At 47.4% G+C, this 45,382-nt stretch carries 39 protein-coding genes; 28 read left to right on the forward strand and 11 right to left on the reverse strand.

Annotated features, from left to right (window positions below):
* The first annotated feature begins 147 nt into the window (after positions 1 to 147).
* From AC1DWB_RS20640 to AC1DWB_RS20660, 5 genes are all read left to right on the forward strand, one after another.
* The gene (locus tag AC1DWB_RS20640) at positions 148 to 471 is read left to right on the forward strand and encodes a hypothetical protein (protein WP_477542982.1); all 324 of its coding nucleotides are present in this window, start codon (positions 148 to 150) and stop codon (positions 469 to 471) included.
* Positions 472 to 637: 166 nt separating this feature from the next.
* The gene (locus tag AC1DWB_RS20645; protein WP_477542983.1) at positions 638 to 1,264 is read left to right on the forward strand and encodes a hypothetical protein; all 627 of its coding nucleotides are present in this window, start codon (positions 638 to 640) and stop codon (positions 1,262 to 1,264) included.
* 190 nt (positions 1,265 to 1,454) lie between these two features.
* Positions 1,455 to 1,916, forward strand: coding sequence for a hypothetical protein (locus AC1DWB_RS20650; protein WP_477542984.1), 462 nt, complete (start codon positions 1,455 to 1,457; stop codon positions 1,914 to 1,916).
* Positions 1,917 to 2,001: 85 nt separating this feature from the next.
* A complete protein-coding gene (locus AC1DWB_RS20655) occupies positions 2,002 to 2,178 on the forward strand; it encodes a hypothetical protein (protein ID WP_477542985.1) in 177 nt (58 codons plus the stop codon).
* A 747-nt stretch (positions 2,179 to 2,925) separates the two neighbouring features.
* The gene (locus tag AC1DWB_RS20660) at positions 2,926 to 3,693 is read left to right on the forward strand and encodes a nucleotidyltransferase domain-containing protein (RefSeq protein WP_477542986.1); all 768 of its coding nucleotides are present in this window, start codon (positions 2,926 to 2,928) and stop codon (positions 3,691 to 3,693) included.
* A 631-nt stretch (positions 3,694 to 4,324) separates the two neighbouring features.
* Here AC1DWB_RS20660 and AC1DWB_RS20665 read toward each other — a convergent pair.
* Positions 4,325 to 4,624: a hypothetical protein gene (locus AC1DWB_RS20665; RefSeq protein WP_477542987.1), complete on the reverse strand. Its 300-nt coding sequence runs from the start codon at positions 4,622 to 4,624 to the stop codon at positions 4,325 to 4,327.
* A 459-nt stretch (positions 4,625 to 5,083) separates the two neighbouring features.
* On the opposite strand from AC1DWB_RS20665, the gene AC1DWB_RS20670 reads away from it, so the two are divergent.
* The 3 genes from AC1DWB_RS20670 to AC1DWB_RS20680 all read left to right on the forward strand — a co-directional run bounded on the left by AC1DWB_RS20670 (position 5,084) and on the right by AC1DWB_RS20680 (position 8,127).
* Positions 5,084 to 5,980: an acetylxylan esterase gene (locus AC1DWB_RS20670; protein WP_477542988.1), complete on the forward strand. Its 897-nt coding sequence runs from the start codon at positions 5,084 to 5,086 to the stop codon at positions 5,978 to 5,980.
* 688 nt (positions 5,981 to 6,668) lie between these two features.
* Positions 6,669 to 7,625 (forward strand): sigma-70 family RNA polymerase sigma factor, encoded by a 957-nt coding sequence (locus AC1DWB_RS20675; RefSeq protein WP_477542989.1) that lies wholly within the window; start codon positions 6,669 to 6,671, stop codon positions 7,623 to 7,625.
* 76 nt (positions 7,626 to 7,701) lie between these two features.
* Positions 7,702 to 8,127 (forward strand): SRPBCC family protein, encoded by a 426-nt coding sequence (locus AC1DWB_RS20680; protein ID WP_028548475.1) that lies wholly within the window; start codon positions 7,702 to 7,704, stop codon positions 8,125 to 8,127.
* Positions 8,128 to 8,206: 79 nt separating this feature from the next.
* On the opposite strand, the gene AC1DWB_RS20685 is transcribed toward AC1DWB_RS20680, so the two are convergent.
* Positions 8,207 to 8,623: a VOC family protein gene (locus tag AC1DWB_RS20685; protein WP_103110907.1), complete on the reverse strand. Its 417-nt coding sequence runs from the start codon at positions 8,621 to 8,623 to the stop codon at positions 8,207 to 8,209.
* Positions 8,624 to 9,067: 444 nt separating this feature from the next.
* Between AC1DWB_RS20685 and AC1DWB_RS20690 the strand changes: the two genes are divergently transcribed.
* A complete protein-coding gene (locus tag AC1DWB_RS20690; RefSeq protein ID WP_477542990.1) occupies positions 9,068 to 9,847 on the forward strand; it encodes a hypothetical protein in 780 nt (259 codons plus the stop codon).
* A 217-nt stretch (positions 9,848 to 10,064) separates the two neighbouring features.
* Here AC1DWB_RS20690 and AC1DWB_RS20695 read toward each other — a convergent pair whose 3' ends face one another.
* Together AC1DWB_RS20695 and AC1DWB_RS20700 are read right to left on the reverse strand one after the other, a co-directional pair.
* Complete coding sequence (locus AC1DWB_RS20695; protein ID WP_477542991.1) at positions 10,065 to 11,216, reverse strand: sialidase family protein; 1,152 nt, start codon at positions 11,214 to 11,216, stop codon at positions 10,065 to 10,067.
* A 23-nt stretch (positions 11,217 to 11,239) separates the two neighbouring features.
* The gene (locus tag AC1DWB_RS20700) at positions 11,240 to 12,559 is read right to left on the reverse strand and encodes an ABC transporter substrate-binding protein (RefSeq protein ID WP_477542992.1); all 1,320 of its coding nucleotides are present in this window, start codon (positions 12,557 to 12,559) and stop codon (positions 11,240 to 11,242) included.
* Positions 12,560 to 12,769: 210 nt separating this feature from the next.
* On the opposite strand from AC1DWB_RS20700, the gene AC1DWB_RS20705 reads away from it, so the two are divergent.
* The 5 genes from AC1DWB_RS20705 (at position 12,770) to AC1DWB_RS20725 (ending at position 19,561) form a co-directional block, all read left to right on the forward strand.
* The gene (locus AC1DWB_RS20705) at positions 12,770 to 13,579 is read left to right on the forward strand and encodes a helix-turn-helix domain-containing protein (protein WP_477542993.1); all 810 of its coding nucleotides are present in this window, start codon (positions 12,770 to 12,772) and stop codon (positions 13,577 to 13,579) included.
* 150 nt (positions 13,580 to 13,729) lie between these two features.
* Positions 13,730 to 16,021 carry a glycosyl hydrolase family 28-related protein gene (locus AC1DWB_RS20710; RefSeq protein WP_477542994.1) on the forward strand — a complete coding sequence of 764 codons (2,292 nt, stop codon included), beginning with the start codon at positions 13,730 to 13,732 and terminating at the stop codon, positions 16,019 to 16,021.
* A gap of 740 nt (positions 16,022 to 16,761) precedes the next feature.
* Complete coding sequence (locus tag AC1DWB_RS20715) at positions 16,762 to 17,889, forward strand: RNA-guided endonuclease TnpB family protein (RefSeq protein WP_477542995.1); 1,128 nt, start codon at positions 16,762 to 16,764, stop codon at positions 17,887 to 17,889.
* Positions 17,890 to 17,981: 92 nt separating this feature from the next.
* Complete coding sequence (locus AC1DWB_RS20720) at positions 17,982 to 18,425, forward strand: serine hydrolase (RefSeq protein WP_477543014.1); 444 nt, start codon at positions 17,982 to 17,984, stop codon at positions 18,423 to 18,425.
* A 173-nt stretch (positions 18,426 to 18,598) separates the two neighbouring features.
* Positions 18,599 to 19,561 (forward strand): hypothetical protein, encoded by a 963-nt coding sequence (locus tag AC1DWB_RS20725; protein WP_477542996.1) that lies wholly within the window; start codon positions 18,599 to 18,601, stop codon positions 19,559 to 19,561.
* 280 nt (positions 19,562 to 19,841) lie between these two features.
* Here AC1DWB_RS20725 and AC1DWB_RS20730 read toward each other — a convergent pair whose 3' ends face one another.
* On the reverse strand, positions 19,842 to 20,468 hold the full coding sequence (locus AC1DWB_RS20730) for a DUF1796 family putative cysteine peptidase (protein ID WP_477542997.1): 627 nt from the start codon (positions 20,466 to 20,468) through the stop codon (positions 19,842 to 19,844).
* 141 nt (positions 20,469 to 20,609) lie between these two features.
* Between AC1DWB_RS20730 and AC1DWB_RS20735 the strand changes: the two genes are divergently transcribed.
* From AC1DWB_RS20735 to AC1DWB_RS20755, 5 genes are all read left to right on the forward strand, one after another.
* Entirely contained in the window at positions 20,610 to 20,759 is a 150-nt protein-coding gene (locus AC1DWB_RS20735; protein WP_477543015.1) for a hypothetical protein, read from the forward strand.
* Positions 20,760 to 21,294: 535 nt separating this feature from the next.
* Complete coding sequence (locus AC1DWB_RS20740; protein WP_477542998.1) at positions 21,295 to 22,590, forward strand: ABC transporter substrate-binding protein; 1,296 nt, start codon at positions 21,295 to 21,297, stop codon at positions 22,588 to 22,590.
* Between the two features lie 682 nt (positions 22,591 to 23,272).
* Positions 23,273 to 23,605, forward strand: coding sequence for a winged helix-turn-helix transcriptional regulator (locus AC1DWB_RS20745; RefSeq protein ID WP_055747654.1), 333 nt, complete (start codon positions 23,273 to 23,275; stop codon positions 23,603 to 23,605).
* Positions 23,606 to 23,843: 238 nt separating this feature from the next.
* Entirely contained in the window at positions 23,844 to 24,572 is a 729-nt protein-coding gene (locus AC1DWB_RS20750; RefSeq protein WP_477543016.1) for an NAD(P)-dependent oxidoreductase, read from the forward strand.
* A gap of 13 nt (positions 24,573 to 24,585) precedes the next feature.
* A complete protein-coding gene (locus AC1DWB_RS20755; RefSeq protein WP_477542999.1) occupies positions 24,586 to 25,047 on the forward strand; it encodes a DUF2269 family protein in 462 nt (153 codons plus the stop codon).
* Between the two features lie 536 nt (positions 25,048 to 25,583).
* Here the strand turns inward: AC1DWB_RS20755 and AC1DWB_RS20760 are convergent.
* From AC1DWB_RS20760 to AC1DWB_RS20770, 3 genes are all read right to left on the reverse strand, one after another.
* Positions 25,584 to 26,378 carry an ABC transporter ATP-binding protein gene (locus tag AC1DWB_RS20760; protein WP_477543000.1) on the reverse strand — a complete coding sequence of 265 codons (795 nt, stop codon included), beginning with the start codon at positions 26,376 to 26,378 and terminating at the stop codon, positions 25,584 to 25,586.
* A complete protein-coding gene (locus AC1DWB_RS20765; RefSeq protein WP_477543001.1) occupies positions 26,378 to 27,304 on the reverse strand; it encodes an ABC transporter permease in 927 nt (308 codons plus the stop codon). The genes AC1DWB_RS20760 and AC1DWB_RS20765 overlap by 1 nt, the downstream gene beginning before the upstream one ends.
* Positions 27,305 to 27,373: 69 nt before the next feature.
* A complete protein-coding gene (locus tag AC1DWB_RS20770; RefSeq protein ID WP_477543002.1) occupies positions 27,374 to 28,399 on the reverse strand; it encodes an ABC transporter substrate-binding protein in 1,026 nt (341 codons plus the stop codon).
* 712 nt (positions 28,400 to 29,111) lie between these two features.
* On the opposite strand from AC1DWB_RS20770, the gene AC1DWB_RS20775 reads away from it, so the two are divergent.
* From AC1DWB_RS20775 to AC1DWB_RS20795, 5 genes are all read left to right on the forward strand, one after another.
* Entirely contained in the window at positions 29,112 to 29,594 is a 483-nt protein-coding gene (locus AC1DWB_RS20775) for a DUF6843 domain-containing protein (RefSeq protein ID WP_477543003.1), read from the forward strand.
* Positions 29,595 to 29,803: 209 nt separating this feature from the next.
* The gene (locus AC1DWB_RS20780) at positions 29,804 to 30,217 is read left to right on the forward strand and encodes a VOC family protein (protein WP_477543004.1); all 414 of its coding nucleotides are present in this window, start codon (positions 29,804 to 29,806) and stop codon (positions 30,215 to 30,217) included.
* A 276-nt stretch (positions 30,218 to 30,493) separates the two neighbouring features.
* The gene (locus AC1DWB_RS20785; RefSeq protein WP_477543005.1) at positions 30,494 to 30,997 is read left to right on the forward strand and encodes a DinB family protein; all 504 of its coding nucleotides are present in this window, start codon (positions 30,494 to 30,496) and stop codon (positions 30,995 to 30,997) included.
* Positions 30,998 to 31,407: 410 nt separating this feature from the next.
* Positions 31,408 to 33,159, forward strand: coding sequence for an ABC transporter ATP-binding protein (locus AC1DWB_RS20790; RefSeq protein ID WP_477543006.1), 1,752 nt, complete (start codon positions 31,408 to 31,410; stop codon positions 33,157 to 33,159).
* The gene (locus AC1DWB_RS20795) at positions 33,137 to 34,918 is read left to right on the forward strand and encodes an ABC transporter ATP-binding protein (RefSeq protein ID WP_477543007.1); all 1,782 of its coding nucleotides are present in this window, start codon (positions 33,137 to 33,139) and stop codon (positions 34,916 to 34,918) included. The genes AC1DWB_RS20790 and AC1DWB_RS20795 overlap by 23 nt, the downstream gene beginning before the upstream one ends.
* Before the next feature lie 194 nt (positions 34,919 to 35,112).
* Here the strand turns inward: AC1DWB_RS20795 and AC1DWB_RS20800 are convergent, their stop codons facing one another.
* A complete protein-coding gene (locus AC1DWB_RS20800; RefSeq protein WP_477543008.1) occupies positions 35,113 to 38,373 on the reverse strand; it encodes an OmpL47-type beta-barrel domain-containing protein in 3,261 nt (1,086 codons plus the stop codon).
* Positions 38,374 to 38,555: 182 nt separating this feature from the next.
* Here AC1DWB_RS20800 and AC1DWB_RS20805 point away from each other — a divergent pair, with 182 nt between their 5' ends.
* The 4 genes from AC1DWB_RS20805 (at position 38,556) to AC1DWB_RS20820 (ending at position 43,728) form a co-directional block, all read left to right on the forward strand.
* Positions 38,556 to 39,938, forward strand: coding sequence for an ABC transporter substrate-binding protein (locus tag AC1DWB_RS20805; protein ID WP_477543009.1), 1,383 nt, complete (start codon positions 38,556 to 38,558; stop codon positions 39,936 to 39,938).
* A 266-nt stretch (positions 39,939 to 40,204) separates the two neighbouring features.
* Positions 40,205 to 40,657 carry a hypothetical protein gene (locus AC1DWB_RS20810; protein WP_477543010.1) on the forward strand — a complete coding sequence of 151 codons (453 nt, stop codon included), beginning with the start codon at positions 40,205 to 40,207 and terminating at the stop codon, positions 40,655 to 40,657.
* Positions 40,658 to 41,478: 821 nt separating this feature from the next.
* A complete protein-coding gene (gene ltrA, locus AC1DWB_RS20815; RefSeq protein ID WP_477543011.1) occupies positions 41,479 to 43,272 on the forward strand; it encodes a group II intron reverse transcriptase/maturase in 1,794 nt (597 codons plus the stop codon).
* Positions 43,273 to 43,461: 189 nt separating this feature from the next.
* On the forward strand, positions 43,462 to 43,728 hold the full coding sequence (locus tag AC1DWB_RS20820; RefSeq protein WP_477543017.1) for a diguanylate cyclase: 267 nt from the start codon (positions 43,462 to 43,464) through the stop codon (positions 43,726 to 43,728).
* Between the two features lie 103 nt (positions 43,729 to 43,831).
* Here the strand turns inward: AC1DWB_RS20820 and map are convergent, their stop codons facing one another.
* Both map and AC1DWB_RS20830 read right to left on the reverse strand, forming a co-directional pair.
* Complete coding sequence (gene map, locus AC1DWB_RS20825; protein WP_477543012.1) at positions 43,832 to 44,578, reverse strand: type I methionyl aminopeptidase; 747 nt, start codon at positions 44,576 to 44,578, stop codon at positions 43,832 to 43,834.
* Between the two features lie 7 nt (positions 44,579 to 44,585).
* Entirely contained in the window at positions 44,586 to 45,170 is a 585-nt protein-coding gene (locus tag AC1DWB_RS20830) for a TetR/AcrR family transcriptional regulator (protein ID WP_477543013.1), read from the reverse strand.
* Positions 45,171 to 45,382: the final 212 nt, after the last annotated feature.

Here is a 45,382-nt window from a genome sequence, read left to right on the forward strand (position 1 = left end):
CTGTAAAAACAGATTGGAGGGAGGTTAAACTTAATCACTTCACAACCCTGCTCATTGAACTATCGGGCAGTTTTGCTCAAAGAAGTACATGTTTGGTTTATTGTGGTAGAATATACCTTTTTGTAGTTTTATGGAGGTGTTATTATATTGGGCAATGATTTTTATAGAAAAATTGGTGCGGCGTTCCTGTTTGTTGCTGCCATGATTTATACACTGGAGCGAATAACAAATAAGATTACAAATAGCATTCAAAGTACAGGCAATGCGACAATGGTTTCTAATTTTTTTGAGAATTTGTTTGTTCCTGCATTCACATTAATCGGAATTATTTTATTTGTTTATGGGTTTCCCAGGAATGAATCTAATGGCTTGTCAACACCAATGAAGCTTATAGCTTTCTTTGTATTAGGGCCTTTAGTTGCCTTTTTATTAGTTGGCGTGTTTCTATTCATTAGATATGTATGGGTTTGACGATTAACCTATCGGGACACGATAGTTCAATGTAGAGAGGGCTGCCATATGGTAGCCCTTCGCTTAACTAACGGGCAGATTTCTCGAATGGAAATGTCTTACATAAATATTTTGGATGCTTTATAATGACAGTTAATACGAAACCACTTTGTAGGAGGTAATCATATTGGAAACTGCTCAGCTTATCACACATGATAATCGCAAGATTTATCCCCATCTTTACTCTGTGAAACCAGGACCAGTACAAATTTTGCGTGTTCCTAAGATGCAATATGTAACCCAGGAAATGAGCACAGCTTTCCATATGAACTGGGCTGGACGCCCAGAACCATTAGATGAACAGTGGATTGTATGGAAAGTAGTGAACCAGTTGAAGCAAATTACAAAGAATTCAATGGGATATAAGTTTAAGTTAATGCCACCCGAGATTATTTGGCATTGTATAAGTGATGATGATAAATATAACGTTACTCAGATGATGCAAGTTCCAGATTGTATCACTTCGGAAATTTACGAAGAGGCAAGGGCAAATGTCGAGAAGAATTTACGTGGACAAACAGTACCTAGGACCAAGTTTGTAGGAGAAGAGTCCACTATCAGTGCTCAAAAACTTCATGTTGGACATTATCATGATACACAGTCAACTCTACAAGAAATTGAAAATCATATTGAAGAGCAAGGGTACCGAATCAAAGGCAACCGAAGAGAGATTTATCTGACACCAGCTATGCAGTGTCATCTACCCGAAACATGGAAAACGATTGTTAGGGTGGAAATTGAAAAACTTGATTGAACAAACGGGAGACGTTAGTTGAACAACCAAGGAGCAGTTTGCCGCGGCAGCTGCTTCTTCTGTTTATTGAACTAAAGGGCAGATTTGCTCAAGCATATTGGCAGGTACTAGATCAAGTTAGTACTAAATTGGATGGTTAATACATTGTAGAATAAAGAAAACCTTTATTTTTTTCCTAAGGGGGATATCCATGAAGGTATTGGCCATCCTGTTACTTATTATCGTAGGCTGGCTTGCGGTAATATCTGGCCGAAATGTTTATGTGGAGAGAGACGCTACATTATTTACTGCTAACCAAGTTACCTCTTCAACCTGGTTCCCATACGTCGCATTACTAGTCGTGATCGGTATTTTGTGTAGGTATATTTCGAATCAACAGTGGATGGAATACACCTTAAAATTTTGGCCTCTGATTCAGGTATTACTAATATGTGCTGGATTTTTTAAGCTTGGTTTTGTGTTCCTTTTTCTATTTGCACCCTTAAATTTTACAGGTGAAGTGATCGCAGCAAGTTATCTTTTAACTTCACTTATTATTGATCGCGAGAATACCTGGCGAAAAAACTGCGTACTATTCGTCATTAATGCCATCATTGCGATTTTTTTAATCGTGGGCATAACAACGGATTATCGAGCGAACCTGCCCATGTAAGTCTGGTGATCCATTCCGCTAACGGGAACGTTAGCATTCAATTAGTTGAAGGCCATCGACTTCGACCTGGGAGGTAAAAAGTATAATGAAAGATGATGAATTGTTGAATTATTTAAACAAAAGATTATCATATTTGAGAAAGAGAAAGTTGACTCATATATTCCAAGTTTTACGTACTAAAAACAAAGGAAGAATTGAAGAGGTTGAAGATCTCATAAGTCGGATTAAAACGTGCAACTTCAAAAATCCAGAACACGATTAAATAATCCATACATTCGTAATGCCGATTAAATTTCCTAACTGGACACATGAGAGGAGTTTCAGTGCTGAACAAATTCAAAATTTATATAGTTGCAAGCTTAGCCTGCATCATCATACCGATTATCGGCCTATTGTACGGAATATGGGATAGCAACCAGCCCAATACTGGACCGATAGGAGATGGTGATGTTAGCCTCTCCTTGTTCCAATGGATTCCGATAATATCCTCACTTTTTATTGGTATCATTAATCTGCCAATTGCTATCATTCGCTATAAAAGACATAAAGGAATAAAAAGGAAATCAGAAGGTAACAGATTAAACTAACGGGACACTATAACTGAATTGGAACGAGGCTGCCGACATCGAACGGCAGCCTCGCTGTGCGAACGGGCAGGTTAGTTTAATCATTTCGCGAATACCTTAGGTATGACGGATTTACGAAGTTCGCAAAAAAGACGTTAGCCGAAACTTCCTAGGTCAAGAACATATGGGTAAACCCTCAAAGCCAGGAGCATCTAAGGTCAAGATCGGATAAGGGCATAAGAAGATCAAGACATATTCGGTGGGTAACTCGAAGAAGAGGAAGCATCGGCTAACACCACATTCACGCTTCGGGCTACGCCCTCGGTTCGGACCGAAGTTGAGAAGCCAGAGTAGATTCAGCCGGTCACATCCGACTCCGTCGGACGTCGAGAATTCAAGAACGTTAGCCGAAAGAAGTTCTTACATGTTTAGGAGGAGTCTATATGATATTAGAAAAAGTTATAAAAAGAATTGTAATACAAAGTGAATATAAGGATTTTGTTGATAAGTATATAGATAATATACTTACCGAATTTAAAGGTAAGATTCATAGCATTTATATGTGTGGCTCGATTCCAAAAGGAACTGCTAAACCTTTTAAGTCAGATGCAGACTTTACTATTGTATGTGTAAATCCCAAAGATATTGATTACGAAAGATTGTCAAATATTAAAGACAAGATTTTGGAAGAATTTCCATTAGTAACTAAGATTGATACGATAATTTGCTCTATTGACGATGTATTAAGTAAACCGAATGAGTGGGGTTTTTGGATTAAGATAATTTGTGTTTGCATATATGGTCATGACGTTGGTGAAAAAGTGCCACCGATAATTACTTCTCCAGAGTTCATTTTAGACTTAAATACAGAGACCAAGGAGGAAGTAGATCGTATACATAGTTTACTTTCTAATGCTAGTGATAACACAATGAAAACTAGATATATTAAAGGTTATTCTAAGAGATTAATTCGTGCATTATACTCTTTGGTTTTAGAAGATACAGGTGTATGGCAAGATGACATTATTAAGATGAAGAATGCCATATTAGACTATTGCGAGATTGACTCCGCTTTAGTTGATTATCTGTATGCTTGTTACTTGGATAGTCATGTACTTGTTGAAGAGTTTCTGGGAATTGCAGATGAAGTATATAGCTATATTGAAAACGCCTTAAATACAATGGCTGCTTCCAGAACTTCCTTCGGCTAACACCATATTGACGCTCGGGGTCACTCTGAGAAGCGAGTGACCACATCCAGCCCCCTAAGCCCGTCGGGACGTCACTGCATTAGGTGTTCGGCAAGCCTCACAACTATAAGCAGCGGCTCTAAGGGGCCAGGACGTCGTCAATACAAATCGTTAGCCGAAATTTCCTAGGTCAAGAACATATGGGTAAACCCTCAAAGCCAGAAGCATCTAAGGTCAAGAACGGATAAGGGCATAAGAAGATCAAGACATATTCGGTGGGTAACTCGAAGAAGAGGAAGCATCGGCTAACACCATATTCACGCTTCGGGCCATTCGGGCAGAGATCATTAAACTAACGCAGAACGATAGCTGAATAAACAAGCAGATGGAGGCTGCCGGCATGGATCGGCAGCTTCGTTGCGAACGGGCAGGATTGCGTAGTATCGTCAGATGTGTTTCCCCATTCCTTGTTACCTTCTATCGTAGGGCATAATTCATCGTCTATAAATTCATAGACAAAAAAAGCCCAAGCATCGTACGCCTGAGCTTTGATCTACAGGACCTTGCCGGATTACGCTACAATTATGTGCAAAATTTGGTTCCCGATCAGAAAGTTCGTTTATTTTAAGATGAAGTTCAAGAGCTTATTATTTTAGAAGAAGAATGGAAAAAAGAATGGGTCGAAACGTTCAAAACGTTCACGACGGTCAAAACGGTCAAAACGGTCAAAACGGTCAAAACGGTTAAAACGGTTAAAACGGTTAAAACGGTTAAAACGGTTAAAACGGTTAAAACGGTTAAAACGGTCAAAACGGTCAAAACGGTCAGAACGGTCAAAACCGCAAGGTGAAAAACATTTTGTGCGTACTGATTTCATGTTTTTTTGTTTAGCTTTATTATTCCTATTTTTGTTTGAGCTTATCTGCACATGTTTTTTGTTGGTGTATTTCATCTATTTATCACCTCCTAGTTTTATATAGTATGTCCAATAAGTTGCACTGATTGGACGAGCGTTTATTTGAGATTAAAATAAACTTCTATACCGCTGGGTAAAGGTTTTTTTCAAATGAATCAACAGTTGTTCAACTAACGAGAACGATAGTTGAATCATGACATCACGGCAGCCGGCATACGATCGGCTGCCGTTGTTCTTTTTAAGATCCGAATATTGTGCCCAAATACTGAACGATAACTGAGCGCATAAAGGGCAATGATGAAGATCTGACGTTTGGCATGTATTTGAATATTTTTTAGGCACGTTGTTATGATTGTGGAATTAATAAGTAAAATAGTAGACTGGAAAAAACGTAGTTAGGGAGGGCTGGAATATGGATTCAGATGCTAATGTAAATGGTACACTTCGGGATAATGGATAGACCTATTTTACTTCTTCATTTACAGGAGGATCAGAATGAACGCATTTAATGACATTAATCATTGGCATGAGATGATCGGCAAGCCGAATCGCTACGGTTTCAAGCCGTGTCTACGATTAGTTCGAAGCTTCGAAACAATCGATTTTTATGGTGAGCTGTTTGAGCAAGCAAACGGCCCCGGTACCGTGCAGAAAACATTATTGATGCTTCCAAAAACCATCAATGAAAAATTGCCGGCAGTTGTTGTTCCTTTTTACTACCCGGACCGTGCAGCGGGATACGACCTTGATACGCTTGAACCAACCAACGAATCCGGCATCGCAATGGCTTTGCACCTCGTGCGACGCGGGTATGTTACTATCACAGCGGAGGCTTACCACTTGACTTATCGGAACCTAGAGCTAGACCGACAAGATTTCTCACGTTGGCGCTTGTCTGCCGAGAGACTGCTTGATAACCATCCAGATTGGACGGGCATCGGAAAGCTGATTGCCGATACTCAACTTCTGGTGGATGTTCTATACGCTGACCCTCGCATCGATAGCGAGCGTATAGGAATTGTTGGTCATTCGCTCGGAGGTAAAGTGGCTTTATATGTAGGCTGTTTAGACCATCGCATCAAAGCCTTGCTTTGCAGTGACTTCGGGATTGATTGGGACCGGACAAATTGGTCGGAACCATGGTATTGGGGAGAGAAGCTCAATAAACTTAAATCCGCCAATATGGACCATTCTGAGCTGCTCCGCATCGCTGGACTTAAGCCTATTGTTTTCATAGCAGGACTTTACGACAACGAAGGTGCATTGGACTTCTTAATACGTGCTGGCTATTCCGATTCATCAAAGTATCTATTTATTAATCATGCAAGCGGGCATCATCCGCCGTTGGAAGTTCTCGAACAAGGATATGATTTCTTACAAACCCGTTTCTGAAGTTTGTCACAAAAGAAGGCGCCGGCCAAAACCGGCTGCCTGGTTCTGTTGTTAATGCCGTGTCTCACTTAGCGTAGGCCGCTGAGTTTGGAAGACACCTTTCGATTAACGAGTCGAGATGCAAACAAATTAGCCTGCGCTGAGTGCGGTTTATTTGTTTTATGGAACGTCTTGTCCTCTACTCAGGACACTAGGTTGCATTGTTAGCTGAGAAGAGACAACAAGATGAGGCACAAATAGCCTTAAACGAAGGGAATGAGCCAATCGGTGCGGTTCTAGTTGACCAGGATGGTAATGTTTTGAGTAGGGTCAGTGGGTCCTTATCTTTTTTGAAGAAATGGTAGGAAGACGCAACAAGTATTCCGTGTGGGGGATTGAACTCCCTCGGGAGACCGATAGTTCAATCATGACACGACGGCAGCCGGCCCAAAGATCGGCTGCCGTTTCCCGTTGAAGTATACGAACGGGCAGGATAGCTCCAGTATTCAGGTCCTGGCGTGAGGTATTGCGAATTATTTCTAAAGTATAGACAAGGGTTAATTTATTGGTTATTGAATTATTAGTACGATCGTGCTAAATTTTTATCCATGAGTACTAAATCCTGCCTATTTATTCGGATTGAGGCTGTCCGCTTCATTGCATATAATGAAGGTACCACCCTTCGGGGAGATCGTTAAGGGAGGCCGCGATGAACGAGACCGCATTTGACGAACCATTATTTGCAAGCTTGAAGCCGGGCTTAACCTCGTTCTGTTACCGAATGCTAGGCTCCATGGACGATGCGGACGATGCCGTTCAGGAGACGAGTATTCGGGTCTGGCAGAGCTGGAGCACGTTCAGACAGGATTCATCGTTCAAAACTTGGGTCTATCGGATTGCCTCCAACCTGTGCTTGGACAAGCTGAGACAATCCAAACGCCGCGCGCTTCCCGTTGACCTGTTCGACCCGGCCGTCGCCATCGTCGAGCCGCGCGACACGCTGCCGGACTCTGCTTGGATCTGGCCGTCTCCCGACTTTGGGGGCAATCCGGAGGATCGGCTCGTCCGCAGAGATACCCTTCAACTGTGCTTCATCGCTCTCCTGCAGACATTGCCTCCGCGGCAGCGCGCGGTACTCATTTTGAAGGATGTATTTGAATGGTCCTCCAAGCAGATCGCGGAAACGTTGGCGATGTCGCCGGCAGCGGTGAACAGCGCCTTGCAAAGAGCCCGAGAGACGATGGACCGGGCGCAGCTTCGCTCGGATGAGCTCAGCAGCATGGACGTTCAACCGGAGCAGCAGCTGCTGTCCCGGTATGTGGAGGCCTTCGAGCAATTCGATATTGCTGCGCTCGTCGCGTTGTTCCACGAGGAAGGCTGCATGTCGATGCCGCCCTTCGAGATGTGGATCCGCGGCAAGGATGATTTGTCCGCCTTCTATTCGCTTACTCGCTGGCATTGCGAAGGTTCGCGATTTGTGCCCATTACGGTGAATGGCGGTTATCCGGCGTTGGCCCAGTATATGCCGGGCAAAGAGGGCTCTGGCCTGGTACCCTGGGGCATCCACGTCATCGAAACCAAAGAAAATCAAATCCTGCACGTTCAAAACTTCATTCATACGCCATTATTTTCGCGATTTGGGCTGCCTGAGCGAATTGACCAATGAATTTCGTCATTGGCTTACGTCTATATCATTGAGAATAACCAAACGACGAATATCATGAGAGAGGTGTCTATTTAAAATGGAAACGAGTCAACCGACGAAAGTAACCGTGCAAGCCGTCATTCAAGCCCCTGTCGAGAAGGTATGGCGCTATTGGACCGAGCCGGATCACATCACGAAGTGGAATCAAGCGTCCGAGGACTGGCATGCGCCGAGAGCCGAAAACGATCTGCGGGTCGGCGGCAAGTTTCTGACACGGATGGAAGCGAAGGATGGCAGCATGGGCTTTGATTTTGGCGGCGTCTACGATGTCGTGAATCGGCATGAGGCGATCGGCTACACCATGGAAGACGGAAGAAGAGTGGATATTGCTTTCGTCGATCAAGGGAATGAGACGAAGGTCATTGAAACGTTCGACGCGGAAAGCTCCAATCCCGTCGAGTTCCAGCAAGCAGGCTGGCAAGCGATCATGGACAATTTCAAAGCCTATACCGAACAAAACTAATCATCGCGAAGAAGACGCCGGGGAAGATGCCCGGCGTCTTTCTTTTTGAACCCTAGTACGAGCGTGCTCTCCGTTAGCCTTAACCTTGTGCCGCATCCATGTTCATGTAGTTAATGGCCCACAGATGGCCATCCAAGTCCACGAAGCCCCAATGATACATGAACCCATGATCTTCAGGTTCAGCGTGCAATTTCCCGCCCAAGGAGACCGCGGTATTCACGATTTCATCGACCTTTTCCCGGCTCTCGAAGGCCAATGCGATCGTCATCTGCGCATACTTGCTCGTATCGACGGATTCCTTCTCCGTGAGCGTATTAAAGAATGCTTGATTGATCAGCATGACCTGCAGGTTGTCGCCGATCACGATGGCTACCGAATTCTCGTTATCGGGGAATTGCGGGTTGAGCTCGAATCCGAGTCCGGTGAAGAACGCTTTCGATTGTTCTACGTTTTTTACAGGCAGGTTGAAGCTCGTGAATGCGGACGTTAATGCCATTTTCAAAACACCTCTTCGTCAAATTAGTTTGTGTTCATTTATGCCTTCGTTTATATAGACGACAGCCGATCCGGGAATTCATCGGTCTCATGGATTCGGAAGCGTAAATTTTGAAAAATAACTTGGTATTGAGTTCGGATACCCGCCATTCCCGTAAGGTTGCTTATTCTTATTGTGCAGGGATGAAGATTGAACCTCTCTAAAAAGGAATTCGTCTGAATATATGACAATTAAAGGGTGGGTATCGAGTGACGGAATGAGGAACGGTATGGAAATTAATGATAAAACCGAAGTGCGAAAGAAAAAGTTCGAAACCGTCGCCATTTCAGTATTAGGTTAAATGTCTTTTTCATGCTTACATTTCTCCTGTTCTCTTCACTAATCGTACGTTTTGCTTATCTACAGTTCGTCGAGGGTCCGAGTCTCTAGGAACGCCAGACAAGCATGATCACGAAGGGCGTATCCATCCCGCCCATCCGCGGCAATATTTACGATTCGGCGGGACAGCAGATCGCATATTCGATCTCAACTCAGTCCCTATACTTTACTTTCAAAACAGGCTTTAAGCAAGAAGCGGCGGAGGCGCTGGCTGCAAAACTCGTGCAGCTGTTTAACGAAAAAGGCGAAGCGAATTCCAAGCCGTTGACGACTGAGGAAGTTATCGAGGCTATGGACATCAAAGGCAGAACGCATCTGCCATTCCAACAACGACGGATCAAATCGGGACTGTCAAAAGAAGAGATCGCCTATCTTAGCGAGCACCGCGACGAGTATCCGGACATGGAGATCGTGGAGGAGCGCATCCGCCAGTACAGTCCCGACCGGGTCGCAGTTCAATTGGTCGGCTATATGAACAAGATGAAGGGAGCCAAGGAGAATCTGGACTTTTACAAAGAAATCAACGCGGATCAATCGGATCCCACGCTTAAGTATTTGGATTCCGAGGAGGTCGGCTACGACGGCATCGAGTTGATGTATCAGAAGGAGATGCGGGGGCTTAACGGTTATAAATCCTATCAAATCGACAGCATGAGCCGGATCGTCGGCGACATGAAGCTGACCAAGCCGGTCAAGGGGCAGAATCTGTATCTAACGATTAATCGCAAGGTGCAGCTCACCGCGCAGCAAGGCATTCTCGATCAGATCGCGACAACCCGGTTAATTACACAGCCTGACGGCGAGATCCTGCAGGCTGCTCAGCTAACGGGTACTATAGTGTATTAAGAAACAAGGACGAGGCTGCCGGACCGGCAGCCTCGATTGCAGAAACACTACAGCCTGCATAACCTGTTCCAATAAAGCTTGAGAAATCAGGTTAATGGTAGTCACATTTGCGTAATTCAAAAATTCACAAATGTGACTACCATTGAAGCGAAGTGACACAAATTACCCTACATTACAGCAGAATTTTGAAAACAAACACTGTGTCTACCTCACTATATCAACGAAGGATCAAGGACGGAATCAAATTACGAAACTGCCTTATCGCGGAAAAGACAATCCGATTGCTATCGTGAAAGCTGTTTGCACCATCATAGGCGGTCCGTACGACGTATACGATATCATCGCCATCGATCTGGAAATCAACGTATTGAAACCCAGTCCGTTTCTTTGATTCCTGCAGAGAATAACCTAGGTCGTCCTGCATCAGCGTGGCGGCGAAATGCCATTGCCGCAAATCGATGGAAACGAACAAGGAGAGCGTCTCCCGCAGAACGTGTCTCATCGGGTCTTCACCTTTATTGGAAATCGTCCAATACAGTCCGGTAGCGGCATCGCGACGGATCGTGAACTTGTGCGTCCCCCCGGGTAACCATACGAAATCGGCCTCCGGATCAAATTCCACACGTCTACCCTCATCATACACTCTTACCATCGCGCAATTATCTGTTACCGGTTCGGAGCAAATGCGCAGCATGTTGTAAATTTGACCGTCCGGTCCTTCCACAATGTTGCCCTCGATCCATCCGACGCCGCCTTTGTTGTTCGTTCCCCATTCCGCGGGATCGATCTCCTGATCGTAGACGAGCTTGTTGCTCATCGTCCAGTTAGACGCTTTCAGCAGGTCGGCGTCGGCATTGCAAGAAATAACGAAGGAGCGGAAGCCAGACGGCCGGAGAGCCGGATCGAGATCCTCGAAAGCGCGGTAAAGGCGGTCTCCGATTTGTACTACAGGGACCGGCGCGCAATGATAATTCGGAGGCTCCATGCCGGGTCCCCCACGGAACAGCAGCCCGCTTTCTTCATCAAGGGCATTCGTCCATGTGCAGCCGCCGTCCCCACTTCGGCGAATCACGATGTGGCCGAAATCACCGGTCGTGCCGAACAAATATAAATCACCACGATGCACAAACAAGCTGCTCCAGAACGCTCGGGTTATATGAGTGACACACGCCCAGGACTGTCCATTATCGTCGGAACGATAGACGCTAGTCAACGTTTCTCTGCCCTCGAAGTCTTTCGGGCTGCCTTTGCCAAAATAATCGTGCGTGGCCACCAGCGATCCGTCGGGAAGCCTAACAATGCTTGGGCTCCCGAGATACGTTTGCGTAGCGCGATCCTGATAACGAACTTCACTGATCCACTGCTTCATAGAAGTATCATCCTTTGATATAGTTATTTTTTGTTCGCTTTCTCCGTTTCGACCATCTTGTTGATTTCTTCATCCGCTTGGCGTAGTGCGGTGTTCAAGTCCAGATTATCGGTGTAAAACAGTTCGAGCTTCTTTTCAATGATGTTGCGGTTCGCCTTCGTGTCGTATGGTGTCGTTACATAAGGCTTCGCCTTTCGCAGGGAAAGGACGGGTGCCAAATCAAGCCCTTTCACAAGCAGGTTGTCTTCGTACATGTGCTTCTTTACCTCAGGATTGGTGAGCGCGGTCGGATTTCCCAACTTGGCCGCCATGGTTTGCACCTCGTCAGACAGCAAGTAAGCTATCAATTCGAAGGCCAAATCGGGATGCTTGCTACCGTTCGGGATGATGAAACCATCAGAGAAGATGCCCGGTCCGACACCCGGCTTGTCTTTCCATACCGGGAATGTGCTGATGCCCCAGTTCAAGCCCTCCTTCGCAGCTTGAGCGAAGTCCGCATCCCCGATCATGACGAGATGGGGGAACATCGCCAAGTTTTGATCCTTAAGAAACGCAGTTCTGCCGTCGGTGAACTTTGCGCCGGCCGGATAGTTGCCAGGTATGCTGTATATGCTTTTGAACATCCGGAAGATGTCCTGCCATTGATTGTCCGCCAACACCACCGATCTGCCCGTTTTAACGTCGATGAAAGGAGCGGATAGTTGTGTCTGCATCCGATTGACGTTAATACCCGCGCTCAAGCCGCGATATTGGATGCCGTTGTCGCTGCGAGTCACCTTCTTGGCCAACTCTACCGTCTCTTCCCAAGTGATGCCGTTTTTCGGGTAAGCGATGCCGAATTTATCGAAGATGGTTTTGTTATAGTGCAGCGCGAAGTTGAAGCTGCGGAACGGCATGAACAACAGCTCGCCTTTCTCGGAATAGGATCGGATGCTTGCGACCATTTCCGGTTCCAGTCTGTTCAGATCGAATTTATACTTCTTCACCAGCGGGTCCAGGTTGGAAGGCCAATCGACATCCTTGATCACATCGATGTTGGTCAGTCCGTCCCAAATGAAGTCCGGAATGTTGCCGGCGGCAATTAAATCACTCGGCTGCTTGCCGGCACCGCCGTCAACCTTATTGATCGTAATATTCGGGTATTTTTGCTTGAGCGGATTCTCTATGAATCTAGTAAAATCTTCATTGGTCAGAAACCCCTTGGCATACAGCGTTAACGTGACTGGTTCGTTGCTTGCCACTTTGGCTGGATTGCCCCCATCTGGACTGACACTTTGCGAACAACCTGACAGAGCGAATGCGATAACCATGCCGAATATCCATTTTGTAGTTTTGCGATACATCCTACTTCACCCCTTACTTTATTTTTATTGCTGTTAGTCAACAGTTCGACAGCCGAGGCGAACGGAGACGATCAATTGCAACGACTGTTTCTTTATGCAGGAGAAAACGTTTTCACCGGTACTTTTATTATATAAAAAGTTTACGTATAATGCCTATATAGATCTGATTATTACATTTACTATTTGGCTAAAAAAACTGGAGGTGTATCGATGGACGATGTAATGCTGCTGCTTTGCGGCTATTCCTACCATACAAAAGAAGCCTCCTATTTGAAGGACCGGGAGGGTCTGTCTTACTATTTGTTCCGCTTGCAGACCGAAGGGTATTGCCAGGCGCTAGTCAACGGAACGCTGACGACACTCGTTCCGGGTGATCTGCTGTTGTACAAGCCAGGCGACCGGTACGAGCTTGTTTTCACGCCGACACCCAACGATCTTGGCGAGTCACTCGTTTTTAGTGGAGACTATTTCCTGTCCTGTGCCGGCCGCTGGATCGACGACTGGTGGAAGAGGGGTACCAAGCAGCAGAGAACACGAATCAATCTCGACGAGAAGCTGATCGCGCTTTGGCGGCACTTGGTACTAGAGAAACGGAAGTTTCGGATGGGGGAAAATAACGGGGAGTTGATCGGGCATTTGCTCCAAGCGCTCTGTCTCTGCATCGAACGGGCAGTGTTGGAGACCGCTGTGCCTCACGGACGATCGTTCGCTGCCGCACGAATGAAGACGTTCGTTCAGGAGAAGGCGATGTTCGCCTTCAAAATCGAAGATGTTGCCCAGTATGCCGGACTCAGCATATCACGGTCTGTGCATCTGTTTAAGGAATGCTACGGGATTTCCATTATGGAATATGCTAAAGAGGTTCGGATGGCAGCTGCCGTGGAACGGATCAAATACAGCCAAATGCCGTTGGAGCAAATTGCCGAGGCATCCGGATTTGCCAGTTACAGCTTTTTTTACCGGGTATTTCGGGAAAAGTACGGGATGTCGCCTCTCGAATACCGTAAACAGGTACATTGAGCAAGATCGCATAGCGGATGCTGCTACGATGTCGTCCACATCATTTTATAACCAAATAGTGAATGTCATTATCAGATCTGTATAGGCATTCATAAGAAATTCATCATATAATCAAAACCAATAAAGTAATCGCTTTCATGGGAGAGATGAATGATGGGTAAACAACCTGATGGCAATCATGACCTTTTAGAACAGCATCAAACTGAGGGGACTGCTCCACGGCTAGAGAAGGAAGGAGATAAAAAGCTTAGTCGGCGCACGCTGCTCGCTACTCTCGGAATCACAGGAGCTGCCCTGGCATCAGGAGGTATCATTAACGCCATGAACAGGGGCGCTTCCGTCACCGGTTCCGTTTACGGTAATCCTCATACAGTCGGAGCGGATGATGTCTCCTATCAGTACGCAGGGAATACGACTGAACGTACTGTGGGCGAAAAATTACGCGAGTCTATGTCCGTGCTGGACTTTGGTGTAATCGGGGATGGAGTTGCGAATGATGCTCCGGCGATTCAACAAGCGATTGATCATGCCGCCGGGACTGGCGGAGGCGTTATCTTTTTTCCAACGGGGTCATATCGCTTGGCCTTGCAAGTGCAGCTCCCTTCCAACATTACGCTTCAAGCCGAACCCGGTACAGTAAAAATCATCATAAACGGAACTAACTTGAAAGTTCCATTCTTCACGGGGTCTCATTGTAGAACGGACCATTCCTTGTTTGCAACGAACATCCATTTATATGGACTTGATTTTATCAATGAAGCTAATCTTGGCCCAGGAATTCAATATGTTACCTACTGTGCATGGTACAGCATCAATGTCAGAAATGTATCGATGAGGAGATGTACGTCACACAACATGKGGCTCCAATACATGACCCATGCGGCAAGACAATGGGGTACTTATAACCAGGCGCTTGCCAATAACAACGACCCGAACATCGATCCGGCCGTATCCGCAGGCATGTCTCCCAACGGAGGAGATTTGAATGAGAATTTTCTGTTTTCCGAGAATCGGACCTATGTGCAGGATGGGGTGCTCGTGCAAATGTTCCGTTACGAGTTTTGCGAGAAAGGACTCATTCAGGGCAACGACTCCGTCCGGGGAGCGATCAGCGGCTGGGGCGGCGCGGCTGGCAGGAATCAAGGCGGGAATCTCCAACACTATCGCCGTTGCCGCCATGTGAACCGAATTCATAATCGGCTTTTTGAGCCGAATGCGCTTTATATTATCAATGGTTATATGTGTAACGATACCGGTAACTATGTTGAACGGGGGATTGATCTCGGAATTGACTATGAAGGGTGCTTTTATTGTACTGCCGAGCATAACATTGTGAAAAATACAGGTAACGGCTCGCTCGCGATCTTCTATGCTTCAGTAGGCAATAAATTTATTGGTAATACATGCATCGAGGATGGATCGGCCAAAAACATCAATGATGTGTTTCAATTAGGAACTAAATGGGATCCGAGCAGCGGCAATTATTTAGTCGTCAACAAAGGTACGGGATTTACGAATATCGTGAATACGGACGAGTGCGTGTTCATCGGCAACGAATTTGTCTGGTTAGGAGAAGAAGGGGCGGGAATTATCGATATTGGCGACTTTTCCCATTACACGTTCCGCGACAATAAATTAACTAATGTCGTGATCGACATGAACTTCAATAACTCGGGGAACAGTCTGTTATCCCATAATGAATTTCATGTTACCCGGGATCTGAAGAAGAGCATTGTCGACATTGGGGATTTATCGGGCGCGGTGTCCCAATGGACAACGATCGAATATAATGATTTCTACATTAAAGCGCAACAATCGAGTGGAACGAGTGCGATCAACGTATTTAACGATGCGGGTCAGCCTGTGAAGACGTACGTGATTGGAAATCGAATCTATGATTCCAACAATTATATCGAGTCTGATCTATCGGTTGAAGGGGCGTCCGCGTCAGCGACAGGCATACACATCTTCGTAATTAGAGACAATCTACTGAAAAATGTGCGTAATAAAAGCGCCAAGCTAGCCAGAGTCCTTCTGCAGCTATCGAATAATTACAGCCTTCAAGGAAAACCATTTCCAATCGGAGACGGCACTCCTATACTGGAACAATTGGGCGATGGCGTTCAGATTGTGGCTGGAACCAAATTTCCTTACACGAATCTAGAAGGGAAGACGAGGGAAGGACTCCTTGCGCTGAACGATGGATTTTTAATAGCTGATGTCCGAGGACGGCAGGCATCTACCTCCTACCAGCAGGGAGATGTGGCGTGGGCTTCCGTGCAATCGATCGATAAAGTATATTTTTGTACCACGGCCGGTACGTCAAGCTCTGGCAATTTTGCCGGCAATGAAGGAACCAGCATACCCGACGGAACCGTCGTATGGAGATATCTTGGACGCAGGCAAGTTTTATCCGAATACGGGAGTATCGGAAGTTTTTAGTGAATCGTTATGGAAACAGCACAAGTATAGTATCAACTCCAAGCGGAAACGCAACCTGGGATGGAAATATCGATCATGAGATTTCCTGATCATGGTGCAGATCTTAAGTCCTGAAAGTTGTAGAAGACACGAATATCGCGGCTTTTTTATTTTAGCTATGTCAGAGGACAAGTAGCGTCAGATCAACGATATGCCCCATTTGGATCCACAGTCCGTTGCTGTGGGTCCCTTTTTTTTGTTTTGAAGCCGATAATTAAAAAACGCCATGCAAACCAAAATATGGTATTATTTAGAAGCGCGGTTGTTGCGAATTTTTGCGAACCTCGAAAAATCATTATGTTTGGTAGGTGGCTGACAATGATAAGACAGGTCTTAATAAAATTACCCTTCGTGTATAAACTTAGAATCCTTCAGCTTCGCATTAAGAGGTCTAGTTATAATTTTTTTGAAAATTTTGCAATTGATAGAGTAATGGAGCCATATCCCTTTGTGATAAAACGGCATCAATCTCTCCTAAGAAGGAAACTAGGATCATCTGATCCTGTATTACAGGAAAATAAAATTACAAATTTAACCTAAGAGCCGAGAAATCCCCTGCCTCTAAGCCACCTTGCTTTCGAAGAAAGAGCGTAGGCGGGGGATGAATCGGTGCTTTTAGAATGTTTTTGTTGGATTCAGTGACAAGAAACAGAACAAACGTTCCCTTATTTATGGTATAATCTATTCATGGGGGTGCGGACATGAATAAGGCATATCGGTTCCGGATCTATCCGTCAACCGAGCAGGAAATGATGATTCGTAAGACGTTTGGCTGTGTTCGGTTTATCTACAATCAGATGCTGGCAGAACGTCAGAACAAGGTTGAAAGATCCCATGACGATAACGAGGAACGGAAGCAGCAACGATACCGAACCCCAGCCGGGTTCAAGCGTGAGTTCGACTGGCTACGGGAAGTAGACAGCCTCGCACTATGTAATGCGGAGCTGAATCTGAAGACAGCCTTCCGGAACTTCTTCCGTGATAAGCGGATCGGATATCCGAAATTCAAAAGTCGGAAAAACCCGGTACAGAGCTACACGACGAACAATCAGAAGGGAACGGTTCGACTCTCAGCAGACGGGAAGCACGTCCGTGTCCCCAAACTCGGTGAGATCCGAATCAAGCTTCATCGGCAGATCCCCGAAGGACATCGCATCCAATCCGCAACAATCAGCCGTCATTCAAGCGGGAAAACGTATATATCCATCCTAACCGAATACGACGCAAGTGTAGCCCCCATCATCCCCCAGCCTGAAAAGGTTCTGGGATTGGACTATAGYTCAAARGAGTTGTAYGTGGAYCACACGGGTACAACTCCCGAGTATCCCCGYTATCTCCGCCAGATGGAAGTGCGACTGAAGAGAGAACAGCGATCCCTCTCCAGAAAGAWWAGGGGCGGATCGAATTGGCAGAAGCAGAAACTCCGGGTTGCCCGATGCCATGAGAAGGTATCCAATCAGCGGAAAGACTTCCTTCACAAGGAGAGCAGGCGGATAGCTGAAGCTTGGGATGCCGTAGYGGTGGAAGATCTGAACATGAGAGCGATGTCCCAAACGTTATCCCTCGGAAAAGCAACGATGGATAATGGAAACGGCATGTTCCGATCGWKGCTRRGCTACAAACTGAAGGAACKAGGAAAACGACTCGTTCGGATCGACAAATGGTTTCCATCGAGCAAACGCTGCCGAACATGTGGTACGATCAACACCGAACTGACTCTGAAAGATCGAGTCTGGGTTTGTGAGGGTTGTGGCACCACCCACCAGAGAGATGAAAATGCAGCCGAAAACATACGGTCCGAAGGGATTAGAGTGCTAGGCATAGCATAGATGAATAAAGAACCGCCGGGCTGGCGGGGATAGCCCAGTAAGAATGTCTGCGTGAGCAGGTATGTCCTGGGAAGCCCCCACTTCTATAAGTGGTGGGAGCATGTCACTGTGGCCTCTGTACGCAAAACCTATCTTGCACTAGCAATCAGCCTGCTTATGTCAGTGCCCGCGACCTTGCAAAGTGGGGACAACTTCATCTAAGCCGGGGAGCTGCTGGGGATGGCAGGCAGGTACTGCCACAGAGCGTATTCGAACGTGTGACGGCTCTTCAGACGCCTGAGGGCGTTCCGTCTTTAAAGCCACGTAACAGTTATATCTGGTGGCTGCAGCACGGCACGCCATTGAATCAGATTGGTGAGCGCGTGCCCGCTGGCTCGTATCAAGCACTCGGCATCACGGGTTGCGCCGTGTTAGTCATCCCCGCCTATAACGCGGTAGCAGTACGCATGTATAACCAGCTCTTTAATCCTGAGGATTACGATTATCTCAAAGATATCCGGGCATTCGGCAATTTGGTGTCCGACGCGATGATGTAACTAACGATAACGATAGCTCAACAATAACCAGTACGAGGCTGCTTGCGTGAAAAGGCAGGCTCCAGATGGTCAGGGGAAAAGAATATGATCTTATTCCCGATTTGGAACGAATATCGGTAAGGATCGTAATTACCAGTAATAAGAATGTCAGATGAAATAAGGAGGTTCGTTCAATGCCGGACTCATTCCACGACAGGTTGATGGAAGCAAAGGAGCGAAAGTCCCGATTGGAGAAAATAATGCGTAAACGAGAGGAGCTGCAGAGACGGCTGCAAGAACAGGAGCGGATGAGCGTACAACTGGAGATACAGGTCGAGTCAGAACAGGCGGATGTTGATGAACTGACCCGAATGTCGCTGTCCAATTTGTTTCATACCATCCTTCGAAGCAAAGAGGAACAGCTTGAATTAGAACGTCAGCAGGCATTAGCAGCCGTGCTTAAGCTTCAGGAAGCCAAGCGAACTCAAGAAATTATTAAAACCGAAATCATTCAGGTTGGAGAGGAACTCACCACTTTACAAAATGCGGAACATGATTACGATCGGTTAATGGCGGAGAAGGAATCGGCACTTCGAAACTCGCCTGCCGCCTCTCCTGAATTAGCAGAAATTGAGACGCAAATAGCCGATCAGACCATCTTAGTCAAAGAAATTCATGAAGCATGGACAGCTGGTAAGCGGGTGCTAGCTTCTCTGGAGGAGGCTTCTTCCAGCCTGGAGAAGGCGGAAAATTGGGGCAAATGGGATTTATGGGGAGGAGGAGGCGTGATCAGCACGCATTTGAAGCATAACCATGTAGACGACGCGAAGCAGTTCATTCACAATGCGAACTACCTAATGCAAAATTTCCACAGTGAACTGGATGACTTGAAGCGCACTGTCCATGTAGATATCGACATTAGTGGCATGCTGAAGGGTGCGGATTATTGGTTCGATGGATTAATTACGGACTGGGTTGTACAAGGGCGGATCAAAAATGCACAGGACCAAACACTGAAAGCGATTCAGCAGGTGAGATCCGTAACCAGCCAGCTTCAATCAGAGCACACTTCAGCCGAATCTAGACTAAGGGGGCTGAGAACGAAGCACGTTGCTTGGATCGAAGGGAGATCATTGAATGGATATGAGAGCACCTAGGTTTGCGTAGCAGGCATGGCACGGTTTACAACAACTATACAACCAAGGAGAGACGATTGAGAATTTAACAATCATGTCCTACTGGCTCGTTCCAAGTAATGGTGACGGCAACGCGCCCAATAATGCATTAGCCGATAAGGGAGGACTATCGTTCGCTGACTTATCTTGAGCGACGGGGATTTTTGGTCGCTTTCATTGTTCCACTAAACGGGACACTATAGTTCAATTCAAGGGCTGCCGTGAGGTGCAGCCCTTCTTTACGCTAAGCGAGCAGATATGTTCAGTTATGAAGTTGGACTTTGAAGCCGTTCATAGACGTATCCCAAGCTTGGTTTAATCCCCTCCAATCTTCTCCTTTCGGCAGTAGCACCGAGCAAATTCCGTCCTGCCCCCAATCCTCGTATATCACGTCTGTGTGATCCTTCTGGTGGTTATTCACGATTAAAAGCTGGAATTTACCATGCATCAGCTTCTTTAATGCTGCGTGCAACTCCTGTGCTTTCTTTCTTTTCGTTTGGGTTCTTATAAAAAGAATAGGTTGATCTTGAATCGTTTTCATAAATCGGTGTACACGGCGGTTGAGCGTTTCTTTAAACGCGGGATAGGCTTCCGACCATCGTTCCACAGATAGAGGAAAATCATGATAAGATACGACGTGATATGCCTTATCTCTTATAACATAGCACTCATTGGTGAAGCCAACCAGCTCGAGCTGGCTAAGTTCCATAAATCCATTGAAACGATGATCTATCAAGCGAACCAATCCGCTGATCGAATCGGAAACAAACCAATCTAAGGGACCCGCATTTATTCGTAAGCCCAGTCTTTTGAGTTGATATGCCGTTTGGCATGTCGAACCCAGACTAATGCATGCCTTATAACTTCCTATGGAATCGCGCCATTGCAAAACGTTCACTCCCGTCTCAAAAACCGATCTCCTCCACAGTTACGATCATAAATAAAGTATGCAATTGTAAGAATAGCGCTTGGGCGAACATAGTCCGTGATTGTGGAAACGGTACAGTCAAAAATCAAACCGGAAGCGAACATGATATTTGGAACGGTCATCGATGAAGAAGCACAAGATAACTTGTTGCTCACCATTGTGGTTGCCGGATCGATTCACAGGAGAAAAAAAGGTCACCCACACGATATGGACAACCTCCGGCAAAAAACTCTGAGCATAACCTTTTATTGAATCCCGTTGGTGTCCAGAAAATTCATTGAGATTATTTATTATCTGACATTGTCGACAGATGGCCGATCTTACGGGCGCGCTAAAGAAGGAAGGGCCGCTGCTGACCGAAGGGCTCAAGCCGGAACGCATGCCGCTGTTCATGAAGAATTTCATCTTCAACCCGACGTTTGCCGGCAAAACATACTTCTTGCCTGACAACTACTCGACATCGTCGCCTAACTTACCAAAGTCATCGAATTCCCATTCAGGTGGGAAGCTTTTTTGAATTGACAAATTAATTATTATATATAATATATTATATATATAACATTATCGAAAATACATAATCATTATACAAATATTTGCCCAATCACCGTCTCCCACGTTTATACTTGCGATTTGGAAGAGTACAAGCTATAGGAGGTGATGAACGTTAGCGAATAGCCGGTTATGACTATCGAATTTCGCGATGCCGTGTGCGATCCAAGCCCGAAATGATTCTGAGAGGAAAAGGAACATGTTGTGTAAAAAAATAAAATCAGTTGGGGTGGTTATTTTGTTAAGGAAACGGATATTCGTCGGGTTAGTTTTATCCATGCTAGTCACAGCAACAGCCGCTTGCGGCGGTCAAACGAAAGTGGAAACGAAGGAAGAACCGGTTATTAAGAATGATCCCGTTACGGTAAACTTGGCTGCCAATAAAGGCTTCATGTCCGATGATGAGCTGAGCCAGTTCGCTGCGGCCGTCACAAAGAAATATCCGCATATTACGATCCAAAGAACGGATACCGCGGTAGCGGGCAGCAAAGTATCGGAATTGGTAGCATCAGGGAACATCCCCGATCTTATATTGGAAGCTCCGTTGAACATATTGGAGTTTCAGGCGCTAGGGCTTTATTACAATATGGAGGAACTGATAAAAAGGCATAAATTCGACCTGGCCCGTATACAACCGGAGTATTTGGAGTCGATCAAGGTGGGCAGCTTCTCCGAGCAGCTGGTTGGCTTGCCCGTTTATAACAACGGGTTCGGGTTATTATACAATAAGGATTTGTTCGACCGATTCGGGGTTTCTTACCCGAAGGACGGCATGACGTGGGAAGAAATACGGAGCTTGGCCGTGAAGCTGACCAGGAATGAGAATGGGGTCTCTTACCTCGGCTTGCACCCGAACAGCGTGTATTGGGGAGCCTATCAATTGGGCTTGCCTTTCATAGATACTGCTACTGATAAATCTGTTTTTCAATCGCAAGGCTGGAAAGACCTTTTCCAATTTTGGTATAGCTTACTTAAAGTGTCTGACGATGGCGTAACTCCTAAACCGATCGCAGCTATCAAAGGTTTTCAGGACGGTCAAGTTGCCATGACAATGGGATACAGCGCACTATTGCCAGCGATGGTGAAGATCAAAGGCTTGAATTGGGATGTTGTCACATATCCGGTCAATCCCTCTGCGCCCGGCGTCGGTCAGCGTGTCGATTCGTATAACCTCATCTTGACGGCTCAAAGCAAAAATAAAGATGCCGCCTTCCAAGTCATCGAGGTGCTCTTATCTGATGAAGTACAGACGATGATATCGAGAAACGGAAAAGTGTCGGTCCTCAAGGACCGGAAAATCCAGGATCAATTCGGTCAGAACAACACGGATTATCAGAATAAGAATGTTATAGCTTTGACTAAACCGAAGCTCGCTATCGTAAAACCGTTCAAGTTTTCATTCCCACAAAACCCCGCATCGATGATTGATCAGGCGTTCAATGAAGTTCTCAATTCGGGCAAAGATATCAATACGGCATTGCGGGAAGCGGAAGAGAAGATGAACACCGCTATTCAGGTCATTCTAAAAAAATAAATTCCGATGAAAAAGGATCGCGGCCGTATGCTGCGATCCTTCGTATTCGTGGGCGTCTATACGCCGATCGGAAGAGTAATTGTTACTGTCAGAAGCACTGATTTGGCCTGTAATCGATGACAGATACTTGGCATGCAAGATTTGTGCAATAGTACGATCAACCAACAGGTGCCGAACGTTCATCGTTTCGATCGGGTTATAAGAAAGTCTGTGACCGCCATAGTGAAATAGGAGATTTTTCCAGATTCCACTGTCCGGGCAACGGATGCTTCACGAAGGAGGTATAACTTGGGTATAGCATATAGGTTGGGATACGTGACAATGGTGGTATGGCTAATTTACGTGCTCTATGTCATACAACTCGTAGACGCATGGAATGATTTGGAAAAGCAGTACGAAGGGGGAAGCAACGCTAAGCTCTAACGGAGAACGTTAGTTCAATGAAACAGCGACAGTCTAGGACTTTATTTTCTCGTCCTTGCCTGTCGCTGTTTCAATTTCTAAAGTCAGTCTAAAACTTGTTTTATGGAGTCTGGCGGTACGACAATTCGAAATGCCGCGTGGAATAAAGACATCCAGTCTAACACATTTGGTTGACCGGATTGCAAACATCCTGTAAAATTTTGTTAAGTATATACTTTAAGGTAATGAACTTACTTAAAGGTAAGGGGATGATTTATCAATGATTCATCAGCTTGAATGTCCAGTGGAGACAATCATTCATGTTCTAGGTGGCAAATGGAAACCAATGATTTTATGGCATTTGATACAATCCAATAAGCGATTCAACGATCTGGAAAAGCTTATACCTGATGTTTCTCAAAAAATGCTTTCACAACATCTACGGGACTTGGAACGAGAGGGCATAATCGATAGAACGGTCTACCCCACCGTCCCTCCAAAAGTAGAATATTCCCTTAGTGAATATGGCAAAACATTGATTCCTGTAGCAGAAGTCATGTGTGCTTGGGGAGAAAACCATAATAAGCGGAAATATGAAGAACCTGCTTCTTAAAGATGGTTCAATTAATTTGTACACTAATTCAAGCACTCATAACAAAAGCTGCCACGGGATTTGACCTGGCAGCTTTTTCTCATTTACAGTCAGCATTCCTATCCCTTTCTGCTTATGCTTACTTTTAAGTAAGTACCCTACATTAAAGTGGGTTCTTATCAAGATTTTGAAACGATGCTACGCTTGAGTCAATCCAAAGATGAAATATCGGGAGCATTTATAAAAGGAGGAAAAAATGATGAAAATTATTGTTTTCGGAGCAACGGGAAATACAGGGAGAAGAGCGCTTGAGCAAGGGGGTAAAATGGGACATGAAATGACAGCATTCGTGCGAAACTCTGAGAAGTTTTATGAACAGCAAGGCGAGCGTTCCGCAAAACATGTGAAGGTGATCGTGGACGATATCATAAACCCAGTAAGCGTCGGCGAGGCGCTCTCGCATCAAGACGCCGCTATTATTGCTGCCGGCCATGCAGGTCAAGGAGATGAGTTCATTCGTCTCGTTGATAACATTATAAGCCAATGTGAAGTCCACCCTAGTTTTTCTGGGAGGGTATGGGTAATGGGAGGTGCCGGCCTGCTGGATATTCCATATACTGATCTCATTGGCAACAATCTGCCCGGCTTCCCACCCGCGTATAAAAATCACAACCGGAATTTTGAACGACTGCTGCAGTCTGAGCTCGATTGGTCAATTATGTGTCCGGGAACTATGATTGATTCGATAGAGCCTCCGGCGTCGGTTTATCTAAATGTGACAACGGAAACCTTACCCATATCAATTCCGGAGACGATTAAGGAATTTTCCGAGGCCGATATAGCCGGTTACTTGTTCAGCCGGCTTCAAGAGCTGGATGTTGCTTATGATGAAGTCGTGAAATGCATGCTGGACCATATCGAGCTCGGAGGGCCTTTTAAGAGAAAAAGGGTCGGTCTCGCCTATCAAAGCGATATTCCGGTGCGCTAAGAGCAAGAAGGAGATGATCAGTTTGTTTGGATGGCTCCTCGTTTTGCATATATTGGCTTCTATCGCGGTGATCGGTCCCTCTTTCGTGGTACCCGTCATTCGAAGGTCCGCTAGAACCGCCGGCCAGTTGCGCTTTGCTTTTGATGTAACGAACAAGCTTGCCATCCTGCCTAAAATTGGCGGAGCCGTACTTATTATTACTGGGGTTTGGCTAATGATCATAACCCAGATGGGGTTGTCCCAAATGTGGCTAAATATATCGGTCCTTTTATCGCTGCTCATGGTCGCCACGATCGACGGATTGATCGGGCCGCGCATTAAAAAGATCATGCAGATTGCATCTATAAGTCAAGGCAAAGGGGATGAAGTACCCGCCGAGCTCGGTCGATTGATGAAAAAGATCGTACCAATCGAGACGGCGTCACAGCTGCTGATGATTGCCATAACCGTGCTTATGGTCCTTAAGCCATTCTAAAGAAGCCGTCAAGCCTTTTAACAATCGGCCCGTGATTCATGTTGTTCTGAACAAGGGGGTCGATTATGGAAGCAATACGTTCAGTCAAAGCGCTCATTACATAGGATAAAGATCCTAGTAAGTTTCCCTGTAATATTTGGTTGCAAGAACTAATCGTGAACTACTGAGATCTTGAGGATGAACAGTTTACCGGGGATACTTGGACCGTACCCGTTAGAATTACTAGTCAGATTGAAGGAACATGGCAAACATATGCGGATGTACGATTTTTAGTCGATGATGCGCCTTGGGGAGATCTTGTCAGTGGGTACACCTTTAGATTATGGGCTGGAAGAGAGATTGCCACGGTTAAGGTTCTATAGTTCGCACAAGAGGTTACGCTGACGATAGTTTCATGATAATTTATGAAGGGCTGCCAACTCGGCAGCCTTCATACTTATACAAGTGACGCGCGCGGCCGGGGCACAGTTGGACACAGGGCGCCGATCGACACGGGTCGCCGGCGGATGTCTAACCCCATATCATAGCTCGTTTATTCAGCCAAGAACTAACCGATCGTCGGACAGTTTATTCCCGCTGATTTTCTCAAATTCCCCGAGAAGCTGCGCTACGGTTATATCTTTCTTCCGCTCTTGTTCGAGATCGATTAAGACTCGGCCTTTATCCATCATGAGCAGGCGGGTGCCCAGCCGGATAGCCTGCTCCATATTATGGGTGACCATCAATGTCGTGAGTTTCATTTCGCGGACGAGCTGCTCGGTCAGCCTGGTAATCAGCTCGGCACGTGAAGGGTCCAAAGCGGCCGTATGCTCGTCAAGGAGCAGGATATCCGGTTTGGTGAAAGTAGCCATTAACAAGCTGAGCGCCTGCCTTTCGCCGCCCGACAGCAGGCCCACCTTGGCCCCAAGCCGATCCTCGAGACCCAAGCCGAGACGCTGAATCTGTTCGCGGAACATGGTGCGTTTGCCGGATGTTATCCCTAACCGAAGTCCCCGTGATTGTCCGCGCCTATAGGCCATAGCCATGTTTTCCTCGATGGACATATGAGGAGCGGTGCCGGCCATCGGATCTTGGAAAACGCGTCCGATCCAACCACTGCGCTTGTATTCCGGAAGGTGATGGATCACATTGCCTTCAATGCGAACTTCGCCGTAATCCGGTTTCGTGACGCCGGAGATGATGTTCATCAACGTGGATTTGCCCGCCCCGTTACTTCCAATCACCGTGACGAATTCACCGGCTTTCAGCTTCAAGGTGATCCCGTTCAGGGCGACTTTCTCGTCCGGAGTGCCCGGATTGAACAACTTCGATATTTTCGATAATTCAAGCATTAGCGGTCACCCCTGGTTGTGTTATCGGTAGGAGTCCCGGCAAAGTAAGCGGAACGTTTTTTCGCCAAGTTTTTTTGCCTCCATGTTCGTTGAACTGAAGGAAGCACGAGAGCGATGATTACGATGACAGCCGTGATCATCTTTAAGTCGGAAGCATCGAGCCATTCAACCTGCAGGGCGACGGCGATCACGATCCGGTAGATGATGGAACCGAGTAGAACGGCTAGAGTCGCCCGGAAGACGGTAGAGGCTCCGAAAATCGCTTCTCCTATGATGACGGAAGCCAAACCGATTACGATCATCCCGATCCCCATCGATATATCCGCGAAGCCGGACTGTTGCGTGATCAATGCTCCAGATAAGGCGACCAGGCCGTTAGACAGGCTGAGCCCTAAAATCGTCGTATTGTCCGTATTCGCACCGAGACTGCGGATCATTCGGGAATTGTCGCCGGTCGCCCGAAGCGCCATGCCCAAGTCGGTATGCAGAAAACCATCCAACAGCAGCTTAACTAGGATCACCAAAATCGGCATAAAAACGAGTGGATGGACGACGGTGAATATCGTATCCACTCCGAGCAAGGAGACATTAGGTTTGCCCATTATCCTCATATTGACGGAATACAGGGCGATCATCATCAAAATTCCGGACAGCAATCCGTTGATTTTGCCTTTGGTGTGTAAAAGCCCCGTGCAAGCTCCCGCGACTAGACCTCCGCCTAATGCAGCAAAAGAAGCCACCCAAGGGGAAGCCCCATGGGAGATGAGGATCGCCGCGATTGCTCCACCGGTTGCAAAGCTGCCGTCAACGGTCAGATCCGGGAAGTCCAATATCCGAAATGTGATGTACACGCCCAGCGCCATTAAAGCATAGAGCAGCCCCAGCTCAATCGATCCGGGTAACGAGTCAATCAATGACTCCATCATGAGAGTTGCCTCCTTATTCATGTGAAGAGGGTGGACATTAGGCGTCTGTCCACCCCCTTAAAATGACATTTATTGAATAATGTTATTCTTCTGGTCCTTGACCGCACTTTTCATCGCGTCGGTAACTTCGATTCCCTGAGCTTTGGCCGCTTTCAAATTCAAGATGACGTCGAGCTTGTCCGGTACGGTTACTTTCATATCGGCCGGTTTCTTGCCGTTTTTCAAAATATCCGCTGCCATCTGGCCGACTTGGTAGCCGTGGTCGTAATATTTGAAACCTACGGTGGCAAAGGCACCTTTTTCAACGGTATCGCGGTCGCTGGAGAAGAAAGGAATCTTCTTGTCGTTCACGACTTTCAAGATCGTATCCACGCCGCTGACGACGGTATTGTCCAACGTAATGTATATCGCGTCGACACGGCCTGCCAGCGATTCAGCCGCCTGCTTGACCTCGGATGTATTCGTAACCGGCGCTTTGATTAACTCGATACCGTGTTTGGCAAGAGCCTTTTTAGCGTGATCGGCCATTACGACAGCATTCGACTCCCCTTCATTGATGACGACACCGATTTTTTTTACCTTCGGGAAATTATTGGCGACAAAATCCATCAGACTGATAATGGCTTCCGGATTCGTATCGGAGGCGCCGGTGACGTTGCCGCCAGGCTTGTCCATATTGCTCACGATTTTGGCGCCGATAGGATCGGTAACGGCTGCGAACAAGACCGGCGTATTCTTGACCTGCTGAACGAGTGCCTGTGCGGAAGGTGTGGCGATTCCTATGACCAAGTCGTTTTTCGCCGAGGCGATCTTCTGGGCAATGGACAAGTTGTTGGCGGAATCGTTTTGTGCGTTGTTGTAATCGACTTTTAAGTTGCTGCCTTCCGTGAGGCCGGCATCTTTCAGCGCAGCCAAAATGCCGTTGCGGGTCGCATCCAAAGAAGAATGCTCCACGTATTGGGATATCGCGAGTTGATAAGTTTTCTTGTCGGTATTGCCGCCTCCGGATGCTGCATCCTTCGGTTTCTCTCCGCAGCCGGATGCTATAGCCAACAGGGCTGCCGAAAGAACAAAAATTCCTAATTTCTTTTTCATAGTCGAAACTCCTCCAGTAAGATTGGTAGTATTGACTGGCATACTCTTATGCATGAAAGCGGTAAAGTAAGCGTGCACAGTCGAAAAAGACATGTCGGTACAGCCATTATTCTATAGTATATGGTGCCTTACAACCCGTCAAAGGTAATGATTTCTACAGGGATACAGTACAAATTCGTGGGTGATTTAGAAAAAAAGCATAGGATATTTAGCAATATGGTGTGAATTTTGCCTACAATCGCGCCCACGCGGGCACGAACGATCTCAGCCAGAAGGCCTTCAGAGTGGATGGGGGCTATAAATGCTCTTGCTCCCGCGAGATGAACGAGCATGCCGGCATGAATCGGCAGTCTCGTTACACGCGGCAAAGCCCGCCAGAGAGGATCCGGATGCGTAGCTGTGTTCCATTCTCATCCCTGGTGCCTGGCGTCGGCCGACGTCGTACGAACCGCCGACGTTACGCTGCGGGCAGGATAACGCAACTTTCCAACTAATGGAACCGTAATAAGAATGTATTAAATTCCCGACAGAGCAAGAGTAATTGGAACTTAATGGACGGCATGTTTCGTTCGGAACAGTACGCGTTATTTTCAGAGCTATGTCGACGGAAAAAAAGTAGATAATTTTTACGGGAAGCAATGGCATCATGAATTTGTTGACTGATCAGACAAGTCAGGCTGGACTAAGCAAGGAAGTAGGGGAGAGATCGGTTATGATAAAAAAAGCACGTTTTTCTGATTTAGTTATTCCGTTCTTCGCTGTGATTGTAACTATTTCCATTATCGCAGGAGGCATTATTTTATTAAACAGAACGGATAGAACAACTACACATCTTTTCTTATTGCCAAAGGGGTTTACGGGATGGGTTGAAGTTACATACGAACAACCTGGTTTTCCTGCTTTAATAAAAGAGGGTCGCATTTTAATCTATGAGGTCCCACCTTCTGGAAAAGTAATGACTACAAGCAAGAATGTTTCAGGAACCATGGTTTTAAATTATGTTGAGCAAGACGGTCGGCGAATTGAAATTCCAACAGATGTGTCAATGATCCATGGACAGGGCACATCAGGGGGGGATAGAGGCGGACCCAATGGCCTTATTGAAAAGTTCCCTGAAAAACTGACCTTTTTTGTWGGAACGGAAGAACAATGGCAAAAGGCGAAAGAAAAACGACCAAATACGACCAGCCCATGAACATTAGAAGACAAAATCGACTTGTATGTTACAATCCAAGCAAATGAGGCTGCTGCGATCAGATCGGCGGCCTCGTTACGCGGGCAGTTATGTTCAATAATTCATTAATTCCATCTTCCTATATATTCCATTAATTGTTATAGTATTAGTATTAAACTGCGTGATAGCTTAATAGCTCTATTCAATCTAAAGTAGAAAGGAATGTAACGATGAGTATTCAGACAAATGGACCCGTTCTAAAGGGATTGGCATGTATCTACATCCCTGTATCAAATCCATATGAATCTGCCCTATGGTACATAAAAAACTTCAATATGGAAGTAGCTGGATACTCACAGCCACTTATTCCAAGAAAGGATATGGTTTCGTTAAGAACAGGATCAGGATATAATTTATTCTTAATTCAAAGTAATGATAAGAGACCGTTGAGCTTTCACAATAAAGATGGGTATCATCAGCCTGCATTTTGCATACATGTTGAGGATATACAGGCTGTTTTTAAGAGTTTGAAAGCCAATAATGTAGAATTTGGAGATATAGTTTTAAGGGATAGAGATAGCTGTGGAACAGACCTAGAAATTTTGGACCCAGATGGAAACAAGTTTCAGCTTTGCCAGCAATAATAATCAAAAAGTTAAAATTGTTACTTACAAGGCTGCCGCGGATCGGCAGCCTTGTAAGCTATTCTAGCTAATAGCTTGGGCACCCAAATTGCTTGTGAGCGTTATTTGAAGGACTCCTCATTATCTGAACCCTTGTAGGATGCAATTCAACCGAGGGACGGGCAGGATTGCGTAATTGTTCCTTATCCGAGTTTGGGTATAAGAGAACCTTGTCGCCCTTCGAAAGCGAACATATGTTTGGTACACTAGAAGAAAAATATGGGAGCGTGAAGGGTTTTGGACAGTTCAACTATTGTGATTGACCATCTCTTAAGGAAATACAAAGCAGACCAGAAATGGACTCGCATTGCCATTGAACAATTGTCTGATGAGGATATCGTATGGTCACCTACACCTGAGAGTAACAGCATCGCAAATTTGGTAGCACACATTTCGGGGGCTTTATATCAATGGTTTGAAACCGCATACTTTGGTGCTCCACATAATGAAGATAGGAGTAAAGAATTCGAACGCGGTCTGCAAATGACAAAAGAGCAAGCATTGGAACTTTTGAAGAAATCATACGACAGCGTCATACAAGTTCTTGAAATCATAAATGCAAACCCAGAAAAGTTACTGGATCAACCATATTTAAACTATCCAACGTTCAGCAGTGCCGGCCTAGACAATCAATCCACAATTCTAGAAATGCTTCTGCATCAATTCAGACATTTACCTAGTCACACAGGACAAATCTATTACATTGCAAAAATGAGGAAGGGGCATCTAGTTTGGGGATAACACTAGCTAGACGGGTACTATAGTTCAATAACCAACAGGCTGCCGACATAATTGGCGGCCTCATTATGTTAACGGGCAGTTTAGATCAATGTACTAACAGAGGGAAGATGAGGAAATCTAAGGTTTTTAGAGATAAACAGAGTTATTATTTTCTGAAAATCCTGAATTTAGGCATTGTAATGTGAATGTGTAAATCTATGCAAAATAGCGAACATGCGTTTTTGAGGTTTGTAAAATAAGATATTATATTTTACGATAGATAACATTCGAAACCAAGAATTAAGGAGGATGTTTAAATGAGCAATATATTATTAAATTCAAGAAAAAACACTCTTGATAATAAAGGGGTAGCCAATGATAAAGAGGCGTGAGCGTTATCCATATCTGTTATAGATAATAGAGGTGTGTTTATGACAACAAGGCAATGGGTTACAAAATTTGTGTTGATGCACAAATGGGTGTTTTTATGTGGGTTCATCATCACTACATTAGGAACGGTGACCAATTTGATTTATCCGTTCCTCAACGGGAAAATTATCAATATCGTTTTTTATGATAAAGACATGACCGCCTTTTTGAATTTGTGTTTTATCTATGCTGGCATACTCCTAATCAATCAGTTTGTCGTTATGACGTTAAACAATCTCATTCAGTCACATTTGATGACGGGTTTTGTCTTTGATATACGGCGGACTCTGTTCAAAAAGATATTACATAAAAAAGGGAAAGACCTCTCCGGGATGTATAGTGGAGATATGATCAGCCGAATGAACAACGACACCAAGGATATTATGAATCTCGTATTCTCGAGCGGTCTTTGGGGATATTCTAACTTTTTACATATACTATTCGCTGTCTGCTTCATGTTTTACTACAATATATTTTTGGGAGTTTTTACAGTCGTTCTGGTTCCCGTGGTGTTCTTTACCTCGAAACATTTCAAGAAAAAATCGCAAAATGTCAGGAAGGATATTTCAAAGGAACAGGGCAAACTATCCTCTTACTTGTTTGAAATCGCGAAAAATTTGCAGGAGATAAAAATCCTTAACGCACGTAAACAAGTAACAAGGTTTTATTCAAGAAAAACGACAGCCATCAATAAAATGAAAGTGATAAGCGGAAGAATCGACGTGACGGCAGAAAGGGTTAATTCGTTCATCATGCTTATCGCACAACTGGTGATATTTGTGACCTGTGCCTATTTCATTGTTAAAGGCCACATGCAGCTCGGCGTTTTTGTAGCCGCCTTAAGCTATTTCAATATGGCTGTGACCTACTTTAGCACCATAAACGGCAGAATTGTTGAGGTCGGGAAGCAACTTGTCTCCATACAACGTGTCGTGGATATTCTGAATGAAGATGAAGAGGATTACAAAGAAAGCCATCCGCCGAAACAAATAAAGGAGGGCACGATTGAATTTAACAATGTCACATTTGGGTACTCCGAAGATAAGCATGTTCTGAACGGATTCAATCTCCGTGTTGATGCAGGAAGCACAATTGGCATTGTCGGAAAGAGCGGCGCAGGTAAAACATCGATGGCGAACCTGCTCTACAATTTATATAACGTTGACGGCGGCGAGCTTCTGATCGATGGAATGAATGTCAATGAATATAACTTACATAGCTTGCGGAGCCAGGTGGGTATTGTCCATCAGGAGACAATCCTTTACGATCATACCCTACGTTACAATCTTTCATTTACGAACAACAAGGATCATGATGACGCATTACTGGAAGCGCTTAAGAAAGCCTCCCTTTATGATGTTTTCCTGACACTTCCAAACGGACTGGACACGATGCTTGGAACTGACGGGCAAGAATTATCCGGCGGGCAGAAGCAGCGTCTGGCTATCGCCAGGATATTAGTCAAGAATCCCAAGATTTTGATCTTCGACGAAGCCACATCGTTCCTTGACAGCCAGAACGAAGCGTTTATTCGGAGCATGATGGGGGATATGTCGAAAGATCGGACGCTTATCATAATCGCCCACCGTTTTTCCACCATCAAAAACTGTGATAAAATCGCGGTTTTAGCGGACGGCGTTGTTGCAGGCTTTGATACTCACGACGTACTGATTAAAAGCAATGAAACGTATATAGACTTATTCCGCGAACAGTACATAGGAGATGAAGCGTATGAACCGGTTGGAAACCTTTAAGGCATTAACTCGGGATATTGATGGCATTAACAAGCCGTTGATTACGCTTGGCTTTTTCAAGGTGTGGAACTTAATATTCGGGCTTATCCCTTTGTTCTTGTACTCGTTTTTGGTGAATCGCGTTTTAGTGGATAAACATATGAACGAGCTTTCGCCTGTCATCATCGGTTATCTGGCTGTTTTCCTATTCGCGACAATCGGGATCACAGTCAGTAAGAGGTTTTCAAACCGGTTAATACTGAAATATGACCTGAGAATAAAGAAAAAATTGCTGAAAAAGTATACCAGCCTTGATCATGATGTATATAGCAAATATAGCATTGGCGACGTTAAGAGTCGGATTGAAAGCGATTCTATTGTTGCCGAGAATTTTTTTACGACCCATATATTAGATTTTATTTACGGCGTCGTTTACGCTGTTGTGCTGGCGGGTATTTTGCTAAGTTACGACTGGCGGATCGCGCTTATCAGTTTTATTTTTGTTCCGATATCTTTTTTAACGGTTAATTTTTTGGGAGGAAAATCGAAGAAAGCCAAAGAGGAACTATGGAAACTGCAAACAAAATATGAAACCTTTTTACACTCGAATATTCAAAACTGGAAAGATGTCAAGATCAACAACCTTGAGGACGCGCAGCTTGATGAATTAAACGGACACTACAAGAAGATAAGGCCTATTTGGTTTCTAAGCCAGCTCTATTTGCATCTAGGGATTACCTATTCGTATCTCACGAAAAACTTCATTACCCAGTTGTTTATCTATTTTATTGGCGGATTATTCGTAATTAATGGTTACTCGCAAGTCGGTGTGCTGCTCGTATTTATTAGCTTTTACGGGCAGTTTTTCGGGCATATAGAAAGCATTAGTAATTCCATAATAAACTTCAAGAATGATTCGGTGAATATCGAAAAAGTTGTCGAGATACTGAATTTAGAAGTAGGTAAGAGACCCCATAAGAAAATTGACGGAACAGATATTCATGTTGAAAATTTGGAATTTACATATGAGGGAAACGATTCATTTGCTCTTGACGGTATTTCGTTCTCCGTGAGTAAGGGCGAACATCTGGCAATCGTCGGAAAAAGCGGCAGCGGCAAGTCTACCATCGCTAAACTGTTGACAGGGAAGATTAAACCGCAAGGTGGTATTGTACGCATTGGCGGCATTGATATATATACTGTGAACAGCGAGAGTCTGTCAGAAAAAGTTAGTATAGTTGTGCAGGAACCGGTTCTTTTCAATATGACGATCAGAGAAAACCTATTGCTGGCAAAGGTCGACGCAACCGATGCGGAATTGATAGAATGCTGCCGCAGAGCGAGTATTCATGACTTCATTGAAACCTTGCAGAATAAATTAGATACGATAATCGGAGAAAAAGGTGTAAAACTTTCAGGGGGCCAGAGACAGCGCCTATCTATTGCCCGTGCGTTATTACAGGACAGGGACATCATCATTTTTGACGAAAGTACAAGCGCTCTTGACAACGGAAATGAGAATGACATCATTACAGAACTCAAGAGCCTTTCATCGGGGAAAACCATGATTTCCATTGCTCACCGTTTATCTACTATTTTGGACTGCGACAAGGTGCTGGTTTTAAATGATGGCGCGGTGGTAGCTTTTGATACCCATGAAAACCTACGTAACAGAAACGAAACCTATGATTTGCTTTTCCAAAATCAGTATATAGCAAGTGGAAATGTTACAAGATCGACAACCGCAAGTCGCCGGATTATACGATCGTGGAAGCCTTAATATAGGAGCATCGTTTCTTTCTATCCTTCTACGGAAGGGGCCAACAAAGATTTATATTGAAAAGTCAATAAGCGGCCGATGGAGCTCGGATGCAGCCGGAAGGCGTAGCCTGGGAGAGAATGGGATTTCCGTCTCTCCCCTGCGAACCGACCGGCTGCGCTCCTCGATGCGTTCGAGCTCCAGGCTGCCGCAGCTTAGCCCTGCTGAAGCAATACGCGCACGTCGCGGATCAGAATATCCGCAGCCGCGGCCGATATGTGCTTGCCCCGCTGCGCTTCCAGTTCACTCAGCATCGGCTGCAGATTGCCGTTCCGAAGCTTGCTGCGCAGGCTTGTCGCGATGCCGCCGTTGTCGATCGAGCCGTCCGCCGCGAACCGGTCGATCAAGGCTAGCAGGGACGAAGTGTTCGTGTCGATCCGGAACGGAATCGTGACGCTCGCGACGTTGCCCGCCAAGTCGCCCGCCGTCGCGTGGAAGACGTGCGGGCCGAGCGGCAGTGCGGCCAACTCGAGGGAGGCGTCCACCGCGATCGGTTGCTCGTCGAGCGTAACGGCCGTTAGCGACAGGTCGACACCGGACAAGGCATCCGCAATCGACGCTTTCAGCTCGATCCGTTCCGAATCGTGATAAGCCGCTTGCGGCAGCACGTTCAGTCCGATCGCGGGAGGCGTCCGGTCGATGCGAAACGAAACCGACTTCACCACTTCTTGATTGCCCGCCCGATCCTGGGAGCGGTACAGCACCTCGTACGCGCCGTCGACGTCGAACGCCGCCGTCCCGCTGTACGTCTGCCAGAACGCGCCGCCGTCCACGCTGTACACCGAACCGGTAACGCCGGACTTGTCGTCCGTCGCTTCGAGTTTCAGGCTAACGGGAGACGAATACCAGCCGTTCGCCCCGTTCGGCGTCTGCGGCGACAAGGTGGCCGTCGTGACCGGCGCCGCAGTATCCGGCGCTTCCTCGGCGGGCGGTGTATACTTCCACAAATCCGAATTGTTGTCGGAGAAGTACAAATGGCCGAACCGGTCGCGGTTCAAATAGTTGCCGAACGAGCTGTTCAGCAGCACGAATTCCATCGTATCCGGCTTGATCGTGAAAAACTGGCCGCGCGATGTGCCGTACACGTTGCCGTCTGCGCCGGTTTGCAAAAACGCGTACGTCCAAACCGTGCCGTCCTTATACCGTCTCAACTTGGCCGTCTTGTACGTAAACAGCCGCGTCGCCGGGTCGAACTTGAAAATCGTATCCTCGGCGACGCCCCAGACGAGGCCATCCGGCCCGATTGTAAGCCCGGTAACCCCTTTTCGCCCGATGGCCGGCACCGCCTCGAACACTTTTTGCTTGGTAGAGGGATCGAAGATGAACAGCTTGGCGTTCGTTTCCGTAGGTCCGCTCGTGCCGAGACCTCCGTAAACGGTCGTGCCGACATAGAGCAAGCCGTCCTTGTATGCCATCGAAACGATGCTTTGGTTCGGCACGATGTTGCGGAACACGTCCAGCTTTTCCGTGGCGAAGTCGTACATGGCGAGCGCTCCCTGGAGCGACGTCGAGTTCGGCACCGTGCCGACGAACAGCGCGTCTCTGTCTTCGGCGTACGCCATCGCGAACGGACGGTCCTGCCCATGGGCGCGCAGATCGAACAGCTGCTGCGGATTGCTCGCCGACCACGGCTGGCCCGGGTCGTATTCGAGGATGCGGGCGCCCGCGTACGCGCCGATCAGCATGGTGCTGCCGCGAATCGCGGACGATTCGACTTGGCCGAGCTCCTCGGTTTCGGATACGGCGCCGGTAACCGGATCGTAGGAAGTAAATCCGGACATGTAACCGGCTGCGTACATTTTGCCTTCGGGTCCCTGATGGAGGCTCTGAATGAGCGTCGGCGCCCCTTCGTACCCGGACAGCTGAACCTCCGCCCGCCCGGTCGTCATGTTGTAATGAATGATGTTGCCGAACTTGCCCCCCGCGACGAACGTCAGGCCGGGCCAGTCCGGGCTGACGAGATCGACGAATTTACCTTCGTGGAAATTGACTCCGCCCGACATTTGCTTGAGCAGCGTCGACGAACGCGTAGTCACATCGTAGGCGTATAGATGGCCGCCGAGCGAGTACAATACCTTTCCGGGCTGGCCTGGGATCGCCGTCACCCGTTCCGAATGAATGTCGATGCCGGCCGGGTCGTAATAGTCGACGGCGTTGTCGTCCCCCCGCAGGACGAGCAGGTCAGCGTTCGAGAACTTGACGAACAGCCGGTCTTCGGCGAATTCCATGCCGTACGGCCACGCGTACGTATCGCCTCCGCCCGGGATGGCGCCGGAGAGCAGCTCGACCCGGCTTCCGTCCGGATTCAACCGGTAAATGCGGCTCTTCGTTCCGCCGACGCCGACGTAGAGAACGTTCCGCTGGCTGTCGTAGGCGAGTGAACGTACGTACTTTTGCTCCGGATCGAACGCACCGAGATCGCGGATCGCTCCCGCCGCGGGATCGTACTCGAACAGCTTCCCGCCCGGATATGTGCCGGCATACATTTTGCCGGCTGGACCGGCTGCTAAAGAGAACACGTGCGTTTCGGCGCCGAACCGGCCGATGTAACCGAATGATTTGCCGTTCGGGGTATACCGGTACAGCCCGCCGTCATAATGGGTGCCGACATACACTTGACCGTCGCTCGCGACTTTGACGCCCCAAGCCGCTTCCACGCCCGGCATCGGGAATGTGCGCAGCACGTCCCGAGAGGCCGCGTCGATGACCGCGAACGCGGTCGGCACTTCTGCCCGACCTTTGAACACCGTATACATGACCGGCTTGCCGTCTTCGATGCCGATCGCGCTGTCTTCGTTGATCGTTCCTTTCACGATGCCGCCGATATTTTCGAACGTTCCGATTCGATTCAACTCGATCCCCACCTGATCGGCATATCCACGCGTAATTCCCGTAGAGGAGGAATACAGAAGAACGGTTCCGGTCGCCGCGTTCGCGGGGACGACCGTCGACGTCGCGTTTTTCGTCCAGCCGCCGTTCGTCTGCGTAATGAAGCTGCTCGATTCGCCGACTTTGACGCCCGACGCGTCAAAAAATCGGATGTAAATCGCCATGGAACCGTTTTCAACTTTCATCATGGCTGATGCCGAGTAGCTCGCGCCCGGAACGACGGCGAACGGATCGCTTTCCAGTCCGAGCGCTTTCGCTGCGTTCGTGTCGTCGAGCAGCAGACTGTTCGTCCCTTCGTACGCTTGCGCGGACGTGATGCCGAAGCTCATCCCGCTGTCCCCGACGCCGAACGTCTGCGTCCATCCCGGAATCGCGGAGCCGGGCGGTTGTTCCTCGAATCCGGCGTTGCGCACTACCGGTGGCGCGGATGATTCGGCGGCGATCGCGGGGGACGCCGGTACGAGTCCGGCTGCCATACCAAACAACGCCATCCCCGCCATCGCCTTTCGAATGCGACTTCTTCTCATTCATCCTCATCTCCTTTATTTGACTCACCTGTGACTCACAACTTATCATAAAAGAAAAAAACATGAAGTGTCAATACGACTTCGAGCCTTTTTTTGGCATCAACTTGAACAGACGACCCACTATTTAGTAAAATTAATCCTACAACGCGCCCGAAAGCGGGCGGGAAAAGGGACCGATTCGCATGACCGACCAACCAAGCCGTAAAACGGCCCGTCTCCGACTCGAGCATATGATCGGCACGCTGCGGGGCGACATCATCACCGGCAAGCGGCGTCCGGGGGAATTTTTTCCGACCGAGCGGGAATTGTCTAAGCAGTTTCTGCTCAGCAACAAGCTCGTGCGGGTCGGGCTGGGCGCCTTAGTCGATGAAGGCTTGATCGAGAAAATCGCCCGCATCGGCAATCGGGTAGCGGAGCAGCTCCCGGACCGTCCGGTTAGCCTAAGGTTCTGTTATCCGGCTTCGCTGGATCGAGAAGCGGAGCTGGGCGCCCTCATCCGCCGATTTCACCGCGACCATCCGAACGTTCACGTGCAGCCGATCCCGATCGCCTTCCACGAATATTACGATACGGTCAAAGAATATTTGGAGACCGGGCTGATCGACATCGTGGCGATGAATTACAACAACTTCCACGACTTTTGCCGAAACGGCCGTTTGGACTTGCTGCTCGAATGCGAACGGGACGACGGGGCCTATTATCCGTTTCTCGCCGACGCCTTCTCGTCAGGGGGCAAGCAGTATGTGAGGCCGTTCGTTTTCTCCCCGCTCGTCCTGTGTTATAACCGCGACCATCTGCGGGACGCCGGCTTGCCCGATCCATACCGCCCGGGCAGCTGGGAGCAGCTGACGGAAGATGCGGCGCGGCTGACGGTGGAGAACGAACGTTTCGGCTTCTATTTCTTCCTCCAATCCAAAAACCGTTGGCCGGTATTCGTGATGCAAAGCGGCAGCTTGGGCTTTGCCGAGGCCCCCGGACGGAAAGAAGCGGTCGACGCGATTTTGAACGGTTTGAACGTATGCCGGGAAATCATTTATGCGCCGAATACGTTCCCGACGTTTTTGTCCGGAAGCGACGCCGATGCCGAGGAGCTGTTCGCGCAGGGGAAAGTTTCGATCATTTTGTCGTCCTATATGGCGATGAACCACCTCCGTGAATCGGACGTCCGCTTCGATATCGCGCCGCTGCCGGTGCTACACGAGCCGGCGACGATTATGATGACGATCGGCCTAGCCGTAAATAAGCGGTCGGAATCGGCCGGCGCCGCCCGTAAGTTCGCCGATTACCTGCTGTCCGAGGAAGCTCAATCGGATATTCGCGCAAAAACGCTTAGCATCCCCTCCTTGCGGCAAGCGGCGGAACGGACCGGCGCGGAAACGATGTACCGCCCGCCGGGCTTCATGTCGTATTTGGATATGGTCTCGTACATGCGCCTATTTACCGACCTCGGCTTGACCGCCCCGCAGATGGACGCGATCATGAAAGAAGCGCGCCTGTACTGGGCGAAGCTTCAAAGCGAGAGCGGCATGCGCGGGAAAATCGCCGCCATCCTGCAAGCGGATTGATCCGCCAGCGCGATAGCCCCCATCCGGCAAGGTGGGGGCTTTTTGACGCTTGCTAAGGCGCCGGGTTGCTCTTGTTAGAACCCGCTTGCCGCGGGGCCGGGGCCAACCAGGACTGGTTGGACTAAACGAAAAGCTTGAAAACCAGCACCCGCCTGTCAAGGCTAAATTGTGCGACCTTTGCCAAACATTTTTTTAACAAACAAACTTTGGATTACATACATTAACCCATGACAATTGACTATATCAATTGAGATGGAGGACGTTTAATGAGTAACCTACTCATGCAACAATATGCTTATGCTGGCGAACCTTTTTGGGGGTTACCGACGGTTACGGGGTACCGACAGCCACATCCAATTTTAGTGGAGGCCAGACAAACTGCCCCAAATCAAATTTTAATGATATATGATCAACGGTCTGATTTAGCGTCAGCAACGAATGTTTCAAATTACTGGATTAGAAGCAATATGGGTCCTGCGGGTATCGCGAGCGTGGGCATGAATGAAGCATTAACGGCAGCCAATGCAGTACGTCCTGATATGGCGATGATTACACCAGCAGACAATTCGAGAATGAGATTTATCATGACATTCAGGGTTAACGCTATGCGTGGTGTCATGTATACTGTGCTCCCTTGTTTTGTTAATTTAGAAGGAATGACAGGTTTCATGGGAGAAAACTGGGGTCCACTTAGTAGAAACATGTTTATTGGCATGTAAACAAAATATTAAACTATCGCTTATGTCTTATCTGTTGTTGATCTAACGGGAACGATAGCGCAAAAATGACACCAAGGGCAAGGCTGCCGAAATATCGGCRGCCTYGTTCCGCTAACGGGCAGGTTCGACAAGTTCTGCAATAAGCGCTACTGCGCGAAATGCAGGAGATTTAATAACAAATCTTAACTTTACAATCGAGGATGGGAATGACGGAACCATGTATCCGAAAACCATCCCACCAACACTCCTGCGTGCGTCATGGCTGACAGGCCATGGGGTACGAAGTTCAGGTAGATTCGGCAGAACGAAGGCTAGAGCCATTCGAGCAGAAAAGGTATGCCAACGGATATGCCGCGCGGCTGAAAAACTGAATATGGTGAGAATCGTTCCGAGAAAGGAACTGACAAACAACCGAATGTAAGGGTCTAAAGTTAGAACATATGGAAACATATGGGCCATCCAACGATGGTGTGAGTGGCGTAAAGTAAAAATCTGCCCTCTGAAATACGCTATGCCGAACTATGGCGGCATCCAGCTCACAGGCCTAAAGGGAGCACCTAAGTTCAGAACGAATAGCTAGATTGTAAGGGACTTAGAAAGCAAGGGACGTTGCAACAAGGGCTGTCACCCGAAACGGTTGCTATAAGGCATAGCCGAAATGCATTTATCCCTGTGAGGGCAGGGGCACGACTGATGAACCTCCTGTAATGGGAGTGGAGGAACAGCCCCGAGTCTAATTGAAAGAACGATCATTCTCCTAATGTGAATTGCACCGATCGGGTAGGAACGTGGGAACATCACCTCATAGGAGGGATGCCACAGTGCAAGCCTTGAGATATTGGGATTACTACGGCATGACGGAACTCTTTACCGACTTATACAATAGAGCCGTGAACGAAGAAACCTTTCTGGACTTGTACGATGTGATCACATCGAGAGAAAATATCCTGTTGGCCTATCGAACCATGAAGTCCAATAAAGGCTCGAAGACGCCAGGAACCGATGGAAAAACCATAGCCGACATTCAAAAATTGACCGACGACGAACTAGTTGTAGAAATCCAAAGCACATTGCAAAGCTATCACCCAAAGAAAGTTAGACGGAAACTCATCGAAAAAGACAATGGCAAATTAAGGCCGCTGGGAATTCCTTGTATTCTGGATCGCATCATTCAGCAATGCTTCAAACAAGTGTTCGAACCCATAGCAGAAGCCCAATTCTACAACCACAGCTACGGGTTCAGACCGTTTCGGTCCACTCACCACGCGATGGCAAGGCTACAATTTCTTGTCAATCACTCACAGCTACATTTTGTGGTAGACATTGATGTTTTAGGCTTTTTCGATAATGTTAACCATACGTTGCTTATTAAGCAGCTTTGGAACATGGGGATTCAGGATAAAAGGGTCTTAGCCTGCATTGCGAAAATGCTGAAATCTGAAATCGATGGGGAAGGTATTCCAACCAAGGGCGTACCTCAGGGCGGCCTGTTGTCTCCCATACTTTCGAATATTGTTCTCCATGATTTAGATCAATGGATTGCCGATCAATGGGAGTTCTTCCCTCTGAATCAGCCCCTTAAGACAAGATCAGGCGAACTGTATGCGAAGAGACGAACCACACTCAAAGAAGGATTCATCGTCCGCTACGCGGACGATTTCAAGATCCTTTGTCGGGACTGGAAGACCGCCCAGAAATGGTATCACGCCGTAAGGCAATACCTGAAAGAACGTCTAAAACTGGATATTTCGCCGGAGAAATCCCAAATCGTAAATCTACGAAAACGAGAATCTGAATTTCTTGGATTCACCATCCGTGCAAACAAAAAAGGGAAAAAGAGAGTAGCGCATACAGGCATTAAAGCCAACAAAAAGGCGAAAATCAAGGCTGAGGCCAAGAAAAGGATACAAACACTACGGGCTTCGCCAACCGCTCAAAATGCTATACTCTTCAACAGCTTTGTGCTAGGAATCCATAACTATTTCAGTCGGGCCACCCATGTCAGCGTTTCGTTCGCACGTCTTGCCTATGATCTGCGGGCATTCATGTATAATCGTCTCAAACAGGTTGGGAAGTATGAACATCCTGCAAACCCTCCGCCAGCGTACAGAAAATTTTACAGTTTGGGTTTCAGAACGTTCAAGATAGCGGGGGTATATTTATATCCTCTTGCCAACGTGAAGACGGTGAACACATTGGGGTTCAGTCAAGAACTCACACCCTACACAGAGGCAGGCAGGGAACGAATCTCCCACAAGATGCGTCCAGATATTAAGCTGCAGATTCACCAGTTGCTTAAATCCAACATCCCAAACCGAAGTGTTGAATATATGGATAACCGGATTAGTCGGTACAGCATGAAATTAGGGAAATGCGAAATTACAGGCATGTATGTATTTGCCCACGACGTTCACTGCCATCACTATATTCCGATACATCTTGGTGGAAGCGACAAATTTAGCAATCTACGTATCCTCCACAAGGATGTACACCAATTAATCCATAGCACACTTAAAGAGACGATTGACGTACTCCGATCTCGACTCGACATTAACGAGTCGATGGTAATGAAGATCGACCTATACCGCAAAAAATGTGGTCTGGAACCGATCTAAGATATCCATATCCATGAGTAACGAGGAGCTAATGAACTAGTAAATTCATTTAGATGGTACGCGGGGTGCTTTGGAAACTGGCACGCTCCGTGTGGAGCAGGGGAAAAGCTGGAGATCGCATCAAATGCTTACCTATTGCTACAAATAACGCAATAGGACCGCAGTCGAAATAAAGGACAGAATTGCTCGATTAACGACACCCATGGCCATCATGCGGGAGACCTTGCATTGCGTCATCTGGCCCGGTTATTGTCCGAGTCAGCCGTCGTTTCCGATTTTTTCGCGCGGTTCGCCGGAAATGAATTCGTCGTACTGGCAAGTGATCGCGCCCAGGCGAGCAGCCTCTTCACGATCCTTGAGGATACGCTGTCCGCAAACCTGCTTCGGCTTGAAGACGGGATCGAGCTATCGATTACCGTAATTTCGAGCCTGCTATTATCCGGAAAATGCCTTTGAGCTCTGTAAGAGAGTGTATGAACGCATGTGTCGGATGAAGAAAGATGTTATGCCGAATACGTAAAAATGAAACCGACCATCTCGTGGTCGGCCTCTAATTATTTTATTGCGCGGTCAGGATTTGTGGACCTTCAGCCGTGATGGCGATCGTATGCTCGTATTGGGCGGCGAGCTTGCGGTCCAGCGTCCGCGCGGTCCAGTCGTCCGGATCGATTGTCATGAAGTAGGTGCCTTCGGTGATCATTGGCTCGATCGTGAACACCATGCCTTCCTTGATGCGGAGGCCTTTGCCGGGCTTACCGACATGCATATAGTTCGGCTCCTCGTGCAGGTCCCGGCCGATGCCATGCGCGAGAAGATCGCGCACGACGCCGAAGCCGTTCGATTCGGCATGCCGCTGGATGGCGCTCGTCACGTCGCCGAGCCGATTGCCGGGCTGCGCCTGCGCGATGCCGAGGTCAAGGCATTCCTTCGTTACGCGCATCAGCTTCTCAGCCGTCGGCGAGATCTTCCCGACCGCATAGCTCCAGGCCGAATCGCCGAGCCAGCCGTCGAGCTCCGCGACCGTGTCGATCGTCACGATATCGCCCTTCTCAAGTGGCTTATCGCTAGGGAAGCCATGCGCGATCACGTCGTTGACGGAGGCACATGTCGCATATTGATAACCCTTGTAGCCCTTCGTGTAGGGCTTGGCGCCGTGCTTCAAGATAATGTCCTCGAAGATGCGCTCAATCTCGTTCGTCGTGATTCCCGGTTTGATGAGCGGGGCGATCGTGCGATGGCATTCGGCCACCACTTGGCATGCCTTGCGGATGGCCTCGATTTCATGCTTGCTTTTTAAGATGACCATGTTCGTATCAGGACTCCTTCGTAATAGCTTGCATCGCGAGCTTAGCGATTCGATTGACGTCCAGCTCGGAAGTGCCCGCATAGTAGTGCAACCCGCAGCAGCCGACCAGCACGGCAAGCATATGGTCGACGCTGTCGTCTTCGCGCTGGGCGATCGATTGGAGCGGAACGTACAGTCGTTCCATGAATCGTCTCTTGGTGGGGTGCCGATCCTTCTCAGGCAAGCCTGCATAATGTTCCGCCGCCATTTTGTAGACGAGATATGCGCGGGCGTCCGACTGCCACAGCCGGAGCAGCGCCTTGCAATAAGTCAACAGCTGCCTGTCATCCGGGCTACCACCGCAGATGTTTGCCCATTCTGCCAGGGCTTGCTCGCATCGCTCGAAGCCGCTGCCCAGCACATCTTCTATTAATAAATGCCGGTTGGGGTAATAATGGTATACCGTGCCGTAACCGAGCTCGGCCTCACGGGCGACGTCGCGAATATCAAAGCTGCCACCCGTGCGGAAGTAGGCGCGCGCGGCGGCGTCCAAGATCTGTTCTCTGCGCTGCATGCGGATGAGCTCATTTTGTTCTTTGGTACGGGGGCACATGGGTGCGTGAACCTCCTTGTATAGACCTGCAAATTTGTCGACTTAAATCGTAGCACATGGGGCGGGGATATGCAAATTATCTGTTGGCGAAAGAAAATAAAGTTATTTAATTGAAATAAAGTTCTTTAGTGAACTGAACGAAGACAGACCTCCAGGCAGGTAGTTTCGGAGGCGGCGGTTTTCTGGGAGTGGCGATCCGTGGTGATTTAGAA

The sequence above is a fragment of the Paenibacillus sp. P4_E11 genome, from assembly GCF_056401635.1.

Excerpts from the sequence above, each read along its gene's own strand:
- AC1DWB_RS20650 (WP_477542984.1), top strand. The coding sequence starts at position 1,455 with ATGAAGGTATTGGCCATCCTGTTACTTATTATCGTAGGCTGGCTTGCG.
- AC1DWB_RS20655 (WP_477542985.1), top strand. The coding sequence starts at position 2,002 with ATGAAAGATGATGAATTGTTGAATTATTTAAACAAAAGATTATCATAT.
- AC1DWB_RS20660 (WP_477542986.1), top strand. The coding sequence starts at position 2,926 with ATGATATTAGAAAAAGTTATAAAAAGAATTGTAATACAAAGTGAATAT.
- AC1DWB_RS20665 (WP_477542987.1), bottom strand. The coding sequence starts at position 4,624 with ATGAAATACACCAACAAAAAACATGTGCAGATAAGCTCAAACAAAAAT.
- AC1DWB_RS20670 (WP_477542988.1), top strand. The coding sequence starts at position 5,084 with ATGAACGCATTTAATGACATTAATCATTGGCATGAGATGATCGGCAAG.
- AC1DWB_RS20675 (WP_477542989.1), top strand. The coding sequence starts at position 6,669 with ATGAACGAGACCGCATTTGACGAACCATTATTTGCAAGCTTGAAGCCG.
- AC1DWB_RS20680 (WP_028548475.1), top strand. The coding sequence starts at position 7,702 with ATGGAAACGAGTCAACCGACGAAAGTAACCGTGCAAGCCGTCATTCAA.
- AC1DWB_RS20685 (WP_103110907.1), bottom strand. The coding sequence starts at position 8,623 with ATGGCATTAACGTCCGCATTCACGAGCTTCAACCTGCCTGTAAAAAAC.
- AC1DWB_RS20690 (WP_477542990.1), top strand. The coding sequence starts at position 9,068 with ATGATCACGAAGGGCGTATCCATCCCGCCCATCCGCGGCAATATTTAC.
- AC1DWB_RS20695 (WP_477542991.1), bottom strand. The coding sequence starts at position 11,216 with ATGAAGCAGTGGATCAGTGAAGTTCGTTATCAGGATCGCGCTACGCAA.
- AC1DWB_RS20700 (WP_477542992.1), bottom strand. The coding sequence starts at position 12,559 with ATGTATCGCAAAACTACAAAATGGATATTCGGCATGGTTATCGCATTC.
- AC1DWB_RS20705 (WP_477542993.1), top strand. The coding sequence starts at position 12,770 with ATGGACGATGTAATGCTGCTGCTTTGCGGCTATTCCTACCATACAAAA.
- AC1DWB_RS20725 (WP_477542996.1), top strand. The coding sequence starts at position 18,599 with ATGCCGGACTCATTCCACGACAGGTTGATGGAAGCAAAGGAGCGAAAG.
- AC1DWB_RS20735 (WP_477543015.1), top strand. The coding sequence starts at position 20,610 with ATGATATTTGGAACGGTCATCGATGAAGAAGCACAAGATAACTTGTTG.
- AC1DWB_RS20745 (WP_055747654.1), top strand. The coding sequence starts at position 23,273 with ATGATTCATCAGCTTGAATGTCCAGTGGAGACAATCATTCATGTTCTA.
- AC1DWB_RS20750 (WP_477543016.1), top strand. The coding sequence starts at position 23,844 with ATGAAAATTATTGTTTTCGGAGCAACGGGAAATACAGGGAGAAGAGCG.
- AC1DWB_RS20755 (WP_477542999.1), top strand. The coding sequence starts at position 24,586 with ATGATCAGTTTGTTTGGATGGCTCCTCGTTTTGCATATATTGGCTTCT.
- AC1DWB_RS20760 (WP_477543000.1), bottom strand. The coding sequence starts at position 26,378 with ATGCTTGAATTATCGAAAATATCGAAGTTGTTCAATCCGGGCACTCCG.
- AC1DWB_RS20765 (WP_477543001.1), bottom strand. The coding sequence starts at position 27,304 with ATGATGGAGTCATTGATTGACTCGTTACCCGGATCGATTGAGCTGGGG.
- AC1DWB_RS20770 (WP_477543002.1), bottom strand. The coding sequence starts at position 28,399 with ATGAAAAAGAAATTAGGAATTTTTGTTCTTTCGGCAGCCCTGTTGGCT.
- AC1DWB_RS20780 (WP_477543004.1), top strand. The coding sequence starts at position 29,804 with ATGAGTATTCAGACAAATGGACCCGTTCTAAAGGGATTGGCATGTATC.
- AC1DWB_RS20790 (WP_477543006.1), top strand. The coding sequence starts at position 31,408 with ATGACAACAAGGCAATGGGTTACAAAATTTGTGTTGATGCACAAATGG.
- AC1DWB_RS20795 (WP_477543007.1), top strand. The coding sequence starts at position 33,137 with ATGAACCGGTTGGAAACCTTTAAGGCATTAACTCGGGATATTGATGGC.
- AC1DWB_RS20800 (WP_477543008.1), bottom strand. The coding sequence starts at position 38,373 with ATGAGAAGAAGTCGCATTCGAAAGGCGATGGCGGGGATGGCGTTGTTT.
- AC1DWB_RS20805 (WP_477543009.1), top strand. The coding sequence starts at position 38,556 with ATGACCGACCAACCAAGCCGTAAAACGGCCCGTCTCCGACTCGAGCAT.
- AC1DWB_RS20810 (WP_477543010.1), top strand. The coding sequence starts at position 40,205 with ATGAGTAACCTACTCATGCAACAATATGCTTATGCTGGCGAACCTTTT.
- map (WP_477543012.1), bottom strand. The coding sequence starts at position 44,578 with ATGGTCATCTTAAAAAGCAAGCATGAAATCGAGGCCATCCGCAAGGCA.
- AC1DWB_RS20830 (WP_477543013.1), bottom strand. The coding sequence starts at position 45,170 with ATGTGCCCCCGTACCAAAGAACAAAATGAGCTCATCCGCATGCAGCGC.